The sequence below is a fragment of the Thalassospira sp. TSL5-1 genome, assembly GCF_001907695.1.
GTDB lineage: Bacteria > Pseudomonadota > Alphaproteobacteria > Rhodospirillales > Thalassospiraceae > Thalassospira.
This window is the reverse complement of sequence record NZ_KV880638.1, coordinates 57,672-115,342: the sequence shown is the minus strand read 5'-3', so window position 1 is coordinate 115,342 and position 57,671 is coordinate 57,672. Positions and strand designations below refer to the sequence as shown.

Here is a 57,671-nt window from a genome sequence, read left to right as displayed (position 1 = left end):
AAGAAGTCCGCGCAGCTGTTTTGCCTTATATCGAAGCCGCCTTGCCGGAAGGCTGGTTGCCGTCCCAGGACGAGATTTACATCAACCCGACAGGCCGTTTTGTGATTGGCGGGCCGGATGGTGATGCGGGTCTGACGGGCCGTAAAATCATTGTGGATACCTATGGCGGGGCGGCACCGCATGGTGGCGGCGCATTCTCGGGTAAAGACCCGACGAAGGTTGACCGCTCGGCAGCTTACGCGGCGCGTTACCTCGCGAAAAACGTGGTTGCAGCAGGTCTGGCAGGCAAATGCACCATTCAGGTGGCTTACGCCATTGGTGTTTCCAAGCCGTTGGCCCTGTATGTCAACACGCACCAAACCGGTAATGTGGATGAAATCAAGCTGGGCAAGGTTCTGCGCGAATTGATGGATCTGAGCCCGCGCGGCATTCGCGAGCATCTTAATCTGTGTGCGCCAATTTATACGCCCACCTCGGCTTATGGTCACTTTGGCCGTCAACCGCGTGATGGCGGTTTCTTCTCCTGGGAGAAAACCGACCTGGTTGACGACCTTAAATCGGCTTTTGGTGCCTGATTAAGCCAGTGATGATGGATAGGTGATTTGCCAAAATCGCCAGACATGTTATGAGGCGGGCGGTTTTTAAAACCGCCCGTTTCGCTTTTTAAACTGCCAGAAAAACCATGCGTAGCAACAGACCCATTCCGACCCCAGACCGCCCCAATTTTTATGGCCGCCGTGGCAGCCGTGCGCCCAAGGCGTCGCGCAAAGTTCTGATGGATGAACTGTTGCCAAAACTGACCATTGATTATCCCGAACAGGCCGGCATTGACCCGCGCAGCTATTTTGCGCCCGATCGCCGGGAATTGTGGCTGGAAATCGGGTTCGGCGGTGGCGAGCATTTGGCAGGCCAGGCTGAAGCCAACCCGGATGTCGGTATTATCGGCTGTGAACCCTATATGGACGGGGTCAGCAGCATGATCCGCCATATTAGCGAGCGGAATTTGGAAAATGTGCGCATCGTGCCCGATGATTCCCGTCCGCTGCTGTACAAACTGCAAGACGCCTGTTTTGACCGGGTGTTTTTGCTGTTTCCCGACCCGTGGCCGAAAAAGCGCCATGCGGAACGGCGTTTTGTCGGGCCGAAAAACCTGGCCTTGCTGGCGCGCTTGATCAAGGATGGTGGTGAGTTTCGGGTGGCGAGCGATGACATGCAGTATATTTCATGGACACTCCAGCATTTGCATAATCACCCGGATTTTGAATGGCTTGCCGAAAGTCCCGATGACTGGCGCAATCCGCCGGAAGACTGGGTAAAAACCCGCTATGAGCAAAAGGCGTTGCGCCAGGGTAAAAAGTGCAATTATTTGCGGTTCCGTCGGAAAACCCGTACCTGATTACGGTATACAATAAGCTGAATTTTGAGGCCCTTCGTATGATCGAAGGGCCTTTTTTATGAACTCAAAAAGCAGCATTCTTCGATACCTTGATGCAGAATTTTATTGAGAATGATTTTCATATGCGATATCTGTCGTGTAACACTAACATGACATTGCCCGTCTCGCTGCCACAAAGTGGCAGGTAAGGGACGGCTGCGTTTCAGAAGGTCAGGTTCGTGACTCAGTGGGATATCAATCACCTTTTTCGCACGTATCACGCGCGATTGCGGCATTTTGTTCAGAAGCGGAAACTGGCCTGGTACACCGCCGATGACATTGTGCAGGACACATTTTTGCGGGTGGTGGCAACGCCGTCTCTGCCCGACGTGAAATATGCGCAATCCTATTTGTATCGGACGGCGCAAAATCTGGTTGTTGACCATTTTCGCCGCGAACGGATTTTGAAATTCGTTCCGGATGCGGAAAAAAGCCTCGAATATGTTGCCAGTGATAGCCCTTTGCCGGACCAGATCGTTTGGTCACGGCAGGAATTACGCCAATTGCAGGCGGCAATTAACAAATTGCCGGCCCCCACCCGCGAGGTTTTTGTTCTGGCCCGCCTTGAAGGCAAAACCTATGCCGAGATTGGCGAAAAGCTGGGCATTCCGCCGCAAACGGCTTTCAGTCGGATGGTGCGTGCGCTGACGCTGCTGCGTGATCAAACCAAAATTGACGAAAAAAACTGAAATTCGCCTCGGATATTGTCATGGCTGCTTCGTCATAAGAAAAACCCCTGCTTTTTTTGCGGGTTTGTTGTGCAGTTTGGGGCAGACACATCATGGAACGAAGCAACGCAATCTTTGAAAATGCACCGGCCAATGATGTGTCCGAGCAGGCGATCTACTGGTTTGCCCTGTTGCTGGATGGCGCAGAAACCGATCAGGATCGCGCGGCATTTTCCCGCTGGCTTGCTGCCGATGAAGCGCACCGTCAGGCTTTTCTTGAAATCGAACATCTTTGGGCGGGAACCTCCAGCCTTGATATGTCCAAGCACGGCGGGGCAATTGGCAGGCGGGCCTTTTTGGGGGCGGGGCTGGCGGTTGGTCTGGTTGGGGCCGCGGGCTGGTATGGCAAGCTGATCCCGCATCATCCTTTTGCCGATTTTTCGGCCTCAAAGGGGGAAAGGCGCACAATAACCGTCATGCCCGGTATTCAGGCCGAATTAGCCAGTCAAACATCATTGTCGCTGGTGCAAAACGAATTTGGGCATACCGGCCTTACCCTTCATGAAGGCGAGGTTTTTGTCGCGCATGATGGCCGTCAGCCTGGCTTTTTTGTTCAGGCGGACGGTCTTGTTACCCGGCCTCGCGAAGCCGCCCGTTTTGATATTTCCCATTATGATACGAGTGGGGATGTGATCGCCGCACAGGGGACGCTGGATGTGACCCTGAATTCCCGTCATCACAGTATTTTGCCGGGCCATGGCATGTCTTTTGCGCCGGGTGATATGGGCGCGCCGCGTCCGGTTGATTTGACTGTTCGGTTGGCCTGGCGGCAGGGAAAACTGGTTTTTGTCGGGGACCGGCTGGCGGATGTGGCAACTGTTTTGCAACGCTGGCAATCGGGTAAAATCATCGTGCTGGGTGAACAGCTTAAAAAGCGCCCTGTGACGCTGGTGGTGAACCTTAACCGCACAGCCGATATTTTGCCGTTGATGGGCAAGGCTTTGAATGTCGAAGTTACCCAGATTAGCCGCTATCTGACCATTTTACGTGCAGCGTGAGGGGGCGGGGTCTGTTGTTTGGATACGCGCGGGGTAACAGCAGGTCTTTTTTAGCAGCATCCTCCCTTCGTTAATTTCTCTCTATCGCTCTCTGTCCGGGTTCTGTCTGGGTTCTATCCCCGTTCGCGCCTTTGCTACCGTCATTGTCCCAGTCACAATCCCTGGTTCGTTTCGTATTTTTCTCGTGGTCTTTGTCCCCTGCCTCTGCGTTCGCCCTCTCTCACCCCTTCCTTGTTTTGATAATAAAAATTATTTGCAAAAAATGTCTCCCCCTTTCGGATATCTGTCGTTCCGGCTCGTCATACTGGATAGATCAAGATAATGCGAAGCATTTGCATATTTAGGAGACGCATAAATGGACTATCCGCGGGGGATTTGCCGGAAGTTGGTGTCAGGGGACATGACATTGGGACGAAGACGCAGCGATTTGGCGCAAAAACTTGCTGCGACCGCCCTTTCGGGATGTTTGCTGGCATTTATTCCGCAGGGGGCATTGGCGGGGGCCGATGTGGGGGCCGATGCGGTGGCTGGTGTCAGTCATGGTCCTTCGGGGGGTGAACTGGCACAAAGTAGCCGTTTTGATCAATCCTTCCGGTTTGACATTCCGGCACAGAAGCTCGCTTTGGGACTGGTGGAATATTCAAAAATTACCGGCATTGATGTGGTGGTTGATGGCAGCCTGTCGACCAATCGTCTGACGGCTGCTTTTGCGGGTGATATGACAGCCCGCCAGGCACTGGATCGCTTGTTAAGTGGCAGCGGCCTGACATGGCAGGCACTGGATTCAAATACGGTGTCGATTGTGGCGGTTCATGTTGATTCATCAATATCGTCGGTCGTGACGGCACCGGTAACGATTACGGCATATGCTGCGGGCAGCGCAGGAACTAATGTTGATCCTGAGGCTGTCTATGAAACACCGGGTGGTCTTTCTGTTGTGACGCGCGAAGACATGCAGAAAGTTCCCGGGCGTGAGGCACGGGATATTTTTGGCCAGGTTGCCGGTGTTGATGTTTCCAACGATGCCCGTGACCCGGGGCTGACGGTGAATGTCCGCGGACAGCAGGAAATGGGGCGGGTTAATGTCAATATAGATGGTGCCCGGCAGAATTATAACCAGACAACGCATGGGACAACGTCGCGTGTTTATGTTGATCCTGCGCTTCTGGCAAATGTGACGATTGATAAAACCAACATGAATCAGAGTGGCGGCGCCGGGACATCGGCCGGGATCGTGACCCTGCGTACCTTGAATACAGATGATATTCTCGATCCGGGCGAGGATTGGGGTGGAAAAGTCAATCTGAGCCACGGAACAAACAATTATAACTTTGCCGGCGATGCCTCTGTTGCAGCGCGTGTTTCGCCCAAGCTGGATATCGCGGCAGCGATGAGCCGAAAAACGATTGGCAATTACAGGGCTGGTTCACGAAACCCCGAATTGTTCACGCTGAGTTCCGGCAAAGAATACACCACCGAAAATTCGCGCCCGGAATATACGTTTTCGCGCCAGACGTCGGGTTTGTTAAAAGCCAATATTCAGCTTACGGACGATCAGGAACTGCATTTGGGGTATGTCGGCAGCACGGTAGACTATGCCAAGACCAGTGATGTCACCAACCTTTATACAGATTTCAATGAAACCCAGACCCATACATTAACTGCAAAGCATAATTGGAACCCTGCTTCGGAACTTATTGACCTGGATACCAATCTGTACTGGACGAGAACAAAAAACCATCAAAACCGGCCGGCGCGCTATAATAGTTCGGGGCGTGTTACGACGGATTCATTCAGTACGGATTACACCCTTGATACAGCCGGGGCAGATATTGCCAATAGCAGTGACTGGTATCTTGGAAATTTGGCGGGCGGGAGCAGTTCTATTCAGTTCGATTATGGAACCGAATTTTTCCAGGATAAGGCCAAAACGGATTCTTCAACCGGCGGTGAAGGCGGGTCAGGCGAGGATTACCAGTTGGAAGGATCTACCCCTGGCGGCAAGCGGGACGTTTATGGCGGCTTTCTGAAAACGACCTACGACTGGGACGAGATGTTTCAGGTCTATGGCGGCTTGCGCTATGACCGCTATCAGCTTGATGGCAATGCGTACTGGTGTGATACCGCCCATCCCTGCACCAGCGGCGGTGTGCCCTATGATGTTGATCTTGCGGATCAGAAGGTTTCACCGTCTTTTGGGGCCAGTGTGACACCATTTGAAGGTATTCAGTTTTTTGCCAATTATCGCAAAAACATGCGGGCCCCCACGATTGCAGAGGCAATGATCAAGGGCGAGCATATTGGCAATGTTGGCATTCCGTTTTACGCCAACGGCAATTTGCAGTCTGAAGAATCAGAAACAAAGGAAATTGGCGTCAATTTCAAATTTGACGATGTGCTGCAAAAGCATGACCGTTTCCGGGCCAAATTCACCTATTACCGCACCAAAATTGATAACTATGTGACGTTGGGATATGTGCCGCAACCAACAACGGATGTGAGTTGTATGCCGAGTCCATGTACTCCTTCTTATATCGGTCGTACTATTAAGACTAATCAAGCAGCTGCAATGGTTAATTTGACGGATCCAGTCTACATTAACGGTTCTGAGTTCGAGTTAAACTATGATGCCGAAATATATTACCTTAGTGGTACTATGACTTTGAATGATGTTGACTTGAAAGGTGACTATAATCCTTTCGTTTTGAATACAGCATATGACGAATATGCGAATTACCAACTTGAGGAAATTAAGCCGGCCAATCTTTTTAATCTGACGGGCCCATTTTATGGAAATGGTGGAACGCTCTACGGTATTTATGCGCCTCCGAAACGTAAAATAACCCTTGATGGTGGATTGCGGTTTTTTGACCAGGATCTGGTGTTGGGGATGCGGGCGACTTTTGTCGAACCGCAGGATAACTTTGGTTCCTCCAATCTTTCCACAGTCGTTGGCAAGTATTTCAGGTATCGCGTTTTTGATTTCTATAGCTCTTACAAGATTAATGACCATGTTGCCGTGCGTCTGGCGGTGAACAACCTTCTCGATGAGGCATATGTTCAGGGGTCGGGGGGTACCTATGCTGCTTCACCCGGACGCACGGGAATTTTGACATTAAGCGGTAATTTTTAGCTTTTAAGCAGTCTGGTGTTCACGAAAGCCGGTCAGGGATACCCCTGACCGGGATGCTGCGCTGTATCTATTTAAGTTATTGATTTAATTGTATATTTTTAAAAAATACTGTTGACGATAAATAATAATGAGAGTCATTATCATATTTATCGACCCGTTGGTTGGGGCGATGAATATCAACAGGAGTATTTTGAAATGACGATTAATATCGACCTGAATGCAGACGCATCCGGCAATGGTGTTGACCTTCACGGCGTGATTGAAGATTTCAACGCTAACTTTTCGCTGGGCAGCGGCAATCACGGTACGTTTTATACGGGTCTGCTAGACACAACACTGTCGTATTCTGGCACTCAGTACTATGCAGAAGATAAGGATAGCAGCAGCAGCTATACCGGTGGCGTTTTGGCAACGGCGGGTGATGATTCTTTTGCCTATGACATTTCCTCCCATACCATTACCGGCGATCTCGACGGTTTTTCGTTTGGCGAAACCCTGGGGTATAATGCTGATTATTCCGGCTATGAATTTACCGACTCTTCAGTCGATATTTCCAATCTTGGCCTGTCGGGTAGCGACACCAATGATGTGCTGGTCGATATTTATACTGGCAGCACCGATGCCCTCGAATCTGCTTTCGCATCCCAGGGCGTTGCCATTAACGGCAGTTCCGGGGCCGATGTGATCGAAGGCTGGTCGGGTGATGACGTTTTGACCGGCAATGGCGGTGCAGACGTTTTTGAATTTGATGCCAGTGCCAGCTTTGGTGATGACACGATCACCGACTTTGAAGATGGCAGCGACATGATTGGTCTGGATTATAACGATGTGACCATTTCCGGTGATGCAAGCCATACCGTCATTACCCATGCCAATGGCACTGTGACCCTGGCGGGCGTTGATTTTGCAACCATTGACCAGAATGATTTTGTCTAAGGCAAAATAAAACCCGTTCCGGGACGGCTCATCACGGAACGGGCGTATGGTCTGCTCGGGTGTCGCACACGGCAAAATGGGCGACACCCACCCTTACCTTACCGGTAAATCACGGGATAACCAATAGTCATGCTTTGGCGTGCCAGCACCGCTGCCTATTCCCCCTCCTCTTTTTCCGCTGCCAGATCAGTTGGGGCAGCCGGTTCATCCGGTTTGTCCGGTTCTTCTTTGGCGCGGGTCATGGCCTCGTTGCGTCGCGCCTTTTATTGTGTTGCCGCGCTTAGTGGCGTTTCCAATATCCTGATGCTGACCGGTCCGCTTTTCATGCTTCAAGTCTATGACCGGGTGCTGGCCAGCCAAAGCATGCCAACCCTTTTGGCGCTGACGATACTGGTTTTGGTGCTGTATCTGTTTTTGGGCACGGCCGATGCCTTGCGTGCCCGGATGCTGGTGCGGATCGGCTGGCGCGTGGATGAGGAGATTGGGCCCGATGTTTTGCGACATGCCCTGAGCAATCCGCTTGATCATCCGGGATCAGAGGCAAGGCCGGTGCATGATCTGGACCAGATCCGCCAGTTTGTGGGCAGTGCCGGGCCGGTGGCGATTTGTGATTTGCCCTGGATGCCGCTTTTTATGGGGATCGTGTTTTTATTGCATCCCTGGCTGGGCGTACTGGCCCTGGCCGGTGGGGCGGTGTTGATCGGCCTGACCCTGATCAGCGAAATCCTTTCCCGCCGCCATGTCAAGCGGCTGAACCATCAATCCGCCCGGCGCAGCCTGTTACTGGAAGCCGGGCGCCGCAATGCCGAGGTGTTGCGCGCAATGGGAATGGTCCCGGCGTTTCTGGGCCGCTGGGCGATGGTCAATGACCGCTATTTGCAAACCAACACCGCCGCTGGCGACGTCACCTCGACCTTTACCGCCTATATAAAAGTCATTCGCCTTGCCATGCAGTCCGGTGTGTTGGCACTGGGGGCTTATTTGGCAATTTTGCAGCAGGTTTCGCCCGGTGCGATGGTGGCCGCCTCGATCCTGACGGCGCGCGCCCTTTCACCAGTGGAGCAGGCGATTGGCAATTGGCGCGGATTTGTCGCGGCACGGCAGGCCTATGCCAGGCTTGGCAAAATATTGCCGGGGGCAACGGCACCGCTTCTGGTCACGGGTGAGAGCCAGAACCAGAATCAAGATCAGGATCAACCACGCCTGTCCCTGCCCGCCCCATGCGAAAATTTGACGGTGCAAACCCTTGCCGTTCATGCCCCATTGGTGCGGTCATCGGGGTCATCGGGCAAAGCCGGTTCAAGGGCAGGCAGCGGGACGGGCACCGGGCGCGCCCTGTTAAAGGTTTCCCGGATTGAGCTGAAGGCCGGGGACGGCCTGGGCGTGATTGGCCCCAGCGGGTCGGGGAAATCCACATTGGCGCGTGCCCTTGTTGGTATTGGTCACTGTTTGCAGGGGACCATTCGTCTTGATGGGGCGGAACTGTCGCACTGGTCGCGGGATGATCTGGGCCGGTATGTGGGCTATCTGCCGCAGGATGTGGAACTGTTTGAGGATACGATTGCCCGCAATATTGCCCGCCTCGCCGCCCGGCCCGATGCGCAAAAGGTGATTGCCGCAGCCAAAATGGCCGGGGTGCATGACCTGATCCAGTCCTTTCCCAACGGGTACGATACGCAAATCGGCCCGGGCGGCGTTGTGCTGTCCGGCGGGCAGCGCCAGCGCATCGGCCTCGCCCGGGCTTTGTTTGATGATCCGTTTCTGGTGGTGCTGGACGAACCCAATGCCAGCCTGGATGCGGATGGCGAGCAGGCCCTGATCAAGGCGGTGGTGGCCCTGCGTGAACGCGGCGCAATTGTGGTGATGATTGCCCATCGCCCGCATATTCTGGCCTGTGTCAATTACGCCACCGTGATCCAGAACGGCCAGCAGGTCGCCTTTGGCAGCCGGGATGACATTTTGCGCAAAACCCTGCGCCAGGTCGGAGAAAGCGCATGATTCATCCGTTTAAACGCATAATCCCTTCCGCCGGGCCTGTTGCGGGGACGCAGGCAGTTGCTGGTACGCCCGGTCTGGCGCCGCAATACAGGGATAAACCAAGCTTGGCCTTATATTCCCTGCGGCGGCATATGGTGTTTGGTGCCGGGTCGGTTTTGGCGTTATTTGCCTTGTTTGTCACATGGTTGGTGCTGGCGGATCTGTCCGGCGCGGTAGTGGCAAACGGCAAAATTGTGGTGGAAAGCAATGCCAAGGTTGTTCAGCACCAGGATGGTGGCATTGTCGGACAGATATATGTCCGCAATGGGGATCATGTGCGGGCCGGGGATATGCTGGTGCGGCTGGATGATACACGGGCCAGGGCCAGCCTTGGCATTGTGGAAAGCCAGATTGACGCCTTGAGCGCACGCCATATGCGCCTATTGGCCGAACGCGATGAACAGGATGTGCCAGTGGTACCCGATGTTTTGGCAGCACGGCGCGATCAACCCGGTATTGCAGACCTGATCCATGCACAAATGCGCCTGTTTGAGGCCCGTAAAAACAGCCTGGGCGGCGAAAAACAGCAATTACAGCAAAAGCGCCAGCAACTGGAAGAACGGATTGATGGCCTTAACGCGCAGAAAACGGCCAATGTTGAGCAAAGCCGACATATTCGTGACGAGCTTTCCGGGCTGGAAATGCTGTTTGCCAAACAATTGGTGCCAATTAATCGTGTGGCGGCCTTGCGTCGTGAAAAGGCTCGTCTTGATGGGCAGCACGGAGAACTGGCATCCGAGATTGCCGCGATCCAGACGCAGATCGCCGAAACCGAAATGGCGATTTTGCAGTTGGAACGCGACCGGCGTACCGAGGTTTTGACCGATCTTTCCGATGTGGAACGCCAGTTGGCCGAACTTCGGCAACGGCAAATTGCTTTGGTGGATCAATTGCAGCGTACCGATATCCGCGCCCCTTATGATGGCACGATTTATCAAATGCAGGTGCATAGCGAAGGTGGAGTGATTGCTGCGGGTGAAAAGATCATGGGCATTGTGCCTGATCAGGATGCGCTGGTGGTCGAGGCCCGCACCCGCCCGCAGGATGTGGATCAGATCCATCCAGGGCAAAAGGCGATGTTGCGCTTTACCGCCTTTAACCGTCGCACGACACCAGAACTGGCCGGTCAGGTGGATTTTGTGGCAGCCGATCTATCGCGTGACGAAGTGACAGGCGAAAGTTTTTATCCGGTCCGGATGCACATCACACCGGGTGAGCTGGCGCGGCTCGGCGATCATCCGCTTATGCCCGGTATGCCGGTGGAAACCTTTATTGCCACCGGTGAACGCTCTGCGCTGAGTTATTTTCTAAAACCGCTGGCCGACCAGTTTGCCCGGGCCTTTCGCGAGGAATAACGTCATGTTGATTTATTTTGCGCGAAGTTCAGATATGGGCGGGGCTGGTTCGTTTCATATTCAAAGGGGCATGTGCAAAAACGCCGCCCCGACATTTTCAGGACGAGATGAAGGGTGCCAGCCACAATGAATGCAAATCAGTCTGCACAAGGGGCAAGCGCGCAAGCCATGACCCGGATCGAACGGGTGAAAGCCGCAACCCGCGATGATCATCAGCAAATTGACGATATGGTCATGGCGATGAAGCCGTTTGACAGCCGGGTTAATTATGCCCGCTTTTTAAAAATGCAATATTGCTTCCATCGGGTGATGAAGCCGCTTTACGAGGCATCGGATCTGAATGATCTGATCCCCGGCCTGGCATCGCGCAGCCGGTTTGATGATGTTTGCGCCGACCTGGCCGATTTGAAAACGGCCCTGCCCGGCGATGACATGATGCCGGAATCCGCACGGGGATCATCGGACATGGCAGCCCCGCAAAAAGGGGTTGGCCGGCTGGGCTGGCTTTATGTTTGTGAAGGGTCCAGTCTTGGCGCGGCCTTTTTGTTAAAGGCGGCGGGCAATATTGGCCTGGACGAGGCATTTGGCGCACGCCATTTGCGTGGTCATGCCGATGGCCGTGGCAAGCATTGGCGCGAATTTGTTGCGCAATTAAATGGGCTTGAGCTGGACGAAGCCGGGGAAGCGGAAGTCATGCAGGGTGCCCATGATGCGTTCACATTTTTCCACAGCCTGCTGCTTGAGGATCAACGATTGGCCGCTTAGGGCCTAAGGGGAGCCCAGGGCAGGCTATCCCTTGGTTGAATGCCGTTCGCGGTCAGGATCGTGACTTGATTTCTGTGGAAAATGGCGTTATACAGCGCGCAAGCTTTTTGTAAAACGTAACAAAGAGTGGGCCCCGGCCCGCTCTTTTGTGCATTTTGGGGTATGGCATTCTATATGGCTGAACTGATCGGACAGCAGTTGAAAGACCCGCTCTTGTCGCGGATCGCGGATATTATTGCACCGTCGATAGAGGCACTGGGGTTTGAACTGGTACGTGTGTCCATGATGGGCAAGGACAGCCAGATCCTGCAGATTATGGCCGACCGCCCCGCAGGCCAGGGATCGATCAATGTCGAAGATTGCGCTGAAATCAGCCGCACGGTTTCGGCGTTGCTGGATGTCGATGACCCTATTTCCGGTGCCTATCACCTTGAAGTCAGCTCGCCGGGGATTGACCGGCCACTGACCCGGCGCAAGGATTTTGATGTTTGGCGCGGTTTTGACGCCAAGGTCGAACTGGTGGTGGCTGTTGCCGGTCGCCGCCGTTTCAGCGGAAAGCTGGATGGACTCGAAGACGATGCGGTCGCCATGATAGTGGACGGCGAACGCGAATTGTTGCCGTTGGCCGATATCGCAAAGGCGAAACTCGTGCTGACAGATGAATTGATCGCGCATGTCACCGGCCCGCGCCGGTCTGACGACAACGCAGAATAGAGGTTGGATATGGAAGCAACTTCGGGAATGCCGCGGCCGGAGCTTTTGCAGGTCGCTGATGCTGTCGCCCGCGAAAAAGGCATTGATCGTGACGAGGTTCTTGGTGCAATGGAGCAGGCCATTCAAAAGGCTGGCCGCTCGCGTTATGGCCATGAACATGACATTCGTGCCCATATCGACCGTAAAACCGGCGAAATTCGCCTGGCACGTTTTATCGAAGTCACCGATGACATTGAAAATGACTTTACCCAGATGTCGCTGGAACAGGCGCGTATTCGCGACGAAAACATTCAGTTGGGTGAATATCTGATCGATCCGCTGCCGCCGATTGACTTTGGCCGTATTGCTGCGCAGACCGCCAAACAGGTGATCGTGCAGAAGGTGCGTGATGCGGAACGTGAACGTCAGTACAACGAATATCAGGACCGTGTTGGTGAAGTTATCAACGGTGCTGTCAAGCGTGTTGAATTTGGCAATGTTCTGGTTGATCTGGGCCGTGCCGAAGCGATTTTGCGCCGTGAAGAACTGATCCCGCGTGAGACCATGCGCCAGGGGGACCGGGTACGTGCCCTGATCCTGGATGTGCGGCGTGAACAGCGTGGCCCGCAGATTTTCCTGTCGCGGACTCATCCGACCTTCATGGCAAAACTGTTTGCCCAGGAAGTGCCGGAAATTTACGACAATATTATCGAAATCAAATCGGTTGCCCGTGACCCCGGTTCGCGCGCCAAGATTTCGGTTCAGTCCTCCGACAGCTCGATTGACCCGGTCGGGGCCTGCGTGGGTATGCGCGGTTCGCGCGTCCAGGCGGTTGTCGGCGAATTGCAGGGCGAAAAAATCGACATCATTCAGTGGTCGGAAGACCCGGCAACCTTTGTGGTGAATGCGTTGGCCCCGGCCGAAGTCACCAAGGTTGTGATCGATGAAGAAGCCAACCGCATCGAAGTGGTTGTGCCTGACGATCAGTTGAGCCTCGCCATTGGCCGTCGTGGTCAGAATGTGCGTCTGGCATCGCAGCTGACCGGCTGGGATATCGACATCCTGACCGAGGAAGACGAAAGCGAACGTCGCCAGGAAGAAGCCCGCAAGCGGGCCGAAATGTTCATCAAGGCCCTTGACGTTGATGAGGTCATCGCCCATCTCCTCGTGGCTGAAGGCTTTACCTCGATCGAGGAAGTTGGTTACGTGCCCCTGGCCGAACTGGCAGAAATCGAAGGTTTCGAGGAAGAACTCGCCGAAGAACTGCGCGGTCGTGCACGTAGCTATCTTGCCGAGGAAGCCGAACGCCTTCAGGCCCGCCGTGACGAACTTGGCGTTCAGGATGATCTGGTTGAATTCCCGGGCATCTCGCTTGCCGTTGCTGTTCAACTGGGTGAAAATGGCGTCAAGAATCTTGAAGATTTCGCCGATCTTGCCAGTGATGAGCTGATCGAATTTGCCGGTTCTGCCGAAACCATTACTCTTGATCAGGCCAATGATCTGATCATGGAAGCCCGCCGTCGTCTGGGTTGGTTTGATGACCTGGAAGAAGAAACCGGCGAGGCCGGGGCGGAAGGCGAAGACGCCTGATCGCTGATCGGAGGGGACCATGTCGCACCGTAAAGGCGGCAAGGAACGCGAGCTTCCGGAGCGCCGGTGCATTGTCACCGGCGAGGTCCGGTTAAAAGAAGACCTCATCAGATTCGTGATCGGCCCGGATAACAGTGTCGTTTCCGATCTGGATGAACGGTTGCCCGGACGGGGATTATGGTTGTGCCCGTCGCGGGATGTGGTAAATACCGCCTGTGCAAAAAATGCCTTTGCCCGGGCGGCGCGACAAAAAGTCGTGATTGATCCGGCGCTGGCAGACAGGATTGAAGCAATGCTGTCACAGAAATGCGTCGATCTGCTGTCTCTGGCGCGTCGTGCCGGACAGGCTGTCGCCGGGTTTGAGAAGGTTCGCGCCCAAATAGATGACGGCGCGGAACTGATATTGGCGGCACGTGACGGTGCTGCGGACGGAAAAGCGCGTATCGCGGCGAAAGCTGCCGATATACCGGTTTTTTCCGTTCTGGATGCTGCCGAGATTGCAGCGGCTTTTGGCCGCGATCACGCAGTACATGCGGCTGTTGCACCAGGTGGTCTGGCGCAACGCCTAAGCCGGGCACTACAGCGGCTTGAAGGATTTCGCGCAGCCTGAAGGCAGGCCGCGCCGTACGGAAGAACAGGATTGGCCGCCAGGCGACCGATCCCGCAGGAAATGAGGAAGTTGGACGGATTATGAGTGATCGCGATCAGGAGAAGAAGCCGCTAAGCCTCAATCGATCGAAGCTTGAATTACGCAAGACGGTCGAGGCTGGGCAGGTGCGCCAAAGCTTCTCGCACGGACGGTCCAAATCTGTGGCCGTGGAAGTGCGCAAGAAGCGTACTTTTGAACAGAACGAATCCGGCCGCTTCCGCGAAGTGAACAAGGATGATGTTGCCAAGGCTGAAAATGCAGCCCCGGCAAGCGCGCCTTCGGCACCGGAAAGCAAACCGGCTCCGGCACCGGCCCCCAAGAAGCCTGCGCCCGCAGCTTCCAGGCCGGCATCACCGCAGCGCCACAAGCCGAAACCGGCCCCGCAGCGCCCGCGCAATGATGACCAGGGCAACCTGACCCAGAACGAGCGTGCGACCCGCATGGCCGCGCTGATGGCTGCCGAAGAACGCCGCAAGCAGGAAGAAGCTGCCGCCGAACAGGCGCGCAAGGAAGCTGCCCGCAAGGCCGAAGAGGAAGCCGCCCGCAAGAAAGCCGAAGCCGAAGAAGCTGCCCGTCAGGCAGAAGAAAAGGCAAAGGCTGAGGCCCAGACGAAAACCGAGGCTGCTGCTGAACCGGCCAAGGCACCTGCTGCTAAAAAAGCAGCGGATGAAGCTGGTGAAAATGTACGTGATGCTTCGGCACCGCGCACGAAAACCCAGCCGCGTCCGAAACCCGAAGCCCGTAAAAAGGTTGAGGAAGAAGTCATTCCGGGTGCACCGGCTGAACCGCTGGTTCCGGAAGAACGCCGTCGTGCAGCCCCGTCTGCTTCCAAGCCCAAAAGCCGCAAGGAACTGGACGAGGAAGAAGTGCGTTCGGCAGCAGCGCGCAAACGTGCGGAAGAAGCTGAAGCAGCTGGTCGTGGTTCGCGCGGCAAGACCGAAGATGCCAGCCGTCGCCGTGGCAAATTGTCGATCAATACTGCCATGACGGGGGATGAAGGCGGTCGTCGTCGGTCGATGGCCTCGATCAAGCGTCAGCAGGCCAAAGCCAAAGCCCGTAACCAGGGCCAGCAGAAGCCGAAAGAAAAAATTATTCGCGAAGTTGTCGTTCCCGATACCATTACGGTTCAGGAACTCGCCAACCGTATGGCCGAACGTGCTGCCGATGTGATCAAGTGCCTGATGGGTCTTGGCGTTATGGCCACCATCAACCAGAGCCTTGACCCGGATACTGCACAGCTTGTTGTCGAGGAATTCGGCCATAACATGAAGCGTGTTTCCGATGCTGACGTTGAAGAAGCGCTGGTCGTTGCCGACGATACCGAAGAACAGCTGATTTCGCGTCCGCCGGTCGTGACCGTGATGGGCCACGTTGACCACGGTAAAACCTCGTTGCTTGATGCGCTGCGTAAAACCGACGTGGTCAGCGGCGAAGCCGGTGGCATTACCCAGCATATCGGTGCCTATCAGGTGACGATGGCAAACGGGTCAAAAATTACCTTTATCGATACCCCGGGCCACGCCGCCTTTACCGAAATGCGCTCACGCGGTGCCAAGGTAACGGATATCGTGGTTCTGGTGGTGGCTGCTGACGACTCGGTCATGCCGCAAACCATCGAAGCCATCAACCATGCCAAAGCCGCCAATGTCCCGATAATCGTTGCGATTAACAAAATGGACAAGCCCGGCGCGGATGCCAACAGGGTTAAAACCGCTCTTTTGCAACACGAAGTTGTTGTTGAGGAAATGGGTGGTGATGTTCAGACGATTGAAGTATCGGCCAAAGCCGGTACCGGCCTGACCGACCTTGAAGAAGCCATTTTGCTGCAGGCCGAAGTTCTGGACCTGAAAGCCAACCCCAACCGTGTTGCTGACGGCGTTGTCGTTGAAGCCCGTATGGAAAAGGGCCGTGGCCCAGTTGCAACGGTTCTGGTACAGCGCGGTACGCTTAAAACCGGCGATATCTTTGTTACCGGTGCTGAATGGGGCCGTGTTCGTGCCCTGATCGACGATCACGGGTCACGTGTCCAGGAAGCCATTCCGGGGATGCCGGTCGAGGTTAACGGCCTTAACGGTGTGCCGTCTGCCGGTGATGACTTTGTTGTTGTCGAAAGCGAAGCCAAGGCCCGTGAAGTTTCCGACTTCCGCCAGCGTCGCATTCGTGAACAGCAGGCAGCCGCGATGAAGAAATCGGCGCTTGAAAACATGTTCACCAGCAATGGCGATCTCAAGGAACTGCCGATTGTCATCAAGGGTGACGTGCAGGGTTCGGTCGAGGCCCTTATCGGGACCTTGCAGAAACTGGGGAACGAGGAAGTCAGTGTTCGCGTGCTTCATAGCGGTGTTGGCGGGATTAACGAATCCGACGTGACCCTGGCCCGTGCCTCGAATGCCCTGATCATTGGCTTTAACGTGCGTGCCAACCAGCAGGCCCGTGACCAGGCCCGTCGTGACAATGTCGATATTCGTTATTACTCGATCATTTACGATGTCGCCGACGACACCAAGGCCATGTTGAGCGGTATGCTTTCGCCGGAAGTGCGCGAAAAGTTCCTGGGTTACGCCCAGATCCGCGAAGTGTTCACCATTTCGGGCAACCGGATTGCCGGTTGTATGATCACCGAAGGCACGGTCAAGCGTGGTGCGGGCGTGCGCCTGCTGCGCGACAACGTTGTTATTCATACCGGCGAACTTTCGACGCTGCGTCGCTTCAAGGACGAAGTCAAGGAAGTCCGCGAGGGGTATGAATGTGGTATGTCCTTTGCGAAATACAATGACATTGCCGTTGGCGACGTTATTGAGTGCTTCGAGCAGGAGGAAATCGCCGTCGAGCTTTAAGTAAGACGCGATTGATACTGATATGTCGAAGCAATCAGCCAAAGGACCAAGTCAGCGACAGTTACGCGTGGCGGAGGAAATCCGCCAGGCGCTGTCCTATGCGCTTGAACGTGGTGATATTTACGACCCGGAATTATCCCGTCGTCCGATTACCGTGACCAAGGTTGACCTGAGTCCAGACATGCGCAACGCCATGGTAGCCGTCACCCCGCTTGGTGGCGGCGATGCGAAACCGACCCTTGAGGCGCTTAAACGCCAGAAGGGAATTTTGCGAAGTCATGTTGCCAATAGCGTGCATATGAAATATGTCCCGGCATTGCGATTTGTCGAAGACACCAGCTTTGATATCTCCGATCATATCGGCGAGCTGTTGCGCGACCCGCATGTGGCACAGGACCTGTCGTCCGATCATGAATCGGATGATCACGATAAAGAGGACGATTGATGGCGCGTCGGCGTCGCGGCAAAATAATCAGCGGCTGGCTGGCAGTTGACAAACCCCTTGAGATCACGTCTTCAACCGTGGTCAATCAGGTGCGTCGTCTGCTCGATGCGGCCAAGGCCGGGCATGGCGGGACTTTGGACCCGCTGGCGACCGGCGTTTTGCCCATTGCCTTTGGCGAGGCGACAAAAACCGTCGCCTATGTCATGGATGGAAGTAAAAGTTATCGCGTTACCCTGAAATTCGGGGAATCACGCAGCACTGATGATGCCGAAGGTGACGTAACCGCCACGTCGGATCATCGCCCGACTCGCGAAGAAATCGAGGCGGTGCTGGGTGAATTCATTGGCGAAATTCAACAGGTACCGCCAAAATTTTCGGCAATCAAGGTGAATGGCAAACGCGCCTATGACCTTGCGCGCCGTGATGAAGACGTGGTTTTGAAAGCCCGTCCGATTTTGATAAAAGATCTTCGTCTGGTTGACATGCCTGATCGCGATCATGCCGTGTTCGATGTAATATCGGGCAAAGGAGCATATATGCGGTCGCTGGCGCGCGATATTGCGCTGCGTCTTGGCACTGTTGGCCACATTGCCGCCCTTCGCCGCACGTCGGCGGGGCCGTTTGCGGAAGGTGATTCCATTCCCCTGCAGGAACTGCTGGAAATGGACCCCGAGGCGGTAATGGAAAAACTGCTTCCGGTCGAGACCGCGCTGGACGACATCCCGGCGCTGGCCCTGACCGAAGTCGAGGCGCAACGTCTTGCCAGTGGGCAGCCTGTCGGGCTGTTGCCGGTGGTCAAGCGGAGCGAGCTCGGTACCCCCGTCGCCCGGGACGGAATCGTCTGTGCCATGCTTAACGACCGCGCTGTTGCGCTGGCCGAGATTCATGGCGGCGAAATCCGCCCGGTGCGTGTATTTAATCTTTGAAGGCGAAAGGATGCCTGATGTCGATTACTGCTGAACGTAAAACCGACCTGATCAAAGAATTCGGCCAGAAAGACGGCGACACCGGTTCCCCCGAGGTCCAGGTTGCCATTCTGACCGAACGGATCAAAAACCTGACCGAACACATGAAAGAACACAAGCACGACTTCCATAGCCGTCGTGGTCTTTTGATGATGGTTGGTCAGCGCCGCCGGTTGCTGAAATACTTGCAGCGCAAAAATACCGAACGTTACGAAGCGATCATCGCGCGTCTCGGTATTCGCCGCTGATATTGACGTGCGGCGGAGCGGTTTATCCCTCCGCCGTCGTTTTTTATTGTCCCGCGGATCGGGATGCACGGGAGCGTAGATCCAGAATGGCTGGGCACGCCCGGTTTGTCCGGACCCATTAATTATGTCGCTTGACGTAAAAGCCTCATAATTAATGTGTTCGGATCTCGTGTAGAAGTTGCTTGGTCCGCAAGTAGGTTTGGAAGGAAGTAATATGTTTAATGTCGTCCGCAAGGAAATGCAGTGGGGTAACGCCAAGCTGGTTCTGGAAACCGGCAAGGTTGCCCGCCAGGCAGATGGTGCGGTTATGGTCACGTATGGTGAAACCGTTGTTCTGTGTACTGCTGTCGGCGCCAAGTCGCCGCGCCCGGACATCGATTTTTTCCCGCTGACCGTGAATTACCAGGAAAAGGCATTTGCCGCTGGTAAAATTCCGGGTGGCTTTTTCAAGCGCGAAGGCCGTCCGTCGGAAAAGGAAACCCTGGTTTCCCGCCTGATCGACCGTCCGGTTCGCCCGCTGTTCCACCCGCAATACCGCAACGAAACCCAGATCGTTTGTACCGTTCTGTCGCATGACATGGAAAACGATCCTGATGTTGTTGCCATGATCGGTACCTCGGCTGCGCTGACCATTTCCGGTCTGCCGTTCCTCGGCCCGATTGGTGCGGCGCGTGTCGGTTATAAAGACGGCGAATATCTGCTGAACCCGTCAACCGAAGCCATCAAGGAAAGTGACCTTGATTTGGTGGTTGCCGGTACCCGTGACGGCGTGATGATGGTTGAGTCCGAAGCATCCGAGCTTTCAGAAGAAATCATGCTCGGTGCCGTCAAGTTCGGTCATGAAAAATTCCAGCCGGTGATTGACCTGATCATTGAATTGGCCGAAGACGCCGCCAAGGACCCGCGTGACATTGCCGACCTGCCCGAAGGGTATGACGCCCTGGTCGAAAAAGTTGCTGCCCTGGGCACCGACAGCCTGACCGCTGCCTATGCACATGTTGTCAAACAGGAGCGTTCGGCTGCTGTTTCGGCTGCCAAGGAAGAAATCGTTGCCAAGCTGGCGGACGAAGAAATCGACGATGCCCTGAAAGGCAAGATTTCCTCGATCATCAAGGATCTGGAAAAAGACATCGTTCGTGGTGCGATCCTGAAAACCGGCAAGCGTATCGATGGCCGTACCGGTTCTGACGTTCGTCCGATCCTGGGTGAAGTTTCGGTTCTGCCGCGTGCACATGGCTCGGCCCTGTTTACCCGTGGTGAAACCCAGGCGCTGGCTGTTGCCACCCTTGGTACCGGCCAGGACGAACAGATCGTTGACGCCCTTGACGGTGAATATCGTGAAGGCTTCATGCTGCACTATAACTTCCCGCCCTACTCGGTTGGTGAAGCAGGCCGCATGGGCTCGCCGGGACGTCGTGAAATTGGTCATGGCAAGCTGGCATGGCGCGCCATTCACCCGCTGATGCCGACCAAGGAAGCCTTCCCCTATACCGTGCGTATCGTTTCGGAAGTCACCGAATCGAACGGTTCGTCCTCGATGGCAACGGTTTGTGCAACCTCGCTGTCGATGATGGATGCCGGTGTGCCGCTGGCACGCCCGGTTGCCGGTATTGCCATGGGTCTGATCAAGGAAGGCGAAGATTTTGCCGTTCTGTCCGACATCATGGGTGACGAAGACCACCTTGGCGACATGGACTTCAAGGTTGCCGGGACCGATCATGGGATCACCTCGCTTCAGATGGACATCAAGATCACCTCGGTGACCCCGGACATCATGCAGATTGCCCTGGGCCAGGCCCGTGATGGCCGCCTGCATATTCTGGGTGAAATGTCCAAGGCCCTGCCGGAAGCCCGCGGTGAAGTTTCGGGTAATGCCCCGACCATTACCCAGTTCTCGATCCCGAAAGACAAGATCCGTGACGTTATCGGCTCGGGTGGCAAGGTTATTCGTGAAATTTGCGAAGAGACCGGTGCCAAGGTTGATATCGAAGACGATGGCTCGATCACTGTTGCGCATACCGATGGTGCCAAAGGCAAGCAGGCCGTTGACTGGATCAAATCGATCGTTGCAGAACCTGAATTGAACCATATCTATGAGGGTAAGGTTGTTAAGGCTGTCGATTTCGGCGCATTCGTGAACTTCTTTGGTGCGCGCGATGGCCTGGTTCACATTTCGGAACTGGCACAGGAACGTGTCAAACAGGTTTCCGATGTGGTCAAGGAAGGCGACAAGGTGAAGGTCAAGGTTATCGGCTTTGATGACCGCGGCAAGATCAAATTGTCGATGAAGCGTGTTGACCAGGAAACCGGCGCTGACCTTGAAGCTGCTGCTGAAGCCTGATGTAAGGTAAATGTGGGCGGGCGGCGATAATAACAATATACGCCGCCCCTCCTCACATCGACTTGGATAACCCGCTTGTCCGAAAAGCCGAATGGGAGAGACGAACTTGAAAGCCCTTAAACCGCTCGTCATGTCGGGAAAAGAGGTTCTGCCGTTGATTGAAGGCGGAAAAGGTATCTCTGTTTCGACAGGTCAAAGCTCAGGCGCATGGGCTGCGGCCGGTGGTATTGGCACGTTTTCTGCCGTCAACGCAGATTATTATGACGCTGATGGCAATATTGTGCCTGTCAGCTATGAAGGCAAAACCCGTGGCGAACGCCACCACGAACTGGTGTCTTATGGCATCCAGGGCGGAATTGCCCAGGCGCAGATTGCCCATGAAACCCGCAATGGCGAAGGCCGCCTGCATGTGAATGTGCTGTGGGAAATGGGCGGGGCCGAGGCCATCCTGGAAGGGGTTCTGGAAGGAACCAAGGGCCTGGTCCACGGTGTGACTTGTGGTGCAGGCATGCCCTACCGGGTATCCACCATTGCCGCATCCTATGGCATTTATTACTACCCCATCGTGTCGTCCGCCCGCGCCTTTCGCGCGCTGTGGCTGCGGGCCTATAAAAAGGTTCCGGAATGGCTTGGTGGTGTGGTCTATGAAGACCCGTGGCGTGCCGGTGGGCATAATGGTCTGTCAAATTCCGAAGATCCGCTGGTCCCCGAAGATCCGTTCCCGCGTGTTCGGGCCCTGCGTGAATTCATGAATTCCGTTGGTCTGAATAATGTGCCGATCATTATGGCCGGTGGTGTGTGGTATTTGCGCGACTATGCTGACTGGATTGAAAACCCCGAAGTTGCACCGGTGGCGTTCCAGTATGGTACCCGTCCGCTTTTGACCCAGGAAAGCCCGATTTCCGATGAATGGAAAAAGCGCCTCCTGACGCTCAAAAATGGCGATGTCTCGCTGCATAAATTCAGCCCGACCGGCTTTTACAGCTCGGCGGTGCGTAACAGCTTCCTTGAAGACCTGCATCAGCGTTCGGACCGTCAGGTGCGCTATTCGCGCACGGCTGAGGCCGATTTGCATGTGGGGATTCCGCTGGGCCGTCGGGGCCGTCCGATTTATGTGCGTGAAGACGATGCCGACAAGGTGCGTGGCTGGCTTGAGGCCGGTTACACCGAAGGCATGCCAACTCCGGATGACACAATGGTATTTGTCACCCCGGAAAGCGCGCTTGAGATCAAAAAAGACCAGATCGACTGCATGGGCTGTCTGTCGCAGTGCCAGTTTTCCAACTGGCAGCAGCATGAAGGCACGACGGGCAAGCGGGCTGATCCCCGGTCTTTCTGCATTCAGAAAACCCTGCAAAACATTGCGCATGGTGCCTCGGTTGAGCATGAATTGATGTTTGCCGGGCACAATGCCTACAAGTTTGCGGAAGATCCGTTCTATGCGGACGGGTTCATTCCGACTGTCAAACAGCTTGTCGACCGTATTGCCACGGGCGACTAGGTTAGGATATTTCCAAAAGCAACCGCGCGTTGCGGGGAAAACGAAAGGGGCCGGTTGATGACCGGCCCTCTTTTTTTGCGGGATTGTTCCTTCAATCGACCATAAGAACAATTATAGTTGATCAAAATCAAAGAAAACGACTTTAAGCTCCGTCTAATATAGCCTCGACATCAACGGGTAGTTGTCCTTCAACTACTGGTTAAAAACTTTGTTAAGGGGCACCATTATGACCATCCAGCGGCCTTATACCCATGCACTGAACCGCCTTAAAGAAGCCGGTTTGCGTCCGACCCGCCAGCGCCTTGCCCTGGCCCGTTTTTTGTTTGATGCCGGTCATCGTCATGTGACCGCAGAACAGCTCCATTCCGAGGCAATGGCACAGCATGTAAAGGTTTCACTGGCAACGGTTTATAACACCCTGCACCAGTTCACCGATGCCGGTTTGATCCGCGAAATCATTGTTGATTCCGGCCGGTCCTATTTCGATACCAATGTTGCCCCGCATTATCATTTCTATTGCGAAGATGATGGCAGCCTGGTTGACATTCCGGCTGATGCGGTCCATTTGGCCCGTATTCCCAACATGCCGCGCGGCACCGAACTTTCTTCGGTTGATCTGGTCTTCCGTTTGCGCCGCCAACAGGAACGCCACGCAGCTGCATAAGTTTTGCAGAAACTGGACTGAAGTCGGGTTTTCATCCCTGATGTAAGGCCGTTGCTCAACTGCTGCCATTGTACCGTGTGCAACGGTCATTGGGCTTGCGTAAATATGGCCGCTGCTGTGACAGGGGTATGAAAACCAACCGGCGCGTTACCAAACGCCCCTTTGGTTCTTGACGCGCATCGATATTGAAACAAATAGAAGGGCGGCAATGCGGGTGATCGCGTGCCGTCCTTTTTTGATTTCTCGACATATTAGAAACAGGGGGCCCATGTGGCGCTAAAGGGTACACGTACCGAGCAAAACCTGCGTTCCGCCTTTGCCGTCGAAGCGGCAGGAAACCGGCGTTATCTTTATTTTGCCCAGCAGGCGGATATTGAAGGTCAGACCCAACTTGCCGAACTGTTTCGCAGTGCCGCCGAGGCTGAAACCGGCCATGCGTTCGGGCATCTGGAATTTTTGGAACAGTGCGGGGATCCGCAAACGGGCCTGCCATTTGGCGACAGTCGCTGCAATTTGCGCGCGGCCTTGCAGGCCGAACGCGAAGAAGGTGTTAATTCCTATCCGGAAATGGCCCGAATTGCCCGTGAAGAAGGGCTGGAGGATATTGCCGCCTGGTTTGAAACCCTTGCCCGGGTGGAAAAACAGCATGCGGACCGATTTGAACGCGCCCTGCGTGATCTGGGCGAGAATGTTGACTAAATAGAACGGCCAAAACAAAAATAACGGCCGTATTTGCACCGTTAAAAGGCGCACCAAACACGAAAATTGACGTTGGGGAACATCATCGCGGCCACTTTTTTGGGGTGGTCGTTATTTGCAGGTCAAAGGGAAGGCATCACCAGACCTGTATCAGTGAAATCGGATGACGAATTGAATGTTCATTGTGAACCTGACCTATCTTGTCGATCTCAGCGAAATCGACGCGGTGCTGACGGACCATGTTGAATGGCTCAAGCAGTGTTACGGGGTTGGCGCTTTTGTGGCGTCAGGCCCCAAAAAACCGCGGGATGGCGGGGTTATTTTGGCGCGTTGTACGCGCGAAAAGCTTGAAGGATATTTGAAATGCGATCCGTTTTGGGAAAAGGGGCTGGCCCGCTACGAAATCATCGAGTTCGAGCCCGGCATGATGGCCAGCGGCTTTGAAAAGGTTTTGATGAAATAACCGGTGCTCTATCCGCAGCCCTATTCGTCGAGCCATCGAAACGGATGCAGGTGTTAAATTCCCCCGGTTGACGGGTGGCTTTCCGGACGTGTTGTTTGGCAATTAATTCCGGGCAGACCATCCGTCATTTGTGTTTTGCCCGTCAGGTGAAGCGTTTCATACAAAGCAACCAGCCGATGATTTTGATAAATGGCATTCGGCGTAACTGCGGCGTTCGGGGATAAAGTTTTACACCAACATTGTGGTATTCAGGATACAGGATTATCATGCTGGGTGCCCCTTCCAACTCCTGCAGGGTGGTATTATGAGACGCCATCATCTTGTTTTTCAAGCCATTACATCCCGCGATCGCCATCTTGTTGTCCGCCAAGTTCAGGATGCCCTGACCCTTGCGCGTGGCTGGGTCGATGACGCCCATTTTTATTCCAACAAAATGACGACGATCCGTTTTACCCTTGCTGCCGGCGATCTGCCGGTTTTTCGCACGACATTGCAGGAATACGGAGTGATGATCGAAGACGTCACCCGCCCTGGCATTGGTGCAGGTGTGGCATCGCTGCCCGATGATGCCGAAATTTCAGGCTCCCTCCAGATCACCTTTTTGCATAATGAACCTGATTTGAAACAGGTTATTCCGGCTGTACCGGGTTAAGGTTCGCAAGCTTACTTATTCCGGGGGCAGTGGCACCTGGGGCCAGTCATGGGTGACATCAGCCTGAACCGGTCGTTCAAGATAAGTCGATAAAACGACATAGCTTTTGGTGCCTCTTACGCCCGGCAGAACATATAGCTGAGACAGAAATTGTTCCATTGCGTGTGCGCTGGCGGTTCTGACCTTCAGGATAACACATGTATCCCCCGCCACCCCCGATTATGTGCATGCGATGGAAGTCACAGGTGCTGCCCGTTTTTTGTTCGTAAGCGGTACAATGGGACTTGATGCTGATGGCACGGCCCCTGATGGTCTGGATGATCAATTGTCGCTGATATGGTCCAATATTCGCCGCATCCTTGCCGAGGCGGATATGACGGCGGAAAACATCGTGCGCGTCACAAGCTATTTATCGGACGTAACCTTTGTTCAGCCCAATCAGGATGCCCGACTTCATGCCCTGGGAGAAAGACGTGTTCCCACCACGGCGATTGTCGTTCAGACATTGAAGCCTGAATGGTTGGTCGAGATTGAAATTATCGCCGCCGCATAGGGCTGTTGTAACCACACGCCCGCTGGATCAGCATTGCACGCACGGATAAGGGTATCGATACTGGAAACCCTGAAACTTATCATCAGGATGTGTGATGTGGGTCAGGCCAATGCGGCCTTTTATTAACATGCCGCTGATTTGAAACAGGTTATTTCGGCGGGGCCGGATTACGGTCTGTGGGATTTTTCACCGATTCAGCCGGGATTGTCTGTTGGGGGGCTGTGCGCTTTTTGGCACCCAATTTGCCAAATCCGGCGCGGGCGAGAATCGCCCGGCTTTTGTCGCGGGCGCTGAGTGTTGCGATGGCGGTGTCGCCGGATATGGCGGTTTCGGGCGGGTTGGCGGGTGCAGTGACCCCCGTGTCATTGGCCTCGCGGGTGTCGATTTGTCGCGGTATTGTTGGGGTTACTGGGACAGGTGTTGCCGTCATATCGGCCCTGTCAGAAAGCAAGTTTGATGCTGGCAGTTCCGCCTTGTCTGCTTTGGCAACAAATTCCATCACCAGGTCAACCGCCCCTGTGAGATTTTCGTTTAAAATACCATGCCGGTCGGCGGGCAGCATTTTAACGGTTTTGTTTTGGGTGCCGGTTAATCGCCGGGCAATCATATTGGCGCTGGCCGGGTCCACCACCTGGTCGCCATCGGCCTGTAAAACCAGCACCGGGACATCGATATGGGCCAGTTTGCTGTTCATTTCGGCAACCGCACGGCGCAAATGATACAGCCCGTTAATGGGAATATGCCGGTAATTGATTTCGGGATGTTCCGACTGGTTGGGGCGAAAGCCCAGCATTTCGCTGGCATTGGGCACCCAGCCCATTAATTTGTTGGCCCCATAGAGCAAGGGAACAAACATCAGGTTACGATTGCGGAACTTAAGCGGTGTGCTTGCCATTAAAAGCCCGGCCAGGCGGGGCGGATGACTGGCGGCAAAAATGGCACTAAGCGTTGAGCCGGTTGAAAAACCGACAATCACAACCTGCTCGCAAAAGGCTGAGAGAATGTCATATCCCCGCTGAACCGATGCCAGCCAGTCCTGCCAGCTTCGGCTTTGCAGGTCATGGGGGGATGTGCCGTGGCCCGCCAGGCGAACACCCAGCACGGCGTGCCCCTGGGCGGCTAGACGGTCCCCGACATTTCGCAATTCCGCTGGTGATGCCAAAAAGCCATGCACCACCAAAATGCCGGTTTTGCTGTGGTGCGATGGTTCGGGCAAATGCAGATAGGGCGCACCGGAAAGCGTGGCTGTTTCCTGGTCATTAATCGCGGCATATTGGGCGTGATGGAATTTTTGCCAGTTCCATTTCCAGGCCCGCATTTCATCATCAAATCGCAGGCGGGCAAATTCGGCGGGTTTTATTTTGCCAATCTGTTTGCGGGCGGCTTTCAGGGCATCCCATGCGGCCTGGATCGGGGCCATTTCATTGGCATAGACCATGACGGGGTTATCCATGCGGATTTGGTCAAACCCGGCTTCGGCCTGTAATTTGGGCAGGAAACAATATTTGCCGTCGCGCCGTTCGATCAGGCCAAGTTGCACGGCACTGTCGATAAACTGGCGGATTTGCGGGCATTTATGGTCAAAAATGCCAATATAGGCGGCCGGGTTCAAAATGCCGCGATGGAGATGAACATTGGTGGCCTGCTGAACATTTTTGATCGCTAGATAGATGGTTTTGTCAAACTGGTCGATATCGACTTCGGTTTCGCCATCGGCCAGGATCATCTTCATTAACCGGGCGGCAAGGTGGCTGACATTGAGCGTGATGTTGGAATACATCACCGCCATGCACTGGTCACGCAGCGGGTGGACATGGCGGGTCAGGGTATTCTGGATGACGCGGTCGCTCAGGCGTGGCAGGTCTTTGGCCGGGCGAAACAGATCATCCAGGGTTTTGGCATGGCGCACCATGCGCCCCAACAATCGCTGGTCCAGCCAGTTAAACCGTTCATGCGGGTAAACCGGGTCCCCAAGGCGGATATCCATGTCGGTCTGCTTAAGGATCAGATTGCCTTCAATAATCAGTTCTTCGGCCATTTTGGGGCTTAAGCCGCCCATAAACATTTCCGCTCCGCGTGCCAGCAGGTTTTGATCCACGCGCAGCGGGTGAAAGGTGATATTGGCCGGAAACATCAGGGTTGGTTTGGCAATTGCGATTTTCAGCTGATCGGGCGAAGTGCCCAACAGATCCGCCCAGCGCAAAAGTTCGTCCGGGTTGCCATGTGTGATCAGCCAGGACAGGCCGGTTTTAAAGCCATCCAGCCCCAGAGCCAGCACGGCTGCCCCGGTATGATGGGCGCGGCGCTGATGGGCGGAGCGTGAATAAATACTGTAATCGGGTTTGCGGCCAACATAGGGGGACTCATCGGCCATAACCCGCCGGTCTTTGACCATGCCACCTTCGGGGAAAATCACCACCTTGCCACCGCGCAGGATTTCTTCTGCCAGAAATGGCAATAGGCGCCCGTAATTGTTGGGAACACCGCCAAGGGCGCGTAAATATTTCGATAGTGTATTGTCTTCGACAAAAAACTCCGCCGATGCCACCGACCGGCAATAAACCCCGGTTTCCAGCGCAATCAGATATTGCGGGATAAAGGTTTCAAAGCGGGCGAAATGGTTGAACATGAAAATGTCGCCCTGGGCAAGATGCTCCTTTTCACCATACAGCTTGATATTGATGTCAACGCGATTGCGCAGCACGCTCATGGCGCGCATGGTCCATTCACATGCCGCCGGATGAATGGCGAACTGTTCCTGTTCGATCTGTTTGAAATCAATGGTCATGGGCGGCCTTCCCTAACAGTGCTTTTGCACATGGCGGCAGGAATATGGTCCGGTTTTTAAGGTCGCCTGTTTGTCAGGCTTTATGGCTCTTGGTCGTGTGCGCCGGTCACATTCATGGATTATGATTATATTTATTATATGTGGGGAAATCATGGCGTTGCCAGGCTCCGTCCGTCAAGAAAGACGGTGCTTTTTGTTGCCGGAATTGCCGACATATGCCCGATTTGCAACCGGCATGTATATGCGGCCATTGCATTTGCGGGTGACAGAGCGATTCCGTTTTTTGTCTTTAAGTCGTCCCGGGGGCGTATCCGGCTTTGCACTTTGCCGGGATGATGGTGTTGGCAGATGATTTTTAAAATGACTTTTTAGACATAAGCCGATTGCAAAGGGGCTGCCAAGATGGAAGGCCATAGCAGGCCCGTGCGGTCCGTTGCGGGATTGTGGTTTGGGATATTGTTTTGTGTTGCGGGCTGGCGATATGCCGTTTTTTCAAAGAGTTGCGATATTGCGTTATGTTGATGCCAGGGTGGTTACGCGGCCTGTTTGTTCCGGGCTGTCAGACCGAATTTTGATTTTGCGGACCGGAGGATCGGAGGCGTTTGCAACGGGGACTGCGCGGGATTGTAATGGGCCTTGCATTTGGTTGTCGACAACACCCCGTAAGGCCGTGTAATGAGCTTTTTAAATGCTGCTGTTTTTGGCGGTATTGCGCCGTATTTGGCGCGTGGCAGGGCACGCTGCGTGACGGGTAAGGCGGTTTGATTTTGTGTCATTTTGATGGCGCGGCAGGAACTGTGTAAACACTTGTTTAAACATCGGCAGGGTATGGTGGAATGCAGTTATTTGGGGGGCGTAGGATGCGTCAATTTGCGATTGTCTGTCTGAGTTTGGTTCTTGCCGGGTGTTTTTCCAACGCCAATAGTGCGACCGGTGTTTCCGTTCAGCCAGATTTCAATCGTGAAGCCAATAATGTCCGTGATACCCGCGTAACCCAGGTTGCCCATATTTCCCTGCCGCCATCCCGCCTGAACAATTTCCCGCCGACCGACGAATTTTTGCAATGCGTGCCTTATGCACGGGCCGTTTCCGGTATCGAAATTTATGGCGATGCCTGGACCTGGTGGTCTCAGGCAAAGAACCAGTATAAACGCGGCAACAGGCCCGTCGTTGGTTCGGTTCTGGCCTTTAAAAAAACCAAACGCCTGCATTATGGCCATGTTGCTGTTGTGTCCGCCGTGTTGGACAAACGCCATATTCTGGTGAATCAGGCCAATTGGGGCAGTGATTCGCGCACCCGTGGCAAGGTTCATTTGCGCCAGCCGGTCGAGGATGTGTCGCCGAAAAACGACTGGACCCAGCTGCGCCTGATGAACACGATTGGCACCTATGGCCGGATTTATCCGGCGCATGGCTTTATCTATCAGCCCAGCGAAACAGCCGAAGCCAACTGATAAATCCTGCCTTCTTCACTGTGGTGTGATGCCCCTGTGCATTGGCTATTGGCCTGTGCCATTTTGTCTTATTGAGGGGACGACATAGGGGCATGGCCCCTGGAAAATCTGGAGCAAAATTTTCCCGTCGATTGACCTGAAAATGCCCTGATCGGGCGAAAATTATTCATCGGCATATTTGATTGTAGAAAATCCCCAGAAACAGAGAGTTGGGGTAGTTTCTTGATAATATAGTTCAAATTTTGAATTATATGGCTGGTTGTGTCATTTAACGGGTTTGGTCAAAACGGACCTTGGTTGTTTTGCAAAAATCGGTTTTACGATGTGGCTGCGGGGCGAGGATATTTGGTTTGGGCCCCTCACAAAACAGACATATGTATGGTGTATTTATACTTTTATTGTGGGGTGATATAGCCTGTTTTTAAGGTGGAAGTTCATCCTCTAAAAATCAGTTCAAAATTTAAAGTAATTTCTGAGGTTGTTAAAATAGCAAATCTTTCGTCCGGCCATGCAGTCGGGTGCCATGCGGCCTGCTGTGGCGGCGTCTTGTGTGCTCTCGGTCCTGTTTGGGCGTTCAGGCCTTTTGGGGGTGATTTTCGGTGTCACTTTAGCGTGATGCGCTATCTGTCGTGGTGCAAAAAGTGATTTATTTTCAGGAAAGTGGGCAAAGTTTTTAATCAATTGGATTTTAAAATTTCGCGGTAAATTTTGATTTCCCTCAAGGTTAGGGTGCCAGACGGGGCGCATAGTCTGTTTTTCGATCTGTTGTTTACGGAAACCATGCCATGTCACATGAACTGGATGGGCAGGACAACAATCACGCGCCGCACTCTCAAAATTCATCCTCCCCTGCCCCGACCTCAAAACCTACCCTGTCTTCCTCCTCCTCTCCTTCTCCTTCATCCTCTGCTGCTTCTTCATCCCTTTCTTCGCCAGAGGCTGAAGCAACCCCGCTTGAAAACCCTACCAGTCTGCACCAGGGTCTTGAGTCATCCACCGCGCAAAGGCGGCTGGAAACCGATGGCCCCAATGTCATTGCCGAACAAACACGCAATGTCTGGTGGAAGCTGGCATCCTATTTCTGGGGGCCGATCCCCTGGATGATCGAAGTTGCGGCCATTTTATCCGCCGCCGTCCAGCATTGGGCGGATTTTGCCATTATCCTGATCATGCTGCTGCTCAATGCCGGGGTTGGCTTTTGGCAGGAATACAAGGCCGATAACGCCATTACCGCCCTGAAAAACCAGTTGGCCCTGAGTGCCAGGGTCTTGCGCGATGGCAAATGGCGCGACATCCCGGCGCGTGACTTGGTGTGCGGCGATATTGTGTCGCTGCGTTTGGGCAATATCATACCCGCTGATGCCCGCCTGGTGGATGGGGATTATCTGGCCGTGGATCAGTCCGCCCTGACCGGGGAATCCCTGCCGGTGGATAAAAAAATGGGCGATGATGTCTATTCCGGTTCCATCGCCAAAATGGGTGAAATGACGGCCCAGATCACCGCAACCGGCATGAATACCTATTTTGGCAAGACAGCCCGGCTGGTGCAAAATGCCGGGAATGTTTCGCATTTCCAAAAGGCGGTGTTGCGGATTGGCAATTTCCTGATCCTGTCCACATTGGGGCTGGTCGCCCTGATTTTGATGGTGGCCCTGTATCGCGGCGACCCGTGGTTTGAAACGGTGCTGTTTGCCCTGATCCTGACGGTGGCGGCCATCCCGGTGGCGTTGCCGGCGGTTCTGTCGGTGACAATGGCCGTGGGGGCGGAAAAACTGGCCCGGTTAAAGGCCATTGTGTCGCGCCTTGTCGCGATTGAAGAACTGGCCGGGATCGATATTTTATGTTCCGATAAAACCGGCACCCTGACGCAAAACCGCCTGACATTGGGCGATCCGGTTGTTTTGGCGGCACAGGACCGCAATGACCTGCTGTTGGCGGCCGCAATGGCATCGCGCAGCGAAGGCGGTGATGCGATTGACCAGGCGGTGATGGGCGGCCTTGGTGATGCGGTCATACCGGCATCCTGGCAAACAAAGGCCTTTCATCCCTTTGACCCGGTTTCCAAACGGGCCGAAGCCACAATCGCCGATGGGGCCAGCCAGTGGCAGGTTGCCAAGGGGGCACCCCAGGTGATTTTGAAGCTGGTGAACCCGGACGCGGCTTTGTCTGATAAAGTGACAAATGCCGTGAATGACATGGCATCGCGTGGCTATCGTACCATCGGCGTTGCCCGGCGTGTGATGGCCGCAGGTGACGCATCTGAAGCGGATCAGGGGGCGTGGCAGTTTTTGGGCCTGTTGCCCCTGTTTGACCCGCCCCGTGAAGATGCCGCCCAGACGGTACGTGAAGCCGCCGCAATGGGGGTGGATATTAAAATGGTGACGGGCGACCATGAAGCGATTGGCCGCCAGATTGCCGCATCCCTGGGGATGGGCAGCAATATCCTGCCTGCCGATCAGGCCTTTGGCGAAGGCAAACCGGCGATTAATGCGGCGGCAATCGAGCAGGCGGACGGTTATGCCCGGGTGTTTCCCGAACATAAATATGCCATCGTCAAGGAATTGCAGGATCGCGGTCACATCATCGGCATGACGGGCGACGGGGTAAATGATGCCCCGGCCCTAAAACAGGCCGATGTCGGCATTGCCGTGAGCGGCGCAACCGATGCCGCCCGGGCCGCAGCCGACCTGGTGTTAACCGCGCCGGGCCTGTCGGTCATTACAACGGCCATCGAGGAAGCACGCCGTATTTTTGAACGCATGGCAAGCTATGCGACCTATCGTATAGCCGAGACGATCCGCGTTTTGCTGTTCATGACGATTTCCATTCTGGTGTTCAACTTTTATCCCGTCACCGCGGTGATGATTGTTCTGTTGGCCCTTCTCAATGACTTCCCGATCATGATGATTGCCTATGACAATGCGCCGATTTCGCCCAAACCGGTGAAATGGGACATGTCACGCACCTTGATCATTGCCGGGTTGCTGGGGGTGATCGGGGTGTGTGAATCGTTTTTGCTGCTCTGGATTGCCGAACGCTATACCGCGCTTCCCAAAGACCAGATTCAAACCCTGATTTTTCTGAAATTGCTGGTGGCCGGGCATTTGACGATTTATCTCACACGCAATGATGGCGCGATCTGGAAAAAGCCCTGGCCCAGCCTGAAACTGTTTGTCGCCACCGAAATCACCCAGATTATCGGCACCCTGGCGGCGGTATATGGCTGGTTCATTTCGCCGATTGGCTGGAAATACGCCCTGATCGTCTGGGCTTATGCTCTGGTCTGGTTTTTGATTGAAAGCGGCTTCAAGATCATGGCCTATCGGTTGCTGACATTCCGCGAAGCCCGGCAGGCACGGCACCTGGCCTGTGTGACGCAAAACCTGCATTCCCATTAACGGCATGTAGACGCGATTTTTAAAAGCGGCCTCTTTACTTCGAGGGGCCGTTTTTTTGTATCGCAAGATGTACTGCCCCTAAAAAAAGGCGAAGGCCGGTGGGGTGGCCTTCGCCTTGGGGAACCTTGCGCCATTTTTTGGGGGGCGGCACAAGGTTCGGGGATGCCAGTATGTTAGGCCGCTGTCGCGGGGATTGGCCCCAAGGCTTCAAAAAGGGCGCTGTCGCTGTCTTCTTCCGGGTTGGGGGTTGTCAGTAGTTTTTCCCCGTAAAACATTGAATTTGCCCCGGCCATCAGGCACAGGATTTGCGCCTCGCGGTTCAGGTGGGTGCGCCCGGCTGACAGGCGCACGGTGGATTTGGGCATGGTGATGCGGGCTGTTGCGATCATGCGGACCAGTTCAAGCGTATCCACCGGGGCCTGATGGGCCAGTGGTGTGCCCGCCACCGGCACCAGTGCGTTAATCGGAACACTTTCGGGGTGCGGGGCAAACCCGGCAAGAACCTGAAGCATTGATGCGCGGTCGCGAATGCTTTCGCCCATGCCGATAATGCCACCACAACACAGCTCGATCCCTGCGCCGCGCACGGCGGCCAGGGTATCAAGCCGGTCCTGATAGGTGCGGGTCGAAATGATCTGGCTGTAATATTCCGGGCTGGTATCGAGATTGTGGTTATAGGCGGTTAATCCGGCGGCGGCCAAACGTTCGGCATGGCGGGTTTCGAGCATGCCGAGCGTAACGCAGGCCTCCATCCCCAAATCGCGCACACCGCGTACCATTTCGATTACCGCATCAAAGGCCGCGCCATCGCGCACGCTGCGCCAGGCGGCCCCCATGCAAAATCGTTCTGCCCCGGCCTGTTTGGCGCGTGCCGCCATTTCAATAACCGTATCGGGGGCGATCAGCTGTTCCTTGCCCAATTTGACCTCGCGGTGATGAGCCGATTGCGGGCAATAGGCGCAATCTTCCGGGCAACCACCGGTTTTGATCGATAGCAGACTGGCCTTTTGCACCTTGTCGGGGGTGTGATGTGCGCGATGAACCGCGTTGGCGCGGCCGACCAGGTCCAGCAGAGGCAGGCGATAAATCGCCTCGATCTCGTCTGTCATCCAGTCATGGCGCAGGGTTTGGTCCGTCGCCGGGTTTTGTGCCGAAAGATGGGTCATGATGTGTGATCCCCATTTGTCTGCTTTACCAAACGGGCGCAGGCGGCACTGCCCAGGGCAACAAGGGCGATTTTCAGGGTGTCGCCTAAAATAAACGGGGTAAAGCCAAAGGCGACAACCTGATGCAGCGGCACAAAAACCGCAAGCCACGCCAGACCAAAGCCATAAACCGGGATCATCGCCGCCATCATGATGCCAAAACGGGTCAGGGTGGCGCGTCCGCGGGCATAGGTGCCAACCAGCCAGGATGCTGCCAGATAGCCCAGTAGATAGCCGCCCGTTGGCCCGGCCATATAGGCAAGGCCAATGCCGCGTTCGGGTGTTCCGGCAAAAACCGGCAGGCCCGCCGCCCCCGCCGCCAGATAACCAAACAGGGTTGCACAGGCAAGGCGGGGCCCAACTGTTAGCGCAATTGCCATAACAGCAAGGGTTTGCAGGGTCATGGGCACGGGCCAGAAGGGAAGTGTAACCTTCGCACTTGCTGTGAGGGCGGCAACGCCCGCGACTATGATCAGACCGTATTTCAGGCCTGTTGCGCCGGATGAACGGGGGGTAAGTGTTTCGGGAGCAGGATGGGGATGGGCCTGTGCAGGTTTGACAGTCGTATTTCGCATGATGATCTGATCCTCCATTCCGGGCAGGTAAAATTATAGATAAAATACGAATCTCATCTATTAATTACGCCAGGGCTGGCGGTTGAAATCAATGCAAAAATAGATAACAGGGGAATTTTGGGCGCTTTTGGAAAAGGAATTCCTGTTAATTTATTGATTTATAAATATAATTTTTATCTATAAAATAGCAAGGTCATACACAAACAGATCGGCCCACACCTGAAGACAGGATGGGTTGCGGGATCAGGGCGGGATTTTGGGCGATGGATATGCTGCTCAGGCGCGATTTTGCAGGCGGGGTTTGATGCCCGGTTTGCTGCCGATCCATTTAACATGGCGGGCCAGGGTGGCGGCGGCGACATCAAACTGCCGTTCGCGCAGGGCCTTCAGGATGGCGCGGTGATCCTGGTCGGTCGGCGCTTCCCATTCCAGGCGAAAGCCCGAAAACAGGAAACGGGCACTGGCGGCATGCAAATCATCAATTGTTGCCAGCAGGCGCGGCATGCCACACGGGCTCAGGATCAGGCGGTGAAAGGCACGATTGGTTTCCTCCCAGGCTCGGACATCGGCAGCATTTTCCCCGGCACGATTAATGGCTTCGGCCTCGTCCAAAATGGCACTGGTCAGATGCGGGGCGGCATGGCGCAGGGCCAAAACCTCAAGGGAGGCACGCATTTCGGCGACTTCGCGTACTTCGGCAATATCGAAGCTGGCAACCCGAACGCCCCGGCGCGGTTCGCTCACCACTAGCCCCTGTGCTTCCAGACGACGAAAGGCCTCGCGCACGGGAACATGGCTGGCACCAAATTCCTCGGCCAGGTGGTCCTGTCTTAGTTTGGTGCCCGGTGCGATGTGCCCGGCTATAATCCGGTCTGCCAGTTGGCGGGTGATTTTGCCGGTAATCGTATTGTCTTTGTCGTGATCCATAATTTTATAGATAATTTGTCCGCCTGACCTTGTCGAGCCTTCATATCGGTATTGCAAAAACAGGCAGGCATTTGGGGATGCACATCATCTGTGCCTCGTTACGTGTAATGCAAACCCGCCAGAGAAAACCCCGTTGATCAACCATGATTGATCAACGGGGTTTGGCTGTAAATATTCTGTATTGCGAGCCTGTTTACGGATGCGGCGGACAATGTTCGTCCGGCATATCGGAAAAGGCGTCGCGCAGGGCTTGTGACCAGGCATCGGACAGGGCCTTGAAACCGGCATCTTCGGCTTCGATGCGCCGCTGTTCGGAAAATCGGCATTTGCCTTCGGGCAGTACGGCCAAATCAAGCGGCATTCCAACCGACAGATTGGAACGCAGCGTCGAATCCATTGATAACAGGGCGGCTTTTACGCCTTCCTCAATCGGGGTTTCCTGGGTAATCACCCGATCCAGGATCGGCTTGCCATATTTGTGTTCGCCAATTTGCAGATAGGGTGTGTCTTCGGTGGCTTCGATAAAATTGCCTGCCGCATAAATCAGAAACAGGCGTTGCGCACCGCCGACCCGCTGCCCACCCAGAATAATGCTGGCACCGGAGCTTTCTTTGCGTTGCTCCAGGGTGTCATGATATTTGTGCTGCACCGATTGCATGGCCTCGCCCACCAGTTCGGCCACCCGGAACATGGTCGGTGCGGTTAAAATGCTGTCATTTTCAGCGGTGTCGGGGTTTTCGATGGCTTCGCGCAGGACGCTGACAACGGCCTGGGTAATGGCCAGGTTTCCGGCTGTCAGCATCACGATGGCGCGTTCACCGGGAACTTCCCAGCTGAACATTTTGCGATAGCGTGAAATGTTATCAAGGCCTGCATTGGTGCGGGTGTCAGACAGGAAAACCAGCCCTTCATCCAGCATGAGGCCCACGCAATAGGTCATTTTATCATTAGTCCAGTTATTGTTGGGCTTGCGCGACGATTACGGTTACATCCAAATCCTCGTCGGCGCCACCAGAATGTACACCCCGTATAGGTGAGGCGTCTCTGGCATCAAGTCCAGACCCCAGCCGAACATAAAAATCGGTCGGGCAACACCGGTTGGCCGGATCAAAACCGACCCATCCAATATCATTGATATAAAGTTCGGCCCAGGCATGGGCGGCCTCATGGGGTACCCCTTCGGCATCGGCAAAAAGATAGCCCGAGACATACCGTGCCGGAATGTCCATCAGCCGTGCCGCAGCCAGCAATACATGGGCATGATCCTGGCATACGCCCTGCCCGTCCGCCAGCGCATCGGCTGCGGTGGTGTGGGCATGGGTGGAGCCGGGCACATAATCAATTTTATCGCGCACCGCCTTGGCAAGGGCATGGGCGGTTTGCAAAATCGTGGCATCGCTTCCCAGTGATTTGCTGACTGATTTGACCAGTTTGCGAATGGCTGCACTGGGTTTGGTAATCGCGGTTGCGCGCAAAAACACCAGTGGTGATGCCTTTTCGCGATGTCCCACCAGAACCCCGGCCATATCCACGGTTTCGATCAGGCCGCGCACGACAATTTCAACTTCATCAACCGGGCCATTGCAGGTCAGGGTGCTGACGGTATCGCCATATCCATCAATAAATTCCGAGGTAATGGCGCAGTTTTCAGCATGGATGGACCAGTCCACAATACGTTGACCGTCAAATAACGACGGGGTCAGTTTCAGGCTTTGGGTCACGTAACGGGCCGCAGGCTCATAGCGATAGCGGGTTCTGTGTTCAATTGTCAGGCGCATGTTACCGCCCCCCGTGATAATAGGTTTCGGCAATGGCCGATGATAAAGCCTGATAGCGTTGCAGACAGTCGCTGATAAATTCATGCAGGCCGTTGCTGAAAATATCGTCCATATCCCCCTGGGTCAGGATCGAATAGGTATCGACCGCCATACTGTGAACGGCATGGCGCTGCCCATATTGGCGGGCCAGTCTTTCCAGGTGGTTGGTAACATTTTCCATGCAATGGGCCAGCGAACGCGGACTGAACGGATTTAAAATCAGGAAATGGGCGATGCGCCAGGGTGAATAATCATCGCGGTAAACCCAATGAAAGGCCCGCATCGAGGAAGCAGCCCGCAAAACCGTGGTCCATTGATAATTGTCCACCCCGTCGCCGACCATGCTGGTTTCGGGCAGCAGCACGTAATATTTTACATCCAGCAGGCGGGCGGTGTTGTCAGCCCGTTCCAGAAACGTGCCCAGGCGGATAAAATCATAACCATCATTGCGCAGGATGGTGGAATCGGTTGCCCCGCGAAACAGCGCACCCTGGCTTTTGACCCAGTCGATAAAACCGGGCAGGTCGGTTTTGGCAAGGTTGCGCATGGATGTTTTGCGCAGTTCCATCAGCGCACCGTTCAGGGCTTCCCACATTTCCTGGGTGATGGCGGTGCGCATGGCGCGCGCATTGGCCCGGGCATATTCAAAACAATTGATAATCGACGACGGATTATCGCGGTTAAAAATCAGGTAATCCGAAACGGTGGCCTGTGAAAGCTCGGTATTATCGGAATCAAAACCTTCGGCACAGCCCGCCGCTGACAGCACCGATCGCCATTCCGACCGGTTGCCATCGCCCGCAGCGGGCATGAGTGCCATGCGATAACCCATTTCCAACAGGCGGGACATGTTTTCGGCCCGTTCCACATAACGTGACAGCCAGAACAGATTTTCAGCAGTACGACTAAGCATGGTCTGTTCCCCTTATTCCGCCATGATCCAGGTATCCTTGACCCCGCCGCCCTGCGACGAATTGACCACAAGGGAGCCATCACGCAGGGCAACACGGGTTAGTCCGCCCGGGGTCAGGCGAATATCGTCACCGACCAGGCAGAATGGACGAAAATCGACATGGCGCGGGGCAATGCCGCTTTCAACAAAGGTTGGACAGGCCGAAAGCGACAGGGTGGGCTGGGCGATAAAATCGGACGGGTTGGCCTTGATGCGTTCGGCGTAGGTGTCGCATTCTTCTTTGGTCGATGCCGGGCCGACCAGCATGCCGTACCCGCCAGAGCCATGAACTTCCTTCACCACCAGTTCAGGCAGATGTTCGAGCACATATTTAAGGTCGTCAGGACGGGCGCATTTCCAGGTTGGTACATTGTTGAGGATCGGTTCCTGACCCAGATAAAACCGGATCATATCGGGCACATAGGTATAAATCGCCTTGTCATCGGCCACCCCGGCCCCCGGGGCGGAACAAATGGCAACCCCGCCGGAGCGATACACATTCATTAATCCCGGCACACCCAGGACGGAATCGGGACGGAAACACAGGGGATCGATGAAATCATCATCGATGCGGCGGTAAATAACATCAACGCGCTCCGGCCCGCGGGTGGTGCGCATATAAACTCGCCCTTCGGAAACAAATAAATCCTGGCCTTCCACCAGTTCCACGCCCATTTGGTCCGCCAGGAAGGAATGTTCATAATAGGCGCTGTTCATCGCACCCGGGGTTAACACAACAATGTTGGGGTCGCCTTCGCATTTGGCAGGTGCAATGCTTTTGAGGGTTTTTAACAACTGGTCGGGGTAGCTATCGACCGGTTCGATGCGCAGTTTTGAAAACAGTTCGGGGAACATGCGCATCATGATTTCGCGGTTTTCCAGCATATAGGAAACCCCCGAAGGTGTGCGGCAATTATCCTCCAGCACATAAAATTCATCCGGGCCGACACGCACGACATCGACGCCCACAATATGGCTGTAAACCCGGCGCGGCGGGTCTATGCCAATGACGGCGGGTTCAAAGGCGGCGTTTTTATAAACCAGATCCGCTGGGACAACGCCGGCACGGATGATTTCGGCATTATGGTAAACGTCGTAAAGAAAGGTATTAAGGGCGCGGGCCCGCTGTTTGACGCCGCGTTCAAGCCTGCGCCATTCCGATGCGGTAAAAATACGCGGGATCAGATCAAACGGAATAAGTCGTTCGGGGTCTCCCCCCTCGCCATAAACGGCAAAGGTAATGCCGATTTTGCGAAACAGCGTTTCGGCTTCCAGTCGCTTTTGGGCCAGTGTTTCCGGCCCGGTGACATCCATCCAGTCAACCAGTGCGCGATAGGGGTCGCGCACCTTACCGTTCATTTCCATCTCGTTGAACATGCGCCATTCCCTTTCTGTCCGGGTCTTTTTTGACCTTCGTATAGATTAAAGGCAGCGGATCAGGCCGGGGTCAAGGTTGTTCAGATAAAAAATGAATGTTTTTTATGCGCTTTATGACGATGATGAAAAAATATGCTGCAACTGCGAAAGAACTGGGCAAAAACCTATGGTTATCAGGATGTCGCGGGCTTTTTTGGTCGCAGAACATGGTGATGATCGGCGGCGTAAAGCCGGGAATCGGTAAAATCGCGGCGGCCAAAAACCTCGCCCACCATGATCAGGGCGGTGCGGGTAATGCCGCTGCCTTTGACCTTGGTGCGGATGTCGCCCAGCGTTCCGTAAAGGTAACGGGCATCGGGCCAGGTGGCGCGATAGGCAATCACAACCGGGCAATCTTCGCCGTAATGCGGGATCAGGTCGCGCACCACATTTGCCAGATTGTTAATTGACAAATGAACCGCCAGTGTCGCGCGTGACTGGCCCAGTTCCGCCAGACTTTCCCCATCAGGCATGGAGGACGACCGCATCGCGGTCCGGGTCAGGATGACGGTTTGCGAAATATCGGGCAATGTCAGCTCCGCCCCGATTTCGGCAGCCACGGCGGCATAGGCCGAAACCCCCGGCGTGATGTCATAGGGAATATCAAGTTCTTCAAGACGGCGGATCTGTTCGGCAATCGCCCCGTAAATGGACGGGTCGCCGGAATGTACCCGTGCCACATCCTGTCCGGCATCGTGCGCGGTTTTTATCTCGGCGATGATTTCATCCAGGTTCATCGGTGCGGTATCAATCACGCGGGCATCGGCTGGCGCGCTGTTGACGATTTCCTCGGGCACCAGCGAGCCTGCATAAAGACAGACCGGGCATTTTTCGATCAGGCGTAAACCGCGGACCGTGATCAGGTCGGGGGCGCCGGGACCGGCACCAATGAAATGAACCGTCATGTATTAGTCTTTCTTTGTCGTCGTGCTTTGGGCGGAATGGCTGCTATGGACAGGGGCCTTGGCGGCGTCGGCGCCCTTTTTGGCATAGCCACGCGGGGTATAAACCCATTCGCCCATGCCCCGGGAGATATGTTTGCTGTTGCTGGACCCGACCAGAACGGTGGTTAGCATATCGACCATATCGACCTCAAGTTTCGATAACGGAACGACCGTTATTTCCTGGTCCGGTCGGCCCAGTTGGCGGCCCAGCACCACCGGCGTATCGGCAGGGCGATTATCGAGCAGCATGTCGCGCGCGGTTGCCAGCAAATCGCGGCGGCGTTTGGAAACCGGGTTATAAAAGGCAATGACAAAATCGCCTGCCGCTGCGGCGGCGATCCGGCGTAAAATATCCTCGCGCGGGGTGAGCAGGTCGGACAGGGAGATGGCACAAAAATCGTGGCCCAAGGGTGCGCCAATACGTGCGGCTGCGGCTTGCAGGGCGGAAATCCCCGGCGATACCTGAATGGCAACACGGTTCCAGGCGGCTTTGTCTTCGCGGTCCAGCAATTCAAATACCAGGGTTGCCAGGGCATAAATTCCGGCATCGCCCGACCCGATCAGGGCCACATCGCGCCCCTCGGCGGCCAGTTCCAGGGCATGGCGGGCGCGGGCTTCTTCAGCGCCCAGATCGGAATGATGCAGTTTTTTGCCGGTGATCAAATCCCCCAGCAGGTCCAGATACATCTGATAGCCGACAATATCGCTTGCCTGCGCGATCAGGGTGCTGGCCTCCGGGCTGCGCCAGCTTGCCTGGCCCGGGCCAATACCCACAATTGATAAACGCCCCTGCCCGCGCCCGGTGGTTTGCGGGGGAATGTCGCGCGGGGACTGGCCAATGGCGCAGGTGGCCCGTTTTGATTTCTGTTTCGCAACGATCAGGGTGCCGTCGCTGCCAACACTGGCAAGGGCCGCCCCCTCGGCAACGCCGTGGCAGCCGGTTTCGGCAAAAACAATGTCGGATGGCGTTTGCAGGCGCGGGGCCTGTTCTTCCAGTTCTTCGGCGGTAAAAAAGCGGGCGGGAACACCCAAATGCCGGGCCAGTGTATGAACGGCGGGTTCATCGGCCTTCAGGTCAATCGAGGTGACACAGGCAACCGCCCTGGCACTTAACCCGGCATCGGCCAGGGTTTTTTCGGCAAGGTCAATCAGTTCGGCGGGGTCGCAATTGCGTTCACAGCCGACACCCAGCGCCAGAACGGGCGGATGGAATGTGACCGGGGCGAGGTCACCAGCCTGATCGGCGAGAAAGCCGGTTTCGACGCGTGCCGTAACATGCAGGGCAACGGTGCCGTTTTCATCCTGGGGGATGGCGCTGTTGGTCAGCCAGGCGGCCGACCCGGCATCAATGGTGATTTTGGCACTGGCCCCGGCCAAAAGGGCGGCGGTGGCCGGTTTGACAGCGGCCTTGTCGGCCAGTTTCCAGCCTGCCGGGGGTTCATCGAGCGCCAGGCCCAGGGCGGCATCGCCCGGTGTGGTAATGGCAGCACGGGCACCCAGCTTTTCGGCCAGGTCGCGGGCCAGTTTGTTACCCCCGTGATGCCCGCCCAGCAGCGGAATAAAGGTTTCACCGGCTTCATCCACGGCAATCACGGCGGCATCCTGCCATTTACCGGCCAAAAGCGGGGCCAGGGCACGAATAAGAATACCGCTGGCACAAACTCCGATAATCACGTTGTCGGCGGCAAAGGTTTGTTGCAGATGTGCAATGGTATCGTCAAAGGCCACATCCACCTCGCGGGTGGAAACCCTGGTGCGCAACCCGTGCAGGCTGGCCCCTTGCAGGGTGGCTGTAATGCGCTTTGCCGTGGGCAGGGCGCGCTGGGTGAGGCAAATCACCGCGATGGGGGCAATCGGGTCGGTTGGCAGGGGGGATGTTGTGGGGCTGGTCATTTCCATGCGTCTCCGCGACGGTGGATCAGGATCATTGAAAAATACGGTGCGGTGGCATCATCGGGCAAGTCGCCCAGTGGCACCATTTTTTGGCTATCCAGGGTGGCGCGCTCGATATAGCGTGCCCGGTCGGTCAGGCCCAGTTCGGCAATTACCTGGCGGACCTTGGCAAAATGACGGCCCAGTTTGATGATGGCGGCCGCATCGGTATCGGCCAGTTGTGCTTTCAGGCGGTCGGCAGGCAAGGGGCCGGGAATAACCTGTAAAATATCGTTTTTCGCGGCAAGCGGGGCGCCAAGCTCGGCGGCACAGGCCATCATGGAGCTGACGCCGGGAATGCTTTGTACCGGGAAACCGGCCTCGGCCAGGCGGCCAAACAGATACATGAAGCTGCCATAAAAAAACGGGTCGCCTTCGCACAATACCGCGACTGTGCGCCCGGCGCGCAAATGTTCGCCAATTTCCAGGGCGGCGGCATCATAAATGCTATCGGCCGGAGGCCCCATTGGAATGCGAATGGCAATTTCGATGCGGTTTTCGGGCATATGCGGGGCGACAATTTGCCGCGCCAGGCTGGCACCGTCTTCCAGTGCGGGATAGGCAATCACATCCGCTTCCTGCAAAATCTTGTAAGCCTTTAACGTGATCAGGTCGGCTTCGCCCGGGCCAATGCCCAGCCCATAGGCGGCACCCTTTTGGGTGACAGGGGCCGAATTGCCTGCAGTCGTGGTCATGATTTAACTCCGACATAATGTGTGACCGGGGCAAGGCTGTGCCAGCCGGTAAAGCTGCCGCGCGGGGCCAGCCGGGAGACAGTGAGGCGCGACAGGGTGCCGCCGATTTTATTATAAAATCGAAACAGTTCCTGTTCGCCTTCCAGTGTAACGGTATTTGCCACCAGCCGACCATGCACGGGCAACAGGTCCCAGCATTTTTCCATCAGTTCGGGCGTGGTAATGCCCCCGCCAATAAAAATGGCATCGGGGATGGGGAAGTGGCCCGGTTCGGCGTTGTTTTTCACTGTTGCGGCTTCCAGAGCCTGTAAAATGCTGGTGTGATGCAAGATCAAATCAGGCGTGCCCAGGCGGGTGGCGTTTTTGCGGATCATATCGCAGCGATTGCCATCCTGTTCAATGGCAACGGCCTGGCCGCCCAGGCGCATCCATTCAATGGAAATGCTGCCGCACCCTGCCCCCAAATCCCACAATAGCGCCCCTTTCCAAACCCCCAGTGATGCCAGCGTTTGGGCGCGAATGTCCGATTTCGTGATCATGCCATCATGGATAAAGGCATCATCGGGCAGACCGGGACCAAGCGGCAGGATGCTGGCCTTTTGATCGGCGACCAGATCGATCAGAATCACATTTAGCGGGTCAATCACGCTGCCATCCAGGCGGGTTAAGGCATCATGCTGCCATTCGCGGGCAGTTTGGGTGGTGATTTTTTCATGCTCCCCGCCCAGCCTTTCGCACACCGTCAGCTTGCTGTCGCCATAGCCTGCCTCATACAGCATCACCGCGACCAGTGCTGGTGTGCTGCCATCATGCGACAGGGCAATGATCCGGCCCCGCGGGCGTAAATGCGCCCGCAAGTTTTCTGGCTTGCGGCCATGAAGCGTGATCACATCGCATTCCGCCAGCGCCCAGCCGGTGCGGGCACAGGCGAGGCTGATGGAGGATGGTGCCGGGAAAACGGATATATTTTCGGGTCCGAAATGACCGATCAGCGTGTTGCCAACCCCAAAAAACATCGGGTCGCCACTGGCGAGAATCACAGGGTTTTGGCCCTGATATTTGGCAATTTCGGCCATATTATCATGAAACGGGCTGATCCAGGCTTTTTGCTGCCCGGCAATATCACCCGGCAGCATGGCAAGGTGGCGTTTGCCGCCAAAAATGACCTTGGCCTGTTTAATTTCGCCTGCTGCGGCCGGAGAAAGACCTGCAAAGCCATCCTCGCCAATGCCAATAACGGTTATTTTGCCATGTGGTGTGGTGTTGTTGGCGGGCATGGGTCAGCCTTCCGTCTTGGTCGGGGACGGGGATGTTCCATCGGCATGTTCAGCCGGTTTGGCAATACGGGCCAGGGCGTTTACTGTGGCGGCGGTGACGGCACTGCCGCCAAAACGCCCGCGCAGGGTGGCAAAGGGAATACCGGCTTTGCTTGCGTGCTCGATCAATGCTTCCTTGCTTTCGCTAGCCCCGACAAAGCCGACCGGCATGCCAATGATCAGGGCCGGTTTGGGCAAATGGCCGTTTAAAACCGCATCAAGCAGATGAAAAAGGGCTGTTGGCGCATTGCCAATGGCAACAATCGCTCCGTCAATATCGTTGGTCCAGGTTTCAATTGCCGCAGCCGACCGGGTGGTGCCGATCATGGCGGCCAGGGCAGGAATGTTGTCGTCATTCAACCGGCAAATCACCGCATTATCGGCGGGAAGAAGGCGGGAAATAATGCCGTTTTTTACCATTTCCGCATCGGTTAAAACCGGCTTTCCCGCCAACAGGGCCTTTGTTGCCACCCCGGTAACATCGCCGCCAAAGGTGATATTTTCGGCCATTTCGACCATGCCACAGGCATGAATGATGCGTATGGCAACGGGCCGCAATTCGCTGGAAAAACGGGCGAGGTCGGCTTCGGCTTCGATGGTGGCAAAGCTTTGCCGGTATATGGCCTGCGGATCGCGCAGATAGTTAAACATAACCCCGCCCTTCGCGCCTGGTTCCGGCGTTGTTATTTGTCGGTTTTTTCCGTCGTGCCGTGCGGCGCGTGGTTGTGGTCATGACCGTGATCGTGGGAATGCCCGTGATCATGAGAATGTCCGTGGTCATGGCTGTGACCGTGACTGTGACCGTGGGAGTGCCCATGACTATGGCCGTGGGAATGTCCGTGAGAATGACCATGTCCGTGGTCATGGGAATGCCCGTGCCCATCGGTGCCAATGCCCATCACATGATGATGGTGCCCGACCTGGGGGGTGGCAACATCGCCTTCATAGCCAATGATCTGCTCGCGATATTTGCACAGCTGGCAGTTCATATTGTTGTCGCCGGTATCAATTTCAGCCAGGCGTTCGGCAAAGCTTTCCAGCACCAGCGGATGATCGGCCAGGTACGATGCCTTGATGAATTCCACATCGGGGAATTCGGCGGTAACTTCGTCGGTATGGCTATAAATCCGGTCGATCAGAATGCCGACAAACAGGAAATAGGGGAAAACGACAACCCGTTTATAACCCAGCTTCATGGCTTCGCGCAGGCCCGCATTGACCCGCGGATGTGCCACGCCGGAATAGCTGACTTCAACCCGGCCAAAGCCCATGCCTTCCTGAAGCATGCGGGCTACCTTATAAACATTGGAATTGGCATCGGGGTCGTTGGTGCCACGTCCCACCACCATTAGCAGGGTGTCTTTGCGTTCAATGCTGTCATCGGCGGTTGCCAGGGCTTCTTCGATACGGTCGGCACTCGCGCGCAGCAATTTGGGGTCAATCGCCAGGTCGCGGCCAAATTTTACCGTAATATCTGGGTTTTCCCGGTCAAAATTATTGACCTCGCTGGGCAGGTCATTTTTGACATGGCCTGCGGCAAACAACATGCCTGGCAGCGCGTAAATCTTTTTGTGACCACGGGCTTTCAGTTTTTCAAAACCATCGCGCAAAATGGGATGGGCAAATTCCAGAAAACCGCTTTCAACATCGTAATCGGCGAAGTGGGTCTGTTTCATTTGTTCAACCATGTTGTTGAACTGTGAAACCGCACGGTCATCGCGGGAACCATGACCGCAGATCATGATGGCACCTTTGGGGGACATAAAGGCTGCTCCTTTTTCTCTCTCTCGCCAATGCGGTCTGAACCTGCCCGGATGGACATGGTGCCGCCAGATGTTCCCCCCGTTTTCCCTGATTGAACAGCCGATTGCAAGCAGCAGCTTTGGGAATTGTACTTTTGATCGTGCAGGCCCGTTACAGGATATCGGCTAAGTTATGAAAAATATTGAAAAATTATGATAACGGTTAAGGGGATGATTTGAAAAGTCATATTGACGCGATCTTGGAAGCGCCGCATCTTGCCGCGATGGAACAGACGATTTTCGATTTTTTGCTGCCGATACCGGGCATTTATGGCTATGGCGTTGCCGTGATTATTCTGGGTTTGGCCCTGGATGCGGTTGCGGGCGATATGCCGTGGCTGTTTTCGCGCATTCCCCATCCGGTTGTCTGGATCGGGCGGTTGATTTCTTTTTTTGAAAAACGTCTGAACCGCCCGGAACGCAGCGATGGCGACCGTTTGCTGCGTGGTGTTTTAACCGTACTGATTGTCCTTGTGGTGGCCGGTGCGGTGGGTGGTTTCATTCAGTTCTGGGCGCTTCAGGCGCCAAGCGGCATTGTTGCCGAAATTTTCCTTCTGGGTGTGCTGATTGCCCAAAAGGGCCTTTATCAGCATGTGCAGGTTGTGGCCGATTGCCTGGAACAGGATGGCCTTGCCGCCGGGCGACAGGCAGTTTCCATGATTGTCGGGCGCGACCCGGCCAGCCTGGACCATGCTGGGGTCAGCCGGGCGGCGATTGAAAGCTGTTCGGAGAATTTTTCCGACGGTGTTGTCGCCCCGCTTTTCTGGTTTGCGGTTGGCGGGCCGATCGGCCTGTGCCTGTATAAGGCGATCAATACCCTGGATTCCATGATTGGTCATCGCAACCGGCGTTATCTTTATTTCGGGCGCTTTGCCGCAAGGCTGGATGATGTTGCCAATTTTATGCCCGCCCGGCTGGCGGGCGGGCTGGTGTGCCTGGCGGTGGTAATTTCGCTGGGCTTTACCGCCGGGCGGCGGGCCTGGGCCACCATGTGGCGCGATGCGCGCAAACATAAATCCCCCAATGCCGGGTGGCAGGAGGCGGCAATGGCAGGCGGGCTGGATTTATCCCTGGCCGGTCCGCGCCACTATGGCAGCGAAATTGTCCAGGACCCGTATATTGGTGATGGCCGCCGTGCCGCAACACCCGACGATATCCGGGCGGCTTTGCGGGTTTTTGTTCTGGCCTGTCTTTTAAATGGTTTGTGGCCGGTTTTGATCTGGATGGCCGTGAATCGTTAACCAAAAGGCGTTGGATGCCCCTGCGATGAAACCCGGTTCATATGACATTATGATCAGCCCTGAAAATGCAGCGACGGACAGCGATGCGCGCGTTTTCGTGTCGATGGTGCGCCAGAACCCTCATATTTCCGTGATTTTAAACCGAATGGCGTCCTTTGGTCTGATGGATTGGTGGTTAACTGCCGGATGTCTGGCCCAAACCATCTGGAACCTTCAGGCCGGATATGATGCCACGGCCCATATTGATGATTACGACCTGTTTTATTTCGATGCCGATACAGGATTTGAGGCCGAAGACAGCGTGATCCAACAGGTTGCAGCCCTTTTTGATGATGTGCCGGTACGGGTGGAAATTCGCAATCAGGCACGCGTCCCCATATGGTATGAACCGAAATTCGGTTTTGCTTATGGGGATGTTTACCGTGCCAGCGATGGTATTGACCGCTTTGCCTATCAAACCACCGCGATTGGATTGCGCCAGTGCCCGACGGGGGATTACGAAATTTACGCGCCCTTTGGGCTGGAAAAGGTGCTTTTGGGCCGGGTTGTGCCCAACACGGTTTTGCCAGTTGCCGCCGTTTATCGTCAAAAAACGGAACGCTGGCGTAAAATCTGGCCGCATCTGACCATCCAGCCCTGGCCGGAATCCTCATCCGATTTTTGATTTGAAATCGAAATAATATAGGTCAGTCGGGCTTTTTGTTCATCCGCGCAATGGTCGAGGTGGTTGAAAAGCCATCGGCCAACTGGGCCAGAAATACCTTGCCGCCATACCCTTGCACAATATCGGCCCCGACCACGGTTTCGATGGTGTAATCAGCACCTTTGACCAGAACATCGGGCTTCAGCGCGGAAATAACTTCGATGGGGGTATCTTCATCGAAAATCACCACGCCGCTGACGGTTTCAAGCGAGCCGAGCACGGCTGCACGGGCAGCTTCGGACTGCACCGGGCGGGTTTCACCCTTCAGCCGTTTGACCGAGGCATCGGAATTAAGGCCGATCACCAGCCGGTCGCATTGCGAACGGGCCTGTTGTAACAGGCTGATATGTCCGGGATGCAGCAGATCAAAGCAGCCATTGGTAAAGCCAACCGTGTATCCCTTGCGCCGCCAGCGTTCAACACGGTCCACCATGCGGTCCAGCTTCATCAGTTTTGCTTCGCCAATCATCAGGTCATGATGATGCAGAAGTGTGATCAGTTCGTCAGGATAGACAACGGCGGTACCGATTTTACCCACAACAATACCTGCGGCGACATTGGCAATGCGGGCGGCATCGGTAATGGTGCTGCCTGCGGCGATGCTGGCGGCAAGGCAGGCCACCACCGTATCGCCCGCACCCGATACGTCATAGACTTCGCGCGCTTCGGTGGGCAGGTGGATGGCTTCCCCACTGGCAGGAACCAGCGTCATGCCATCCTGGCTGCGGGTCAGCAGCACATTTTCAATACCGCAATTTTCAATAATGTGGCGGGCGGCGCGAATGGCGTCCTCGTCATTATTCACGGCAATGCCGGTGGCGGCTTCGGCCTCCGCCCGGTTGGGGGTGACCAGGGTTGCCCCGCGATACCGGCTGTAATCATTGCCTTTCGGGTCAACAATCACGGTTTTTCCCGCCGCACGGGCGGCATCAATCGTCGCGCGGATCAAATGGCTGTCCACCAGCCCCTTGCCGTAATCGGACAGGACCACGGCATTGACATCCGGGGTTAGCTGCGCGGCAAGGTCGCCGACATGGGTCAGTGTGGTGTCGGCAGGCGGGGATGTGGTTTCGTTATCAGACCGCAACAATTGCTGCCCGCCTGCGATAAAGCGGGTTTTGATGGTGGTGGGGCGATTACGTTCGATCTGGATATAGGGTTCAACCAGCTTGTCACCGGCGACATATTCCATCACTTCGCGCCCGGGCAAATCGTCGCCCACCATCGAAAGGAACTTGACCGATGCGCCCAGCGCCGTTGCATTGCGTACCACATTTCCCGCCCCGCCCAGCATGGCACTTTCGCGCTGAACACGAATAACGGGAATGGGGGCTTCGGGGGAGATACGCGTGACCGACCCATAAACAAACCGATCAAGCATAACATCGCCAATACACAGGATTTTGGCATTTCCCAGCTCTTCAACCAGACGGGCAAGATGGCTTAGATCGGTCATGGGGGTACTTCCGGTATCGGTTATCGTCTTTAATCAGGATTTAGTATCGCACTGGGCTTGTTTAATCGCGAAGACCCAAACGGTATTCCAGCATGCCGACCAGCATCTGGCCCAGCATGATGTGCATTTCCTGAATGCGGGCCGTGGTCTGGCTGGGAACGATCATGATAGGGTCACACAGGGCCGCCATATCGCCGCCCGAACGCCCGGTCCAGCCGGTGGCAACCAGACCCATTTCACGGGCCTTTTTCAGGGCAAGGTTAACATTGTTGCTGTTGCCCGATGTGGAAATGCCAATGGCGATGTCGCCGGGTTTACCCAGGGCTTCGACCTGGCGTTCAAACAAATGATCAAAGCCGAAATCATTGCCAATCGCGGTCAGGGCCGAACTGTCGGTGGTCAGGGCAATTGCTGGCAATGCCCGGCGATTATGGACATAGCGCACGGTAAATTCGGTTGCGATATGCTGCGCATCCCCTGCCGATCCGCCATTGCCGAAAAACAGCAGCTTGTTACCGGCATTCAGGGCATTTTCACACAGGTCTACCAGTTTGATAAACGGGTCACGCGTGGCTTTGCGCGTTTTGTTGACCAGGTCCAAATGCTCGTCAAATTCGGCATCAAAGAATGTGTTAATGTCCATTTCCGGCTCATATCTTGAAATTGCAGGTGGCAGCCCTTGCGCGAGACGAGGTCCCGGCCTTGTCTGGTCGCGATCCGGTTTTACCCCTGTCAGGATAAAAGATCACGATCGCGGCGAAACTAGCACTTTGGTTTCACTGTGGCTATTGCTTATCAAGTCGTGAAGAAGCCCCGCGACAAATAGATTCTTGCCGGTAAGCCTTCCTATCTTTGAGGCTGCGTTCGTACCGCCGATGAGATTAAGAAAATATTCGACAATTTTGCGGGGATAGATACATATGCTGTTAACGATAAAGATTTAAACTGTTTCGGATCCCGTACTTTCGGATCAAATGCACAAACAACCGGGTTCACATGTCTGATAATTCACTCCCCTCTCCCGAGGCGTTTCTGGTTGATTATGTCCGGCGTCTGGAGCGTCGGCGGCAGGGTGTGGGTGCTGTCCATGTGCATATTTCCAAGTTGCAGAATTATAATCGCCGGGAACACCATATTCGCACCTGCCTGACCGCGTTTGAGGAACTGGTGCCTGTGGTGGTGGGGCGTCTGTTTGTCCTGACCAATCAGGACATTATTTTTATTTTTGAACAAAAATACGTTGATGAAGTCAACGCGGCCCTTTTTCGTTTGAAATTTCTGTTTAATGATGACCCGCTGCTGGCGGAAGGGGTGGCCCCCGACGGGGCACCAGCCAGCTTTACCGACTTTTTTGATGTCGATAAGCAATATAAGGACTTTCTGCATTTAACCCAGCGGCTGGTGCGCAGTAACGCCACGCGGGAAAAAGTCGTGAGCGAGGCTGCCAAGCGCCACAATGACGCGCCGGACCAAAATCAGGATGGCGCACCTTTAACACCGAAAATTCTGGGCCGGATCGACGAGGCCCTGCGCCGTGCCGATCTTTCCAATTTGATGCGTCGACAGGCGATTTGTGCAGTGGTGGGCGGGGCGCAGCCAACTCCGGTTTTCCATGAATTGTTCATTTCGATCCGCGATTTGCAGCACACCTTGCTGCCCGACATCAATGTGACGTCCAATCGCTGGCTGTTTCAGCATCTCACGGAAATTCTTGACCGCCGGATGCTGGCCCTGCTGTCGCGCACCAACGATACCAGTGTTTCCGGTTCGGTCAGCATCAACCTTAATGTATCGACCCTGCTATCGCCCGAATTTCTGACCTTTGACAGCAATGTCAAGGCTGGGCAGCGCGGAACCATTGTGCTGGAACTGCAAAAAATCGATATTTTTGCCGATCTGGGGCAGTTTTTCTTTGCGCGTGATTTTTGCCGCGATCGGGGCTATCGCATTAGTATTGATGGTATTAGCCATCTTTCCCTGCCGTATATCAATCGCAACAAGCTGGGCCTGGATACGATCAAGTTGATGTGGGCACCCGAGATGAAGGATCTGCCTGATGAAAAGGTGGATGAAATTCGCGAGGCGATCAAGGTGGCAGGCGACACAAGGGTGATCATGTGCCGCTGCGATGACCAAAACGCCATTGATTTTGGTCATTCTGTCAATATCACCATGTTTCAGGGCCGCTATGTTGAGCATTTGCTCAACGAATATGCCCGGGCAAAAAAGTAACGGCTGATGCGCCGCGCAGGCTGCGGCTTGGTTCCTGCTTGAACTTGTCCGTGAAGATGGATCGCCAGGTCTGGTCTTGATCACTCACCGCTATGCTCCGAGGGAGCTTTATGAAGGGGTGGGTAAATAACACCAATTGCCTTGATCAACTTTTTAATGACGGGTTAAAACAAGGGTTGGTCGCATGAGATGTGACCATATTGGTCGGTAAAACAAGTCGGTTTCTCTTTGTATTGGGGCATTGCAGGCGTGCTGAAATCTGTGATGGCCTGCTGGTTAATGGGAAATATCTGTGTTTATTGGAATAATGCGACCTACATTGTGATGACCATCAATATCGAATTCAAGATCGCTACCATTGAAATATCCGGTAGACAGTATTTCCGATTCTGACGGTGGGTCATAATAGTATACCTTACCATCAACGGACATTTCTCTGTCCGATACGAAGATACCCATTCCTTTAAACTCTGCTACACCTGAGAAACTGTCATAAGCTTCCAGCCAATATGCCGGAAGCCGTTTTCCATTATCTAAAAGAAAATCTTTACGTTCAAGTACAATAAAATATCCTCCATCTGCACCGCCACGGAAAACCGCATTTTCTGGAACATTTTCGGGCCTTTGAACAGTCATGGGTTCAAACCTTTTTTCAGCCGTGTTAATTACATAAACAAAAAGTGACAGGGCAGTGACCACACCTATGATGATAACAATAAGAATCTTTTTTATCATTCTGAAATCTGCCATACAAATTCTTTGAACATGTCGCTTTCGGGGCTATATGTTATGTAGTTATCCCACGGCATCATATCCATCTCGTTTGGTGGAAAACTGTCCCATACAGGAATGGGGCCGAACCAAGAAAATCCCCCGGCAGCATTAACTTCATGGGCAAATGTAATGCAGCTATTTGATGAAAAATTGTAATTTTTGTCATTGTAATTTTCCGCAAAGGACACGGCTTTGTCATATCCAGCGCAAGTATGCGAAAAATTTCCATGCAATGGGGTATTCTTGCCCGCAGAATGCGTAATACTTTTTGCTAAATGATGGAGAGATGCAACTGTTGGCCAACCATCGTCATTGAGGACTAAGTTTGGCACTGGGCGAGTATTTACAACCCCGAATGAGTTACCCTCTCTATCACGAGCATAGCGCCCATATTCATAATATCTTGTTAATCCCGTTCCCCCCTCGACAAGAACAATACCTGCGTGACCTAAAGCAAGATTATAATGACCTTCTGTATCCACGCCAGAGCTTGGATGAGCTTCGGTCCCTCTCCGAGCTTCCAGGCCAATGTCATCTGGTCCAAATCCCAAGTCAATGGGATATACAGGCCATATACAAACTATTGAAAAATCATGTCTACAATTATTAAAAAGATTAATTGGGCGAAGCTCGATAAGTATTTTACAGCTTTGATTTTAGAGGACTCTCTTATAAGCTCTGAACTAACTATTTTGTCAGCTATAAAAGTTAAGCTGTCAGATTTCTCAATTTTCGCATAGTGGGTAACCGCTTCACTATTTCGAATACCAAGCATCCACAGACGTGGTATATCATGATATATGCTCTCAAAATCCATATTTTTATCTTCGTTCATAGCTGTTTTCGTGATCGCATATACGAATCCGGAGAAAGAAATATCAAGCCGTAGATTCGTTTCTTTATTTTTATAAACTGAACGCATGGCAAAGCATCTGCCGCCAGTAATCGAAATCATTATAACAGGCTGCAAGAGCTTGCAATATAGAGGGAATTTTTCTTCAAATATTGGATTATCAGCTATAAGGCGTACCGCTGCCACAAGCATAGACGGTTCCCAAAACATAAAATAATACCACTTACCCTCCATATCCTGCATCTTTGTGAATTTGCGGAAATGGCGGCGAACTTCTTTGAACTCGGCGCGAGACCGCACATACACCCCCAGTTCCTTTTCCCACAACCCGTTAATCTCTTTTGAGCCGGTCAGGAGCCTGGCGGTAAAGCTGTTATCCTCGGTTAGTTCCACCAGATAGGGTGAGTGCTCTTTCAATTTCTCGGCGGTTTCCCCTTGGAAAAGCGACTGTGCGGGGAGTCCGGAACTCTCGATAAATCCCGTTAGGATATAGGGCATTTTGGCCGCATCAAGAATGGCATAAGTCCGCATGGGGGGGACAGCCGCAGCACTACCGTAGTGGGCAATTTCTGCCTCCGTCGGGTCTGGCTGACCAAATAGCGTCTCATAGAGACTATCCGGCACCGTTTTGCGGGGATAGACGCCGAATTGCAAATCAAGCGGTTTTATATCCGCTATTTCTTCAATGATGAGATAATTTCCCTGTTTCGGTTTATTGTCGACATCCACGGCCAATATAGGGCCAAGCTCGACCACGTGGCCTGGATGCACAGCGCGAGCGAGTCTGCCGATTTTATGCGGGTTGCCGTGGCGCTACAGGTATTGGGACGTGGACAGGCATTCTTCTACCCACAGGATGTGATAGCCCTGCGGTTCGATCTGAGCGGTCAGACGCGCACGGAATGTATCGTAACTATTTGGCCCATACTGCGGCCTGACAATGATACTCTCTCTTACCCTCAATCTCACGAAGATGGCAATTTCCTATCCATGCTTCAAATCCACTCATGCAAAAGCCTCTTGAGCTACGCCCCAATAAAAAGGTTTCCCCTTTTCTGGGTAAGGTCATATGGGTACCTTTATATCGATATGTCCTATAATGCGTCCTCCCATACCTGACGATAAAAATACACTATTACATATCGGGGCTAAACAACTAATAGTTGTCGCGTTTGCTGACATGGGCGGTGTCAAATGTTGCCATATCGTTATGACAGGCGGCCGCAGCTCGCAAAAGCGGTAGTGTTAGAGCAGCACCTGACCCTTCGCCAAGGCGCATATTGAAATCCAGCAGCGGTTTTTTGCCCAGTTTTTCCACCAGGTTGCGATGCCCCGGTTCCGAGGAAAGATGCCCGACCAGGCAATGGTCCAGCGCATCCTGGCGGACATGATAGAGCGCGGCCGCCGCCGCACAGGAAACATAGCCATCCAGCACAACCGGCACACGTTGCAGACGTGCGGCCAATATGGCCCCGGCCATTGCGGCAATTTCGCGCCCGCCCACACAGCGCAAAACTTCCAGCCCATCGCGCATTTGATGGCGATGTAAAATCACCGCATCGCCCACCACCCGGGTTTTAAGCGCAAGGGTACTGTCATCAATGCCGGTGCCCCGGCCGGTCCAGTCTTCAGGGGTACCACCAAACAGTGCATGTGAAATGGCCGCAGCCGCGGTGGTATTGCCAATGCCCATTTCGCCAGGCACAAAAACATCCAGCCCCGTTTCAACAGCACTCATGCCAAAGGCCATTGCTTCAGCACAGTCTTCATCGAGCATGGCGGCTTCGCGGCTGAAATCATTGGTGGGAATTTCAAGGGCGACTTCCATCACCCGCAATTCGGCATCAACCGCCTTGCAAATCTGGTTAATCGCGGCCCCGCCATTGATGAAGTTTTCTACCATTTGCTGGTTCACACTGGCCGGAAAGGCCGAAACCCCCTGGTCGCAAACACCGTGGCTGCCGGCAAAAATGGTGACACGCGGGCGATTGGCGCGGGGGCGCGGGTTTCCCTGCCATTCCGCCAGCCACAGGCTGATTTCTTCCAGGCGTCCCAGCGACCCTTCGGGTTTGGTCAATTGTGGTTCGCGCGCGATGACGGCATCACGGGCGGTTTCATCGGCCTTTGGCAGGTCTGCCATCAGGGCGCGGATGTCATCCAGATTTTGCGGCGGGTGTTTGGGATCGAACATGAAAAACTCTCCGGGTGGCAGGAAACACCTGGGATAGGAATGGTGCTTGGCATTGTTGCGCACCATGATTAGTCTTCCCCCAGCCAAATTGCCAGTTTGAAAATCGGAAAATGCCGGTGTCATCAGATCAACCTTCTTCCTCTCGCCCGCATTCTGACCCGGCCGACCCGATCGGAATATCGGAGGATGCCGATGCGTCTGCGCCCTCTGCGGCGACAGTATCTGCCGATAGCGTAACCGATGCGGACATGACCATTATGGAACGCCTTGTGGCGGATTTTGGCCGTGCCCTAATGCTGCTGTCGCGCATTCCCTGGCCTGCCCGGCTTGATTTTCAGTCCCGGTTGATGGCCCGGTCAGTCTGGTGCTGGCCGCTGGTGGGAATTTTCCTGGCCGGGATTGCAATTATTCCTGCACAGGCGGTTTGGGCGCTGACGGGCAATGCCGGTCTGGCGGCGGTTTTTGCCCTGTTGGCCCTGGTGGGGTTGACCGGGGCGCTGCATGAAGATGGCCTGGCCGATTGCGCCGACGGTTTTGGTGGCGGCATGACGCGGGAACGCAAACTTGCCATTATGCGCGATAGCAGGATTGGCAGTTATGGCGTCGTCGCATTGGTTATTGCCTTTGCCGCGCGGTTTTTGGCGTTGGAACAGGCGATTGAGGGCGGCGTTTTCATGATGGTGATGCTTGTCATGGCGATGTTTTCGCGCCTTTCCATGCCCGTGATCATGCTCCTCCTTCCCCCAGCCCGGCAAGATGGTTTGGGGCATGGGGCCGGTCGCCCCGCCATTGTGCCTTTCATGATCGCGGCCCTGCTAAGTATTCTTCTAACTTTTCTGCTGGCCGGGCCGGTAATGATGCTGGTTTCCCTGCTGGCAATGGTACTGGCCTGCTGTGTTGTGGGTTTTATCGCCCGCTGGCAGATTGGCGGATACAGCGGGGATGTGTTGGGATGTTGCCAGATCGTAGCTGATGTTTTTGTTGCGATATCGTTATTATCTGTTTTGAGATGGGGGCTGGCGTGAGTCTTTTTGCTGTAACCCGCTGGTGGCTGGTGCGCCATGCCCCGGTTGATAACCCGGGTGGGGTGATTTATGGCCGAACGGACCTGCCCGCTGTTTTTGAGGATCAACCGGCATTGGCGTGGTTGGCTGCAAGCCTGCCCAAAGACCCGGTTTATATTGCCAGTCCGCTTTTGCGCAGTGTTGAAACCCTTCGACAGTTACACCGCCTGCGCCCCGTCCTATGCGATGAAGATGGTGCAGGCACGAGAGGGGCAAAAAACGCCCGTGAGAATATCGATGCAAATGCAA

The 57,671-nt window shown here is 54.7% G+C and carries 51 protein-coding genes (2 of these 51 cut by a window edge); 30 read left to right on the top strand and 21 right to left on the bottom strand.

Going from position 1 to position 57,671, the window contains the following annotated elements; all coding sequences use genetic code 11:
• From metK to LF95_RS09885, 22 genes are all read left to right on the top strand, one after another.
• Window positions 1–575, top strand: partial view of a methionine adenosyltransferase gene (gene metK, locus LF95_RS09990; protein ID WP_073955031.1) — the 3' end only. The gene continues 601 nt to the left of window position 1, outside the view; 575 of the gene's 1,176 nt are visible here — the last part of the coding sequence; its start codon lies beyond the left edge, outside the window; its stop codon occupies window positions 573–575.
• A gap of 107 nt (window positions 576–682) precedes the next feature.
• On the top strand, window positions 683–1,396 hold the full coding sequence (trmB, locus tag LF95_RS09985; RefSeq protein WP_073955030.1) for a tRNA (guanosine(46)-N7)-methyltransferase TrmB: 714 nt from the start codon (window positions 683–685) through the stop codon (window positions 1,394–1,396).
• Window positions 1,397–1,614: 218 nt separating this feature from the next.
• Window positions 1,615–2,124: an RNA polymerase sigma factor gene (locus LF95_RS09980; RefSeq protein ID WP_073955029.1), complete on the top strand. Its 510-nt coding sequence runs from the start codon at window positions 1,615–1,617 to the stop codon at window positions 2,122–2,124.
• 92 nt (window positions 2,125–2,216) lie between these two features.
• On the top strand, window positions 2,217–3,161 hold the full coding sequence (locus tag LF95_RS09975) for a FecR family protein (RefSeq protein ID WP_073955028.1): 945 nt from the start codon (window positions 2,217–2,219) through the stop codon (window positions 3,159–3,161).
• A 355-nt stretch (window positions 3,162–3,516) separates the two neighbouring features.
• The gene (locus tag LF95_RS09970; RefSeq protein WP_073955027.1) at window positions 3,517–6,294 is read left to right on the top strand and encodes a TonB-dependent receptor; all 2,778 of its coding nucleotides are present in this window, start codon (window positions 3,517–3,519) and stop codon (window positions 6,292–6,294) included.
• A gap of 195 nt (window positions 6,295–6,489) precedes the next feature.
• Window positions 6,490–7,230 carry a calcium-binding protein gene (locus LF95_RS09965; protein ID WP_073955026.1) on the top strand — a complete coding sequence of 247 codons (741 nt, stop codon included), beginning with the start codon at window positions 6,490–6,492 and terminating at the stop codon, window positions 7,228–7,230.
• A gap of 129 nt (window positions 7,231–7,359) precedes the next feature.
• Window positions 7,360–9,228 carry a type I secretion system permease/ATPase gene (locus LF95_RS09960; protein ID WP_083607623.1) on the top strand — a complete coding sequence of 623 codons (1,869 nt, stop codon included), beginning with the start codon at window positions 7,360–7,362 and terminating at the stop codon, window positions 9,226–9,228.
• A 104-nt stretch (window positions 9,229–9,332) separates the two neighbouring features.
• Window positions 9,333–10,622, top strand: a complete 1,290-nt coding sequence (locus LF95_RS09955) for an HlyD family type I secretion periplasmic adaptor subunit (RefSeq protein WP_252509724.1) — start codon at window positions 9,333–9,335, stop codon at window positions 10,620–10,622.
• 126 nt (window positions 10,623–10,748) lie between these two features.
• Window positions 10,749–11,387: a biliverdin-producing heme oxygenase gene (locus tag LF95_RS09950; protein WP_073955024.1), complete on the top strand. Its 639-nt coding sequence runs from the start codon at window positions 10,749–10,751 to the stop codon at window positions 11,385–11,387.
• A gap of 174 nt (window positions 11,388–11,561) precedes the next feature.
• Window positions 11,562–12,101: a ribosome maturation factor RimP gene (gene rimP / locus LF95_RS09945; protein ID WP_073956157.1), complete on the top strand. Its 540-nt coding sequence runs from the start codon at window positions 11,562–11,564 to the stop codon at window positions 12,099–12,101.
• A gap of 9 nt (window positions 12,102–12,110) precedes the next feature.
• A complete protein-coding gene (gene nusA, locus LF95_RS09940; protein WP_073955023.1) occupies window positions 12,111–13,670 on the top strand; it encodes a transcription termination factor NusA in 1,560 nt (519 codons plus the stop codon).
• Window positions 13,671–13,689: 19 nt separating this feature from the next.
• Window positions 13,690–14,280 carry an RNA-binding protein gene (locus LF95_RS09935; protein ID WP_073955022.1) on the top strand — a complete coding sequence of 197 codons (591 nt, stop codon included), beginning with the start codon at window positions 13,690–13,692 and terminating at the stop codon, window positions 14,278–14,280.
• 80 nt (window positions 14,281–14,360) lie between these two features.
• On the top strand, window positions 14,361–17,156 hold the full coding sequence (gene infB / locus LF95_RS09930) for a translation initiation factor IF-2 (protein WP_083607621.1): 2,796 nt from the start codon (window positions 14,361–14,363) through the stop codon (window positions 17,154–17,156).
• 22 nt (window positions 17,157–17,178) lie between these two features.
• Window positions 17,179–17,601, top strand: coding sequence for a 30S ribosome-binding factor RbfA (gene rbfA, locus LF95_RS09925; protein WP_073955020.1), 423 nt, complete (start codon window positions 17,179–17,181; stop codon window positions 17,599–17,601).
• Window positions 17,601–18,527 carry a tRNA pseudouridine(55) synthase TruB gene (gene truB / locus LF95_RS09920; protein ID WP_073955019.1) on the top strand — a complete coding sequence of 309 codons (927 nt, stop codon included), beginning with the start codon at window positions 17,601–17,603 and terminating at the stop codon, window positions 18,525–18,527. The genes rbfA and truB overlap by 1 nt, the downstream gene beginning before the upstream one ends.
• 17 nt (window positions 18,528–18,544) lie before the next feature.
• Window positions 18,545–18,814 carry a 30S ribosomal protein S15 gene (gene rpsO, locus LF95_RS09915; RefSeq protein ID WP_073955018.1) on the top strand — a complete coding sequence of 90 codons (270 nt, stop codon included), beginning with the start codon at window positions 18,545–18,547 and terminating at the stop codon, window positions 18,812–18,814.
• A 214-nt stretch (window positions 18,815–19,028) separates the two neighbouring features.
• Window positions 19,029–21,155, top strand: a complete 2,127-nt coding sequence (gene pnp, locus LF95_RS09910) for a polyribonucleotide nucleotidyltransferase (protein WP_073955017.1) — start codon at window positions 19,029–19,031, stop codon at window positions 21,153–21,155.
• A gap of 106 nt (window positions 21,156–21,261) precedes the next feature.
• Window positions 21,262–22,656 (top strand): NAD(P)H-dependent flavin oxidoreductase, encoded by a 1,395-nt coding sequence (locus LF95_RS09905; RefSeq protein ID WP_073955016.1) that lies wholly within the window; start codon window positions 21,262–21,264, stop codon window positions 22,654–22,656.
• A gap of 226 nt (window positions 22,657–22,882) precedes the next feature.
• Entirely contained in the window at window positions 22,883–23,320 is a 438-nt protein-coding gene (gene irrA, locus LF95_RS09900) for an iron response transcriptional regulator IrrA (protein ID WP_073955015.1), read from the top strand.
• A 270-nt stretch (window positions 23,321–23,590) separates the two neighbouring features.
• Window positions 23,591–24,019: a rubrerythrin family protein gene (locus LF95_RS09895; RefSeq protein ID WP_073955014.1), complete on the top strand. Its 429-nt coding sequence runs from the start codon at window positions 23,591–23,593 to the stop codon at window positions 24,017–24,019.
• Between the two features lie 175 nt (window positions 24,020–24,194).
• Window positions 24,195–24,482 (top strand): YciI family protein, encoded by a 288-nt coding sequence (locus LF95_RS09890; protein WP_073955013.1) that lies wholly within the window; start codon window positions 24,195–24,197, stop codon window positions 24,480–24,482.
• A gap of 304 nt (window positions 24,483–24,786) precedes the next feature.
• Window positions 24,787–25,134, top strand: coding sequence for a hypothetical protein (locus LF95_RS09885; protein WP_073955012.1), 348 nt, complete (start codon window positions 24,787–24,789; stop codon window positions 25,132–25,134).
• Window positions 25,135–25,149: 15 nt separating this feature from the next.
• Here the strand turns inward: LF95_RS09885 and LF95_RS09880 are convergent, their stop codons facing one another.
• Window positions 25,150–25,293: a hypothetical protein gene (locus LF95_RS09880; protein ID WP_252509723.1), complete on the bottom strand. Its 144-nt coding sequence runs from the start codon at window positions 25,291–25,293 to the stop codon at window positions 25,150–25,152.
• Between the two features lie 73 nt (window positions 25,294–25,366).
• Between LF95_RS09880 and LF95_RS09875 the strand changes: the two genes are divergently transcribed.
• The gene (locus LF95_RS09875) at window positions 25,367–25,687 is read left to right on the top strand and encodes a RidA family protein (RefSeq protein ID WP_083607748.1); all 321 of its coding nucleotides are present in this window, start codon (window positions 25,367–25,369) and stop codon (window positions 25,685–25,687) included.
• A gap of 148 nt (window positions 25,688–25,835) precedes the next feature.
• Here LF95_RS09875 and LF95_RS09870 read toward each other — a convergent pair whose 3' ends face one another.
• Window positions 25,836–28,475 carry an alpha/beta fold hydrolase gene (locus LF95_RS09870; protein WP_083607620.1) on the bottom strand — a complete coding sequence of 880 codons (2,640 nt, stop codon included), beginning with the start codon at window positions 28,473–28,475 and terminating at the stop codon, window positions 25,836–25,838.
• A gap of 860 nt (window positions 28,476–29,335) precedes the next feature.
• On the opposite strand from LF95_RS09870, the gene LF95_RS09860 reads away from it, so the two are divergent.
• Window positions 29,336–29,929: a CHAP domain-containing protein gene (locus LF95_RS09860; protein WP_073955009.1), complete on the top strand. Its 594-nt coding sequence runs from the start codon at window positions 29,336–29,338 to the stop codon at window positions 29,927–29,929.
• A gap of 785 nt (window positions 29,930–30,714) precedes the next feature.
• Entirely contained in the window at window positions 30,715–33,327 is a 2,613-nt protein-coding gene (locus tag LF95_RS09855) for a plasma-membrane proton-efflux P-type ATPase (protein ID WP_083607619.1), read from the top strand.
• Window positions 33,328–33,500: 173 nt separating this feature from the next.
• Here LF95_RS09855 and bioB read toward each other — a convergent pair whose 3' ends face one another.
• The 13 genes from bioB to LF95_RS09790 all read right to left on the bottom strand — a co-directional run bounded on the left by bioB (window position 33,501) and on the right by LF95_RS09790 (window position 46,869).
• A complete protein-coding gene (gene bioB / locus LF95_RS09850; RefSeq protein WP_073955008.1) occupies window positions 33,501–34,493 on the bottom strand; it encodes a biotin synthase BioB in 993 nt (330 codons plus the stop codon).
• On the bottom strand, window positions 34,490–35,107 hold the full coding sequence (locus tag LF95_RS09845) for a biotin transporter BioY (RefSeq protein WP_073956155.1): 618 nt from the start codon (window positions 35,105–35,107) through the stop codon (window positions 34,490–34,492). Before LF95_RS09845 ends, bioB begins: the two co-directional genes overlap by 4 nt.
• A 276-nt stretch (window positions 35,108–35,383) precedes the next feature.
• The gene (locus LF95_RS09840) at window positions 35,384–36,034 is read right to left on the bottom strand and encodes a GntR family transcriptional regulator (protein WP_073955007.1); all 651 of its coding nucleotides are present in this window, start codon (window positions 36,032–36,034) and stop codon (window positions 35,384–35,386) included.
• 193 nt (window positions 36,035–36,227) lie between these two features.
• Window positions 36,228–36,974, bottom strand: a complete 747-nt coding sequence (locus LF95_RS09835; protein ID WP_073955006.1) for a proteasome-type protease — start codon at window positions 36,972–36,974, stop codon at window positions 36,228–36,230.
• Between the two features lie 16 nt (window positions 36,975–36,990).
• The gene (locus tag LF95_RS09830; protein ID WP_073955005.1) at window positions 36,991–37,812 is read right to left on the bottom strand and encodes a transglutaminase family protein; all 822 of its coding nucleotides are present in this window, start codon (window positions 37,810–37,812) and stop codon (window positions 36,991–36,993) included.
• Window position 37,813: 1 nt separating this feature from the next.
• On the bottom strand, window positions 37,814–38,764 hold the full coding sequence (locus LF95_RS09825; protein ID WP_073955004.1) for an alpha-E domain-containing protein: 951 nt from the start codon (window positions 38,762–38,764) through the stop codon (window positions 37,814–37,816).
• A gap of 12 nt (window positions 38,765–38,776) precedes the next feature.
• The gene (locus tag LF95_RS09820) at window positions 38,777–40,180 is read right to left on the bottom strand and encodes a circularly permuted type 2 ATP-grasp protein (RefSeq protein ID WP_073955003.1); all 1,404 of its coding nucleotides are present in this window, start codon (window positions 40,178–40,180) and stop codon (window positions 38,777–38,779) included.
• 173 nt (window positions 40,181–40,353) lie between these two features.
• On the bottom strand, window positions 40,354–41,124 hold the full coding sequence (cobM, locus tag LF95_RS09815) for a precorrin-4 C(11)-methyltransferase (RefSeq protein WP_073955002.1): 771 nt from the start codon (window positions 41,122–41,124) through the stop codon (window positions 40,354–40,356).
• Window positions 41,125–41,127: 3 nt separating this feature from the next.
• Window positions 41,128–43,056 carry a precorrin-3B C(17)-methyltransferase gene (gene cobJ / locus LF95_RS09810; protein ID WP_371440819.1) on the bottom strand — a complete coding sequence of 643 codons (1,929 nt, stop codon included), beginning with the start codon at window positions 43,054–43,056 and terminating at the stop codon, window positions 41,128–41,130.
• A complete protein-coding gene (cobI, locus tag LF95_RS09805; RefSeq protein ID WP_073955000.1) occupies window positions 43,053–43,790 on the bottom strand; it encodes a precorrin-2 C(20)-methyltransferase in 738 nt (245 codons plus the stop codon). The genes cobJ and cobI overlap by 4 nt, the downstream gene beginning before the upstream one ends.
• A complete protein-coding gene (locus LF95_RS09800) occupies window positions 43,787–45,067 on the bottom strand; it encodes a bifunctional cobalt-precorrin-7 (C(5))-methyltransferase/cobalt-precorrin-6B (C(15))-methyltransferase (RefSeq protein WP_073954999.1) in 1,281 nt (426 codons plus the stop codon). The genes cobI and LF95_RS09800 overlap by 4 nt, the downstream gene beginning before the upstream one ends.
• A gap of 3 nt (window positions 45,068–45,070) precedes the next feature.
• Window positions 45,071–45,757 carry a precorrin-8X methylmutase gene (locus LF95_RS09795; RefSeq protein ID WP_073954998.1) on the bottom strand — a complete coding sequence of 229 codons (687 nt, stop codon included), beginning with the start codon at window positions 45,755–45,757 and terminating at the stop codon, window positions 45,071–45,073.
• Between the two features lie 32 nt (window positions 45,758–45,789).
• Complete coding sequence (locus tag LF95_RS09790) at window positions 45,790–46,869, bottom strand: sirohydrochlorin chelatase (protein WP_073954997.1); 1,080 nt, start codon at window positions 46,867–46,869, stop codon at window positions 45,790–45,792.
• A gap of 215 nt (window positions 46,870–47,084) precedes the next feature.
• Here LF95_RS09790 and cbiB point away from each other — a divergent pair, with 215 nt between their 5' ends.
• Complete coding sequence (gene cbiB / locus LF95_RS09785; protein WP_252509722.1) at window positions 47,085–48,149, top strand: adenosylcobinamide-phosphate synthase CbiB; 1,065 nt, start codon at window positions 47,085–47,087, stop codon at window positions 48,147–48,149.
• Between the two features lie 25 nt (window positions 48,150–48,174).
• Window positions 48,175–48,813, top strand: coding sequence for a nucleotidyltransferase family protein (locus tag LF95_RS09780; protein WP_252509721.1), 639 nt, complete (start codon window positions 48,175–48,177; stop codon window positions 48,811–48,813).
• Between the two features lie 22 nt (window positions 48,814–48,835).
• Here the strand turns inward: LF95_RS09780 and rfaE1 are convergent, their stop codons facing one another.
• Together rfaE1 and LF95_RS09770 are read right to left on the bottom strand one after the other, a co-directional pair.
• Window positions 48,836–50,308 carry a D-glycero-beta-D-manno-heptose-7-phosphate kinase gene (gene rfaE1, locus LF95_RS09775; RefSeq protein WP_073954996.1) on the bottom strand — a complete coding sequence of 491 codons (1,473 nt, stop codon included), beginning with the start codon at window positions 50,306–50,308 and terminating at the stop codon, window positions 48,836–48,838.
• A 61-nt stretch (window positions 50,309–50,369) separates the two neighbouring features.
• The gene (locus tag LF95_RS09770; protein WP_073954995.1) at window positions 50,370–50,951 is read right to left on the bottom strand and encodes a D-sedoheptulose 7-phosphate isomerase; all 582 of its coding nucleotides are present in this window, start codon (window positions 50,949–50,951) and stop codon (window positions 50,370–50,372) included.
• A 353-nt stretch (window positions 50,952–51,304) separates the two neighbouring features.
• Between LF95_RS09770 and LF95_RS09765 the strand changes: the two genes are divergently transcribed.
• Window positions 51,305–52,540 carry an EAL domain-containing protein gene (locus LF95_RS09765; protein WP_073954994.1) on the top strand — a complete coding sequence of 412 codons (1,236 nt, stop codon included), beginning with the start codon at window positions 51,305–51,307 and terminating at the stop codon, window positions 52,538–52,540.
• 276 nt (window positions 52,541–52,816) lie between these two features.
• Here the strand turns inward: LF95_RS09765 and LF95_RS09760 are convergent, their stop codons facing one another.
• The 4 genes from LF95_RS09760 to cobT all read right to left on the bottom strand — a co-directional run bounded on the left by LF95_RS09760 (window position 52,817) and on the right by cobT (window position 56,358).
• On the bottom strand, window positions 52,817–53,290 hold the full coding sequence (locus tag LF95_RS09760) for a hypothetical protein (RefSeq protein WP_143182003.1): 474 nt from the start codon (window positions 53,288–53,290) through the stop codon (window positions 52,817–52,819).
• A complete protein-coding gene (locus LF95_RS22775; RefSeq protein ID WP_143182002.1) occupies window positions 53,272–53,796 on the bottom strand; it encodes a hypothetical protein in 525 nt (174 codons plus the stop codon). Before LF95_RS22775 ends, LF95_RS09760 begins: the two co-directional genes overlap by 19 nt.
• Window positions 53,797–53,894: 98 nt before the next feature.
• Entirely contained in the window at window positions 53,895–54,923 is a 1,029-nt protein-coding gene (locus LF95_RS09750; RefSeq protein WP_073954991.1) for a DUF4123 domain-containing protein, read from the bottom strand.
• Between the two features lie 400 nt (window positions 54,924–55,323).
• Window positions 55,324–56,358, bottom strand: coding sequence for a nicotinate-nucleotide--dimethylbenzimidazole phosphoribosyltransferase (cobT, locus tag LF95_RS09740; RefSeq protein ID WP_073954989.1), 1,035 nt, complete (start codon window positions 56,356–56,358; stop codon window positions 55,324–55,326).
• 116 nt (window positions 56,359–56,474) lie between these two features.
• Between cobT and cobS the strand changes: the two genes are divergently transcribed.
• Together cobS and LF95_RS09730 are read left to right on the top strand one after the other, a co-directional pair.
• Complete coding sequence (cobS, locus tag LF95_RS09735) at window positions 56,475–57,383, top strand: adenosylcobinamide-GDP ribazoletransferase (RefSeq protein WP_168173690.1); 909 nt, start codon at window positions 56,475–56,477, stop codon at window positions 57,381–57,383.
• Window positions 57,380–57,671, top strand: the beginning of a protein-coding gene (locus tag LF95_RS09730) for a histidine phosphatase family protein (RefSeq protein ID WP_252509720.1). Its footprint extends 389 nt past the window's final position; the window shows 292 of its 681 coding nt (coding positions 1–292); it begins with the start codon at window positions 57,380–57,382; its stop codon lies off the right edge, out of view. Before cobS ends, LF95_RS09730 begins: the two co-directional genes overlap by 4 nt.

What these genes read in the sequence shown, in the direction of transcription:
- LF95_RS09825 (WP_073955004.1), bottom strand. Translation starts at nt 38,764, where the DNA reads ATGCTTAGTCGTACTGCTGAAAATCTGTTCTGGCTGTCACGTTATGTG.
- LF95_RS09795 (WP_073954998.1), bottom strand. Translation starts at nt 45,757, where the DNA reads ATGTTTAACTATCTGCGCGATCCGCAGGCCATATACCGGCAAAGCTTT.
- LF95_RS09820 (WP_073955003.1), bottom strand. Translation starts at nt 40,180, where the DNA reads ATGTTCAACGAGATGGAAATGAACGGTAAGGTGCGCGACCCCTATCGC.
- cobM (WP_073955002.1), bottom strand. Translation starts at nt 41,124, where the DNA reads ATGACGGTTCATTTCATTGGTGCCGGTCCCGGCGCCCCCGACCTGATC.
- LF95_RS09965 (WP_073955026.1), top strand. Translation starts at nt 6,490, where the DNA reads ATGACGATTAATATCGACCTGAATGCAGACGCATCCGGCAATGGTGTT.
- LF95_RS09970 (WP_073955027.1), top strand. Translation starts at nt 3,517, where the DNA reads ATGGACTATCCGCGGGGGATTTGCCGGAAGTTGGTGTCAGGGGACATG.
- cobT (WP_073954989.1), bottom strand. Translation starts at nt 56,358, where the DNA reads ATGTTCGATCCCAAACACCCGCCGCAAAATCTGGATGACATCCGCGCC.
- LF95_RS09760 (WP_143182003.1), bottom strand. Translation starts at nt 53,290, where the DNA reads ATGGCAGATTTCAGAATGATAAAAAAGATTCTTATTGTTATCATCATA.
- rimP (WP_073956157.1), top strand. Translation starts at nt 11,562, where the DNA reads ATGGCTGAACTGATCGGACAGCAGTTGAAAGACCCGCTCTTGTCGCGG.
- trmB (WP_073955030.1), top strand. Translation starts at nt 683, where the DNA reads ATGCGTAGCAACAGACCCATTCCGACCCCAGACCGCCCCAATTTTTAT.
- LF95_RS09870 (WP_083607620.1), bottom strand. Translation starts at nt 28,475, where the DNA reads ATGACCATTGATTTCAAACAGATCGAACAGGAACAGTTCGCCATTCAT.
- pnp (WP_073955017.1), top strand. Translation starts at nt 19,029, where the DNA reads ATGTTTAATGTCGTCCGCAAGGAAATGCAGTGGGGTAACGCCAAGCTG.
- LF95_RS09935 (WP_073955022.1), top strand. Translation starts at nt 13,690, where the DNA reads ATGTCGCACCGTAAAGGCGGCAAGGAACGCGAGCTTCCGGAGCGCCGG.
- truB (WP_073955019.1), top strand. Translation starts at nt 17,601, where the DNA reads ATGGCGCGTCGGCGTCGCGGCAAAATAATCAGCGGCTGGCTGGCAGTT.
- LF95_RS09875 (WP_083607748.1), top strand. Translation starts at nt 25,367, where the DNA reads ATGGAAGTCACAGGTGCTGCCCGTTTTTTGTTCGTAAGCGGTACAATG.
- LF95_RS09770 (WP_073954995.1), bottom strand. Translation starts at nt 50,951, where the DNA reads ATGGACATTAACACATTCTTTGATGCCGAATTTGACGAGCATTTGGAC.
- cobJ (WP_371440819.1), bottom strand. Translation starts at nt 43,056, where the DNA reads ATGACCAGCCCCACAACATCCCCCCTGCCAACCGACCCGATTGCCCCC.
- LF95_RS09790 (WP_073954997.1), bottom strand. Translation starts at nt 46,869, where the DNA reads ATGTCCCCCAAAGGTGCCATCATGATCTGCGGTCATGGTTCCCGCGAT.
- LF95_RS09800 (WP_073954999.1), bottom strand. Translation starts at nt 45,067, where the DNA reads ATGCCCGCCAACAACACCACACCACATGGCAAAATAACCGTTATTGGC.
- cobI (WP_073955000.1), bottom strand. Translation starts at nt 43,790, where the DNA reads ATGACCACGACTGCAGGCAATTCGGCCCCTGTCACCCAAAAGGGTGCC.
- LF95_RS09840 (WP_073955007.1), bottom strand. Translation starts at nt 36,034, where the DNA reads ATGGATCACGACAAAGACAATACGATTACCGGCAAAATCACCCGCCAA.
- LF95_RS09885 (WP_073955012.1), top strand. Translation starts at nt 24,787, where the DNA reads ATGAGACGCCATCATCTTGTTTTTCAAGCCATTACATCCCGCGATCGC.
- LF95_RS09855 (WP_083607619.1), top strand. Translation starts at nt 30,715, where the DNA reads ATGTCACATGAACTGGATGGGCAGGACAACAATCACGCGCCGCACTCT.
- LF95_RS09835 (WP_073955006.1), bottom strand. Translation starts at nt 36,974, where the DNA reads ATGACCTATTGCGTGGGCCTCATGCTGGATGAAGGGCTGGTTTTCCTG.
- infB (WP_083607621.1), top strand. Translation starts at nt 14,361, where the DNA reads ATGAGTGATCGCGATCAGGAGAAGAAGCCGCTAAGCCTCAATCGATCG.
- LF95_RS09880 (WP_252509723.1), bottom strand. Translation starts at nt 25,293, where the DNA reads ATGGAACAATTTCTGTCTCAGCTATATGTTCTGCCGGGCGTAAGAGGC.
- LF95_RS09890 (WP_073955013.1), top strand. Translation starts at nt 24,195, where the DNA reads ATGTTCATTGTGAACCTGACCTATCTTGTCGATCTCAGCGAAATCGAC.
- LF95_RS09830 (WP_073955005.1), bottom strand. Translation starts at nt 37,812, where the DNA reads ATGCGCCTGACAATTGAACACAGAACCCGCTATCGCTATGAGCCTGCG.
- LF95_RS09950 (WP_073955024.1), top strand. Translation starts at nt 10,749, where the DNA reads ATGAATGCAAATCAGTCTGCACAAGGGGCAAGCGCGCAAGCCATGACC.
- LF95_RS09960 (WP_083607623.1), top strand. Translation starts at nt 7,360, where the DNA reads ATGCTTTGGCGTGCCAGCACCGCTGCCTATTCCCCCTCCTCTTTTTCC.
- rfaE1 (WP_073954996.1), bottom strand. Translation starts at nt 50,308, where the DNA reads ATGACCGATCTAAGCCATCTTGCCCGTCTGGTTGAAGAGCTGGGAAAT.
- LF95_RS09975 (WP_073955028.1), top strand. Translation starts at nt 2,217, where the DNA reads ATGGAACGAAGCAACGCAATCTTTGAAAATGCACCGGCCAATGATGTG.
- irrA (WP_073955015.1), top strand. Translation starts at nt 22,883, where the DNA reads ATGACCATCCAGCGGCCTTATACCCATGCACTGAACCGCCTTAAAGAA.
- LF95_RS09780 (WP_252509721.1), top strand. Translation starts at nt 48,175, where the DNA reads ATGAAACCCGGTTCATATGACATTATGATCAGCCCTGAAAATGCAGCG.
- LF95_RS09765 (WP_073954994.1), top strand. Translation starts at nt 51,305, where the DNA reads ATGTCTGATAATTCACTCCCCTCTCCCGAGGCGTTTCTGGTTGATTAT.
- nusA (WP_073955023.1), top strand. Translation starts at nt 12,111, where the DNA reads ATGGAAGCAACTTCGGGAATGCCGCGGCCGGAGCTTTTGCAGGTCGCT.
- bioB (WP_073955008.1), bottom strand. Translation starts at nt 34,493, where the DNA reads ATGACCCATCTTTCGGCACAAAACCCGGCGACGGACCAAACCCTGCGC.
- rbfA (WP_073955020.1), top strand. Translation starts at nt 17,179, where the DNA reads ATGTCGAAGCAATCAGCCAAAGGACCAAGTCAGCGACAGTTACGCGTG.
- rpsO (WP_073955018.1), top strand. Translation starts at nt 18,545, where the DNA reads ATGTCGATTACTGCTGAACGTAAAACCGACCTGATCAAAGAATTCGGC.
- LF95_RS09860 (WP_073955009.1), top strand. Translation starts at nt 29,336, where the DNA reads ATGCGTCAATTTGCGATTGTCTGTCTGAGTTTGGTTCTTGCCGGGTGT.
- LF95_RS09845 (WP_073956155.1), bottom strand. Translation starts at nt 35,107, where the DNA reads ATGCGAAATACGACTGTCAAACCTGCACAGGCCCATCCCCATCCTGCT.